Genomic DNA, 56,994 nt, shown 5'->3' on the forward strand with positions numbered 1-56,994 from the left:
CGACCAAGTCAAAACGCGTTCGGCCTAGTCGCTTGAGGCTCCCTTCCCATCGCCTTGGGACTTTAATTCGCGATCGGAGCGTTCGTCGAGGCAAAGTGTAAGCAACCGAAAAAACACCGCAGGCGGAACGTCGGGCACTGGCTCGGCGCCTCCGAAAGTCCTGATGCATTCACTATTGCGGAAGACCGCATTCGCATCAGGCCCAAGGGTGCATCGGGCACCCGGCGTTCCGCACGCCCTCTCACAAGGGGGCGGGGATGCAAGCGACGACGGCGCCCCCGCGCCGCAAACAATGGGGGCGATGACGCATGTCTGAAGGGCAGTGGCTGTTTGACATTCACATCCGCGATGACGCGCAGGCGTCAGAGGAATCCCTCCCCCAGCGCGAAGCGAAGCTTCGCTAGGCGGGGAGGGTCGGCCGAACGAGGCGATGCGGAGCATCGACGAATTGGAGGCCGGGGTGGGGGTGCCCCACGTGAGAGCGTCGCTTGTGGCACCCCCACCCGACCGGCCAAGCGGCCGGCCACCCTCCCCGCAAGGGGGAGGGATAAGAGAGAAGCCCCGCTACACGATCTCCCTACACCTTCACCATCCGCTTGCCCCGGTTCTCACCGGCCAGCAGACCGATCAGTGCCTGCGGCGTGTTCTCCAGCCCGTCGATAACGTCTTCCTGGACCTTGAGCTTGCCGGCGGCGACCCAGGACTGCAGATCGGTCAAAGCCTTTTCGCGCTGGTTCATGTAGTCCATCACGATGAAGCCCTGCATGATCAGGCGTTTCACCACGATCAGACCCGGCACGCCGCGTGGGCCGGTCGCCGAGGGCGCGCCGTCATATTGCGAGATGGCGCCGCAGCAGGCGATGCGGCCGTTGAGATTCATTTGTGCGAGACAAGCCTCGAGAATGTCGCCGCCGACATTGTCGAAATAGACGTCGATGCCACCCGGCGCTGCCGCCTTCAGCGCCTTGAACACCGCGCCGTCCTTGTAGTCCACCGCGGCATCGAAGCCGAGTTCTTTGGTTAGCCAGTCGCATTTGTCCTTGCCGCCGGCGATGCCGATCACCCGGCAGCCCTTGATCTTGGCGATCTGGCCGACGATGGAGCCGACCGAGCCGGCCGCCGCCGAGACGACGACGGTCTCGCCTGCCTTGGGCTTGCCGACGTCCAGCAGGCCGAAATAGGCTGTAAGTCCGGCGATGCCATAGACGCTGAGCAGGTGCGTCATCGGCTCCATTGATGGCATCTTGTTGAGATGCTTGGCTGGCACCGCCGCGTAATTCTGCCAGCCGGTGTCGCCGAACACGATGTCACCCGGCTTCAGCGCAGGAGACTTCGACGACACGACTTCGGCAATGCCGCCGCCCGCCATCACCGTATTGGCCTCGACCGCAGCGCGATAGGTCGCGCCATGCATCCATGCGCGATTGGCAGCGTCGAGCGAGATGTAACGCACGCGCAGCAGCGCTTCGCCATCTTTCGGCTCGGGAATCTGGCCCTTTGATAGTTTGAAATGCTCGGGCCCCAATTTTCCTGTGGGCTTTTCGACGAGCAGCACCTGATGATTGACGGTGTCGGTCATGGCCGTTGTCTCCTTGTTTCTTCCTGTGTCGAAACTTGTTGCAGTCGCCGCGTACAAAACAATCAGACTGCACAGTTTTTGTAGTTGGCGATGACGCTATGCGGCAGCGCGGCATTCCACAACGGCTATTTGCCGCCTGATGATACCGAAACGGTACGCGGCTGACGAAGCTTGTTGCGCGCTCTGATCAATATGACAGACTGTCGCAGTTGGGAATGTGTAACGGGGGACGGTATGTCGAACAGGTTTACGCAATACATTCTGATCGCGATGGCGCTGGGCATCGTGATGGGCTCGCTGGTTTTCAACTATTTACCCGATAGCCGCGTCGAGATCGCGGCCGACGTCAATCTGATCGCCATGTTGTTCCTGCGCCTGATCAAGATGATCATCGCGCCCCTGGTCTTCGCCACGCTGGTCGGCGGCATCGCCCATATGGGCTCGGGCTCCAAGCTCGGCCGCATCTTCGCCAAGACCATGGGCTGGTTCGTCAGTGCCTCCTTCATCTCGCTGCTGCTCGGCCTCGTGATGGTCAACCTGTTGCAGCCCGGCGCGAATTTCCCGGGAACGCTGCCGGCTGCGGGGCAATCGACGGGCCTGCCGGTGTCGGCTTTCTCCATCGAGAAATTCCTGACCCATTTGATCCCGACCTCCATCGCGGACGCGATGGCGCAGAACGAGATCCTGCAGATTGTTATCTTTGCCGTGTTCTTCGCAGTTGCGATGGGCGCCATGCCGGAACGCTCCAAGCCGATGCTGCAACTGATCGATGACCTCGGTCACATCATGCTGAAAGTGACGGGCTATGTGATGCTGTTCGCGCCGCTCGCGGTGTGGGCGGCGATCATGGCGACCGTGTCGAAGAATGGCCTCGGTGTGTTGTGGAAGCTGATCGTCTTCATGGGCGGTTTCTATCTGTCGCTGGCGATCCTGTGGGGCATTCTCGTGGTGGTCGGCTTCATCGTCATCGGGCCGCGCTACAGCCATCTGCTGCGGTTGATCCGCGAACCCTTGATGATCGCCTTCTCCACGGCAAGTTCGGAAGCGGCCTATCCGAAGACGCTGGAAGGCCTCAACCGTTTCGGGGCCTCGTCGCGCATCTCCAGTTTCGTGCTGCCGCTGGGCTACTCGTTCAATCTCGACGGCACGATGATGTATTGCACCTTTGCGAGCATTTTCATTGCGCAGACCTATCACATCGAAATGTCGCTCGGCACGCAGCTCGCGATGCTGGCAACGCTGATGATCACCTCGAAGGGCGTGGCCGGCGTGCCGCGGGCCTCGCTGGTGGTGATCGCGTCGACGCTCAGCCAGTTCAACATTCCCGAAGCGGGCCTGTTGATGATTATGGGTATCGACACCTTCCTCGACATGGGCCGCAGCGCCACCAATGTGATCGGCAATTCGCTGGCCACGGCCGTGGTGGCGAAATGGGAGGGCGAACTCGCGCCCGAACATGAGCTCGGTCCCGACGATGTGGTGCCCGGCGACTTGATCCCTGGAGAAGTCCCCGCCCTCGGACATGGTTGAGGCCGATGATGCGCCAGGCATGGACGACAGCGATATCGGGCGGGTTGTTGGCAGCGTGGCTGCTGACAACCGGCGCCGTGGCACAGACCGCGCGGGAGGGGCTTAGCCCCACCCTTGCCGCGATCAAGAAGTCGCGCACCGTTAAACTGGGTTATCGCGAAAGCTCACCGCCGTTCTCGTTCCTTGATCGGGCGGGTCACCCGATCGGCTACAGTCTCGAACTCTGCGAAGCCGTGGTCGAGGATATCGGCATCGAGGTCGATGATCACGCACTCAGGATCGAATATGTCAAGGTCACGTCGGATGATCGCATTCCCGCCGTGCTCGACGGCAAGATCGATCTCGAATGCGGAACGACCACTGCCAATGCCGAGCGGCGCAAGCTGGTCGCGTTCTCGCCATTGATGTTCGTCGCCGGTACCAAGCTGATGGTGCCGAAGACGACGAGCGCGGTCGCGCCGACCGACTTCAAGGGCAAGACCATTGTCGTTACCAAAGGCACCACCAACGAGCAGGCGATGCATGCGGTCGACAAGAAGTTCAATCTCGGCCTCAACATCGTAGTCTCGCCCGATCACGAGCAGAGCTATCAGATGCTGGTCGACGGCAAGGCCGATGCCTTCGCGACCGACGATATCCTGCTGTCGGGTCTGATCGCGCGGCACAAGTCGCAGGACAAGTTCCGCGTCGTCGGCGATTACCTGTCCTACGATCCCTACGGCATCATGTTCCGCAAGGGTGAGCCGCAGCTTGCGGCTGTTGTCGAGCGCGCGTTTCGCCGGCTTGGCTCGAACCGTGATCTGATCCCGCTCTATAACAAATGGTTCGTCGCACGCCTGCCGACCGGCGAGCGTATGGGTGTCTCGATCTCGCCGCAGCTGGAAGAGAGCTTCAAGGTGTTGGACGATTCAGCGGGCGGGACGAATTGAGGCTTAGCGTTCTTCATTAGGTCGATGGTACTATCAAATGTCGTCCCCGCGAAGGCGGGGACCCATACACGCCGATTTAAAGATTTGGCACTGTGGCTACGGCAGTTTCTAACCTCAGGCTCGGAGGTTATGGGTCCCCGCCTTCGCGGGGACGACAGCTGAGAGGCCGCTCAATCTCTCAAAAAAACACCAGATCCTGCGCCTTGCCGCCGCGCAGCACCGTGGCATATTCGATCGCCGCAAACAGTCCACCCGCCACATAGATTTTGCGCGGCACGGCGCGAGCGAGTTGCTGGCTGAGGCGCACCGCGTCTTCCATGGCATTGGCCACATGAATGCGCGCCGCCGGATGAGCCTTGCGCGCCGCGGCGCCCACCACGCGCGCGTCTGCGCCCTTGTGATAGGCGCGGGTGCACACGATCGTATCGAAGACGGGCGCGAGATGCTTGGCGATATCGTCGACATTCTTGTCGCCGGAGACGCCGAGCACGAGCAACCAGTTGTCGTCGCCGTGGATGGCGCGAAGGCTCTTCAGGGCCTGCGCCACGCCATCGGGCGTATGGCCGACATCGATGACAGTCAGGGGATCGCGCTGAACGATCTCGAGCCGTCCTGGCCATCTGGTATCGCGCAGCCCGGTCCGGACCGCGAGATCGATGGCGCTGGTGGTCGCATCCGGATGCATGCGCTGCATCCAGAGAATGAACAGCGCAGCTGCAATGGCAGCATTGTTGAGCTGGAACTCGCCGGCCAGCATGAGTTCGAGCGCGCGCAGATCGAATGCGCCCAGCCGGCAGTTGAAAGCCTGGGCCTTGGATGATGCAAAGACGTTGCTGATCGTGATCTCGCCGCCGATATGCAGGCCGGTGACGTTGCGGTTGCGATTGTACTCGGCGAGATTGCCGCGCATGGGCAGGCAGTTCTCACCATAGACGACGGTGCCGCCCGAAATGCATGCATCGCTCTTGTCGCAGGCGATCAGCTCCAGCGAGTTGCCGAGCAGGTTGACGTGTTCGAGATCGACCGAGGTGACGCAGGTGATGTCGGCGCCGACCAGCCGAACTGGATCGTAGCGTCCGCCGATGCCCGCCTCGAACACGGCGAATTCGCATTCGGTCTCCTGGAAATACAGGCAGGCCAGCGCGAACTGCGCCTCGAAGGCGCCGAAGGTTTCATGCAGCGTGTGCTGCTTGAGATCTGCGATGGCAGTGGCCACGCGCAGGACGAGGGCTTCCAGCAACTCGTCATCGACGGGTACGCCGTCAATCTGGAAGCGCTCATTGAAGCGATAGAGGTGCGGTGACGTGAACAAGCCTGTCCGCAGGCCGAAAGCGCGTCCGATGCTGGCGCAGAACGCCGCGGTCGAGCCCTTGCCGTTGGAGCCGGTGACGACCACGGAATGTTTGCGCAGCCTGACACGGTCGATGGACAGCGCGTCGAGCAGCATCGCCAGCCGGGCGAGGCATAGGCCGTCGCCATATTTGGGCAGGTTAAACATCGAGCAGGCCGATCGCCGTAAATGTATGCCGCCAGATGCGCAGGATCAGATCCTCGCGGCCGCTGTCTTCGAGAAAGCGGATCGAGGGATTGGCATTGACCTCGATTACGCGCAAGGCCGCAGCATCGCCGTCGATATCCGTAAACAGGTCGACCGCGCCAGCGCGCAGGCCGAGCGCCTTGGCGGCCTGCAGCGCCATCGCAAAGGCAACAGTTTCGTTGCCCGGCGCCGCAAAGCTCATGCTGCCGCCTGCACTGCGATTCATCCGGCCGGGAATCGCGCGCCGCTCGCCGTATGGCAGCACGCGATCGAGGGAGGTGTCATCGAGACCTGTGGCGGCCGACGAAATCCCGTGGCGGTCCAGCGCGGACGTCTCCGCGGCGATCAATTGCCTGAGCGTCGCTTTGCTGTCGCCCGTCACAAAGGGCGCCGTCTTCTGCGCGCAATACACGACCTCGTCGTCGAGGATGAACACGCGATATTCCTGGCCGGTATAGATGCGCTGCATCAGGATCGCGTCATAATACTGCGCGACCTGCTTGAGATAGGCCATCAGCGCGTCGCCGCCCGTGACAATCTCCGCAAAGTCGCCGCGCGATCCCATCAGCGGCTTGATGAAGGCCCGGTCGCCGAGTTCGGCGAAATGCCAGACGGCGTCAGCATGTTCGTGACCGGGCGGGCGATGGGCGCGATAACGCTCATGCAGGAAGAAGTATTTCCCGCCCAAAGTCGGGACGCCGGCGCGCTCCATCAGCACATTGGCGAAATACTTGTCATTCGCCAGCGTCGCAGCCGTGGCGTTGTTCTGCGGAAAGAACGAGCCGCGTCCGGCGCCGAAGGATGCGCTTCTGCCGTTGCGGCCGACAGTGAAGATCAGGCCCGTTCCGCCATCGACGTCGGCGAAATCCAGCCTGAACTGGCGGCAAGCGTATTCGGCATAGATCGACTGGTCGGGATAGGATGGGGGCTTTCCAGCCCGGATGTCGCGAAGGGATGTCATCAAGGACCAGGCCGACGATTGAACGAAAAGCCGCCTGCGACGACTTTAACGAGGTGGCCGGAAACTACCGGATCGGGATCGGGTGATCCAGCCGGATACCATTAACGGTGTCCGGCAAGAAACTGAACGAAACCTCCCATATCGGGTAATTTAATGTCGCGGCCAGATGGGCTGCTGCTGCATGGGTAACCTGCTTTGGAAATTAATCGACCGCCTCCCTCAGTCCGCAATTGCACTTCATGGCTACTTTGACTAATTGTCATTCGCAGCTGCGAGAACCAAAATTAGCCAATAGCCGCAATGGTTTCTCGGCATCGTGACGCGGCAAACAATGGACTTGTTCTAAAAAAGCCCGCACTGGAAAATCAGATCTCATGAGCGCCTTTCACAGAGAGAAAGTTCTTTCCGTCCAGCATTGGACCGATACACTTTTCAGCTTCAAAGCCACCCGCGACACCTCGTTCCGCTTCCAGAACGGCCAGTTCGCCATGATCGGCCTGGAAATCGATGGCAAGCCGCTGCTGCGTGCCTATTCGATGGCCAGCGCGAACCATGAGGAAGAACTCGAGTTTTTCTCGATCAAGGTACCGGATGGCCCGCTGACCTCGCGCCTGCAGAAGATCAAGGAAGGCGACACCATCCTGGTCGCGCGTAAGGCGGTGGGCACGCTGGTCACCGACAGTCTGCTGCCGGGCAAACGCCTTCTCATGCTGTCGACCGGCACCGGTCTCGCGCCCTTTGCCAGCCTGATCAAGGATCCCGAAGTCTATGAGCAGTACGAGCAGGTCGTGCTGGTGCATGGCTGCCGGCAGGTCTCGGAGCTGGCCTATGGCGAGCGCTTGGTCGAACGACTCCAGAAGGACGAGCTGTTCGGGGAGCTGATGAAGGACAAGTTCACCTATTATCCAACGGTCACCCGCGAGCCCTTCCGCAATCGCGGCCGCATCACCGACCTGATCGAGTCCGGCCAGATCTTCAAGGATATCGGCCAGGGCCTGCTCGACATCACCATCGACCGCGTCATGCTGTGCGGCAGTCCGGCGATGCTCGAAGACCTGAAGGTCATGTTTGAGAAGCGCGATTTCACCGAAGGCAGCGGCAACAAGCCCGGTCATTTCGTGATCGAGAAGGCTTTCGTCGAGCGCTAAGGCAGCCCGACACCATCGAAATGCACTGCACTGCAAAACCCGCGCTCCGGCGCGGGTTTTGTCGTCTGGGTCCCTCGCTTTTTGCAACGATTCATTGAGCGTGGCCCGATAGATTGGGCATTCTGGCGCGATGCTCTGCGGCAACGCGCTTGTGATGTTTGCGTCATCGGGTCTGTGTAACGCTAGCGCCATTCATGTCAGGCAGGATTTTTATGGAAACGTTGATGCTTCCCCTCTCGCCGCGCTTCATCGTTTTGACGATCTGCGGGGTCGCAACCTTGCTGCTGGTCGGCATCGGCATTCACGACCCGAAAGTCATCCCTCTCGTTGTCATCCCGGTCATCGTCTTCGGCGGCCTGACCGTGCTTGGCATTCACGACGTGCTCCAGAAGGACCATGCGGTTCTGCGCAACTATCCGATCTCGGCGCATATCCGCTTCCTGCTCGAAGAAATCCGTCCGGAGATGCGGCAGTATTTCTTCGAGAGCGAAAAGGATGGCATGCCGTTCAGCCGCGACACCCGCGCGGTGGTCTATCAGCGTGCCAAGATGGTGCTCGACAAGCGTCCCTTCGGCACCCAGAAGAACGTCTACGAAGAGGGCTATGAGTGGATGCACCATTCGGTCGCGCCGCGGCCGCATGCGACTGAGCAGTTCCGCATCACCATCGGCGGCCCGGATTGCCTCAAGCCTTATTCGGCTTCGGTACTGAACATCTCGGCTATGAGCTTTGGTGCACTCAGCCCCAATGCGATCCGCGCGCTGAATGCTGGCGCCAAGCGTGGTGAATTCGCGCATGACACTGGAGAAGGCGGCGTCAGTCCGTATCATCAGGAGAACGGCGGCGACCTGATCTGGGAGGTCGGCTCCGGCTATTTTGGTTGCCGCACGCGTGATGGCAACTTCGATCCCGACGCCTTCGCGAAGCTTGCCGTCAACGATCAGATCAAGATGGTCGAGCTCAAGATCAGCCAGGGCGCAAAGCCGGGCCACGGTGGCGTGTTGCCGGCGGCAAAAGTGTCGGAAGAAATCTCGCGCATCCGCGGCGTCGCCATGGGCGAGGACTGTATCTCACCAGCCTATCACAAGGCGTTTTCAACACCAATCGAGATGATGGAGTTCATCGACAAGATGCGCCGTCTGTCCGGCGGTAAGCCCGCCGGCTTCAAGCTGTGCATCGGTCATCCCTGGGAATTTCTCGCGATCTGCAAGGCGATGCTGCAGACCGGCATCTATCCGGATTTCATCGTGGTCGATGGCAATGAAGGCGGCACGGGCGCGGCGCCGCTGGAGTTCATGGATCATTTGGGCATGCCGATGCGCGAGGGCGTCAACTTCGTGCACAATGCGCTGATCGGCATCGGCGCGCGTGACCGCATCAAGATTGGCGCCTCCGGCAAGATCGCAACCGCCTTCGATATCGCCCGCGCCATGGCGCTCGGTGCCGACTGGTGTAATTCGGCGCGCGGCTTCATGTTCGCACTAGGTTGCATCCAGTCACTGAGCTGCCACACCGATCGTTGCCCGACCGGCGTCACGACGCAGGACCCCACGCGCAATCGCGCCCTCGCTGTGCCTCAGAAGACCGATCGCGTTTACAACTATCACGAGGCGACGTTGCATGCGCTGGCTGAGCTGATCGCGGCAGCCGGGCTCGCTCATCCGCAGGATATTCGTCCGATCCATTTCTCGCATCGCGCCTCCAGCACGGATGTTCTGTCCTTCACGCGGATGTATCCGGCGCTGCGCCACAACGAGCTGGTCGATGGCACCGGCGACAAGCGCTTTCGCGATGCATGGGAGATGGCGCAAGCGGGCTCGTTCCTGCCGGCGGCCCTGGAACGTTCGGCCTAGATTATCGTAGCCCGGATAGCGCTGCGGTATCCGGGACCGTGCGTGTGGCGATCCCGGATTATCGCTGCGCTCATCCGGGCTACAAACGGCGCAGGATGTGTCGTCAGAACTCGCCGTGCAATCGGCCTGAGAAGATCGAGACCGGCCCGCGATCCTTGTTATAGGCAGGGTTCGCAATCAGCTGGTAGTCGGCCGTGAGGGTGAAGTTCTTGTCGATGGCATAGGCGTAATAGGTTTCGAGAATGCGCTCGGTGCCGTAATTTAGCCGTCCGTCGCCGATCAGCAATCCGTTGCCGCCAGCGGCGAGGAAGTCGCGATGCGCAGCGGACAGGCCGTTGATCGCGCCGCCAAGGCCGATCGTGTCATTGGCGCGGCCCCAATGGCTACCCTTGATCGAGACGCCAGCAGAGACGCTGCGGTCGATATCGGTGAAGGACAGGATCTCGTTCTGGCCATCGTTCCAGCTGACGCGGCCGAAGATGCCGACGTCAGTGGCAACCTGCTGCTCACCGTTGACGTAGAAGCCGTATTTATCGCTGGCGCGGCGGATCGAGGACATCACGTCGTTGATATCCAGCGTGGGATCATTGGCCTCGATCGCCAGTGCGCCGCGATAGCTGCCGGTATTGCCGCGATTGATGAAGGCACCGACGCGCAACTTGCCGGGCTGGTCGAAGATCTGGTGACGCTCCTCGAATTCGACGACCGCGCCGCCAGTCTTGAAGGTCAGGACGTCGTTGTTAGGCTGCGCCGGCACTTGAAACAGGCCGGCTCGGATCGCCCACTCCTTGCGGTTCAGTTCAACGATGGCGCCGCGGGTGAAGCCCGGCAGGTCGGCTGGAAAGTCGTAAGCGGCCGATGACCACATTGCCCAGTTCATGAAGTCGGCGCGCGGATCCTTGGCGTAGGAATTGCCATCGAAGAAATCACCCACCGCGAAGCGTCCGACCGTGAGCGTGATGCGGTCGATATCGCGCTTGCCTGCCAATTGATTGGCGGCGTCGGGGACGTCTTCCTGCTCGCCGCCGAGGCCAAGTGTCTGGCGGAAGTAATAGCGCTGCATCCGAAAGCGCGGAAACGGCGCGCCGCCCTTTTGCGCCTCGCCATTGGGGAAGCCGGCGAGGCCGAGCGTGGAGTTGAGGCCGAAGCCCTGCGCCAGCTCGGGATTGAGATAGAGCTCACCGCCCTGCCACAGTCGCCAGCCGAGGAACGCCGTCGTCGTAAAGGTCTCGCGCCCTTGGCCGCCGCCAGGAAGGCTGTTGGTGCCTTCATAGGGCGAGCGAATCCGCGGATAGGCGGACGCGATGAAAGTGGTCTGGGCGTGAACGTTCCAGTCTGTCGATTCCGGCAGCACAATCTTGCCGGTGATGGGAGCTGACGGCAACCACGGCGGCGTGTCCCACAGCCGATAATTCAAGCCGACTTTGACGGTGTGAATATTCGGATCAACGCTCACATTCGGCAGCCCGGCATTGCCGAGGTCATAGGTCTGCCGCATCAAATCGAGATAGGCGTATTCGGCCTTCGCGGTCCAGTTGCCGCCAACGGCAAATTCGACGCCCGCGCCGGCGGTCCAGCCGAAACGGGTGCGGGTCGCTGATGATATGAGGTCGCCGTCGGCATCATTGAGATTGAGCTTGGTGCGTCCCCACGCCACGCCACCGGTGAAGTAAGGCATCAACGCGCCGAAGGCGTAGCCGATGCGGCCACGTGCGGTCGCAAAATAGTCGAAGGTCGTATGGAAAGGCGCTGGCATCAACCGCGCTGCGTCCTGCGGACTGCTGAACGTGGCGTCGGCCTCGAAGCCCAGCACGACGTTGTTGCTGAGCTGCCTGTTGTAGCCGATCTGGTAGCCGCCGATCAGGCCGGTCGGCGAAGGCGGCAGGAAAACGCCCTGCGCGGGCAGCGGATTGCTGCCGGGACCAAAGCTGCCGCCGCCATAGCCGATGTGACCGCCGAGATAAAACCCGGTCCAGTCGTAAACCAGGCGGGGCGCTTTCAGCGCCATGCCGGGCGAAATATCGGCCGCGATCGCAGAGCCATCGAACGCCAATGCGCCCAGCGCAAAACCGGCCAAAACGCGCTTCACGACAATACTCGCGATCGGTCGGGGTACTTCATGCGGCCGTCATTTCTCACTCTAGGTCGCCGCTGATCATGCGACGAACCGTTTGATATTCCACAAAAATAGTCGATTCGCCCATAACGTTGGGGGTATCGAGGGTCGTCATGAGACAAAACGAAACAGAACGAGCAACCTGTCGACTCCCTGACTATAATTGCAACTAATTCGCAATAGCAAGAAGCAACTGGAGAAGCATGTTTCAGTGGCAGCCGATCATGACGGTTGGATAACAGCAGCTGGCCGGCACGGCTCGAAAGGCATTTGGCGAGCGCAAAAAAAATGACCCGCTCGGGGGGACAACCGAGCGGGTCTGGTGCGACACGGGGTGGATGAGGCGCCCGTGTCGGACGCAAATCCACGTCAGTCGATCAAGAGATTAGTAGTTGCAGGTCCGGACGCGGCCGACATAGTTGCCGTAGCCGTCATACTGGCGGACCCAACCGCAGCGATATCCGTAACCGTAGTAGCCGTTATTGGCGGCAATGGCGCTGCCGACGACTGCGGCGCCGACTACACCGGCAGCGATGCCGAAGCCGATGCCCGGGCCCTTGGCCTGAGCCTGCTGGGACGATGCCACGGTGCCGGCAGCGGTGAGAGCAACGAGTGCGAAAGCAGCAATCTTGGACTTGATCGACATGGGATAACTCCATCCTGTTGAAGTGCAGCCATCGTGGCCTGCATGCCAATCAGTCGGAGCCCAAACGGATCGGGTTCGAGACCAGGTCGAACTATTTGGTTTCAGGCAAATTCTTTTGGTTTCAGAATCGTGTCGTCATCCGCGCGGAATATGTCGTCGTGTGAATCGCGCAATCCACGGTTAACCACATCTCACGCGTCGGCATCCGGTTCGCGATCAAACGCTGTCACGTCGAAGCGATGCATGTCCGCGAGTAGTTCGCAGAACGCTTTTGAGCCATGTGCCAGCAGTTTCTCGCCCTTGTCGGCTGATGCCTGCGTGGCGTCGCCAATAGCGCCGCTGGGATGCAGATCTTCGGCCTGCCACGCGAATGGCGCGGGCCGGCTTGCGGACAGCCAGCGATAATTCTTCTCCATTGCAATCGCCGACGATGCGAAGTTTGCGATCTTGTCGTTGCGCACATGCTGCGGATAGCGCGCCAGCATGATCGATGTTTCCACGGCGCCGCCATGAATCCCGTGACGCAATTCTTCGTCGGTGAACAGGCCATCCGGCGCACCGAACCGATTCCATCCGGTGGTGGCGACCAGCATGCCGTATTCGGCGCGCAAGTCCTGCGCCGCGAGCGTCATCGCTGCGCTGTTGCCGCCGTGACTGGTCACGATCACGAGTTTCTGAACACCAGCGCGCGCGACGCTTTCGCCGATCGCAGTCCAGGTCTGCAATGCGATCTCGGTCGGCAGAGTCAGCGTACCGGGAAAGGCGAGGTGCTCGGTTGAAATGCCCACAGGTTGAAGCGGCAGAAATGTCGCCGGAATATCGGCGGGCAGCAGGCGCTGGACCTCTGCAAGATAAGCCTCCGCAATCATGATGTCCGTGCCGAGAGGCAGATGCGGTCCGTGCTGCTCGGTCGCGGCGAGCGGCAGCACTGCAATCCAGGAGGCCGGATCGCTCTGGGCGATGTCGGGCCAGTGAATGGCAGTCCAGTCGCGGGGCGGCATGTTGGCAGTCATCGAGGTGCGTTTCTTTGGTCAATTTTGCAGGGTAGTCTGGCAGCAGATTGCTTCCTATCATGGGCCATAACGGTCGACGGAGTCCAATATGAGCCCGATATCCCTGCTGCGCGCGTTAACCATTGGCGCACTGGCCGTGATGGCCGCGCAGTCGCCCGCCACAGCGGAAACCAGGCTCGACAAGGTCAGTTTCGGCACCAACTGGGTGGCCGAGGCTGAACATGGCGGCTTCTTCCAAGCGGTCGCGGATGGTACCTACAAGAATTACGGGCTCGACGTCACCATCGTGCCGGGCGGGCCGAACGTGAACAATCGCATCCTGTTGATCTCGGGCAAGCTCGACTTCTTCATGAGCGCGAACACGCTGCAGTCCTTCGATGCCGTCGCCAATAATGTGCCGGTGGTCGCTGTCGCCGCGATCTTCCAGAAGGACCCGCAGGTCTTTCTGGCGCATCCCAATCCCAAGGTGACCAAGCTCGAAGATCTCAAGCCGATGACGCTGCTGATCTCGAAGGAGGGCGTCGCCGGCTATTTCCAATGGATGCGATCCGAGCTTGGCTTCAGCGCGTCCAAGGTCAAGCCTTACACCTATAATGCGCAGCCTTTCATCGTCGACAAGAATAGCGCGATGCAGGGCTATGTCACATCCGAGCCGTTCGTGGTCGAGAAGCAGGCCAATTTCAAGCCAACCGTGATGCTGCTCGCGGATTACGGGTTCGATGGCTATTCGACATTGATCGAAACGCGCCGCGAATGGGTCGACAAGAAGCCGGACCTTGTCCAGCGTTTCGTCGATGCCTCGATGATTGGCTGGTACAACTATCTCTATGGTGACAACAAAGCCGCCAATGAGGTCATCAAGAAGCTCAACCCGGAAATGACCGATGACCTGCTGGCCTATTCCATCGCCAAGATGAAGGAATACGGTATCGTCGACTCAGGTGACACGCTGAAAGACGGCATCGGTGCCATGAGCGAAGCGCGTGTTGCCAGCTTCTTCGACAAGATGTCACGCGCAGGCGTGGTCAAGCGCGATATCGACTATCGCAAGGCCTATACACTGCAGTTCATCAACAAGGGTGTCGGTCTCGATCTCCGGCCGAAGAAGTAGCCCGGCAGATGGTCGAACCTGCGTTGTCGTCGAACGATGCACCCACCGCTGTGCGCCTGCGCGGTGTCACGAAGGTCTATGACAACGGCACCGTGGCGCTGGGGCCTCTTGATCTCGATATTCGCAAGGGCGAGTTCGTCTCGCTGTTGGGCTCGTCCGGCTGCGGCAAATCCACCGCACTCCGCCTGATTGCAGGCCTGATCGCGCCGTCAGCGGGCACTTTGGATGTGGCCGCACGCAGCAGCGGTCACGCTATTGGCTTCGTGTTCCAGGAGCCGACGCTGATGCCATGGAGCACGATTCGGGAGAATGTACGGCTGCCTCTGAAGCTGGCACATATGCCGGATGCGCAGTCGACGGCGCGAGTGGATGAGGTGCTCGCACAGGTCGGTCTCGCGGACTTCGCCGGAGCCTATCCGCGCGAATTATCGGGGGGCATGAAGATGCGGGCGTCGCTGGCCCGCGCGCTGGTGACCGAGCCGGATATCCTGCTGATGGACGAGCCTTTTGCGGCGCTCGACGAGATCACGCGCTTCCGGCTCAACAACGACCTGCTGGCGCTATGGCGCGAACTCGGCAAGACGGTCATCTTCGTCACTCATTCGGTGTTCGAGTCGGTTTATCTGTCGCAGCGCGTTGTGGTGATGACGTCGCGGCCAGGTCGCGTCAGCGCCGAATGCCATATCGAATCCTCTGAACCGCGCGACGACGCGTTCCGCACCTCGATGGCCTATGCCGGCTACTGCCGCGATGTTTCACAAGCACTGATGACGGCCAGTGATGCGGCATTCAACGAGACAAAGGCGCGGGCATGAAAGGGCTGGAGCCACTGCCCACAGTCGATCGCGGTTCGGTCGTGCCGGGCAGCGATATGCAATGGCAGCGCGTCGTCTGGCCGGTGGTCGTGTTTGTCGCTGGAATCGTTTTGTGGGATCTCGTCGTCCGGATCGGCGAAATCCCGCCCTACCTGTTGCCAGGTCCCGTGCTCGTCTTTCAGACACTGATCGCCGACTGGTCGGTCCTGTCTGAATCGCTCGGCGTGACATTGCTGACAGCGCTGGAGGGCTTCATCGCCGCGGCCATCGGTGGCATCGCGCTGGCGCTGTTGTTCAACCAGTCCAAATGGCTGGAATATTCGCTGCTGCCCTATGCCATCGTGCTGCAGGTGACGCCCGTCATCGCCATCGCGCCGCTGATGCTGATCTATCTGCCGCAGCAGACGGCCGTTGTTGTCTGCGCCTGGATCGTCGCGTTCTTCCCGGTGCTGGCCAATACGACGCTGGGCCTCAATTCGGTGGATCGCAATCTGGCCGGTCTGTTCCAGCTCTATCGCGCATCGCGTTGGCAGGTGCTGCGCTATTTGCAGCTTCCGGCGGCATTGCCATTCATACTTGGCGGATTGCGCATTGCCGGCGGATTGTCGCTGATCGGCGCGGTGGCAGCGGAAATCGCCGCAGGTGCGGCGGGTGCTGGTTCAGGGCTCGCCTATCGCATTTCGGAATCCAGCTATCGCCTCAATATTCCCCGAATGTTCGCTGCGTTATTGTTGCTGTCCGTTGCGGGGATTGTGATTTATATGCTGCTCGCGCTGGTATCCCACGGATTGTTGCGGCGCTGGCATGAGAGTGCACTGCGAAAGGAAAAATAATGGGGACGGGAATCTCTTCGGACAAAATCGACCTGCTGATCTACGGGCCAACGAAGCCGCTGATCAATAACGGTTTCTCGGATCAGTTCGTATTGCATAAGTATGAAACCCAGCACGATCTCGAACGGCTGCCGGCGGGCGTCGCCGAGAAAATCCGCGGTATCGCCGTGACCGGCCTGGTGCCGACCAACAGCGCCGTGCTGGCGAAATATCCCAAGGTCGAGATCATCTCCTCGTTCGGCGTCGGCTACGATCACATCGACGCGAAATATGCCGCCGAGAACAACATCCTCGTCACCAACACGCCGGATGTGCTGACCGAGGAAGTCGCCGATACGGCGCTCGGCCTGTTCATTGCGACTGCCCGCGAATTCATCAAGGCGGACAAATATGTCCGTTCGGGCCTGTGGCTGACGCAGCCTTATCCGCTCACAGTCGGCTCGCTGCGCGACCGCAAGGTCGGCATGGTGGGCATGGGCCGCATCGGTCAGGCCATTGCGCGCCGTCTCGACGCCTCGCTGGTGCCGGTGGTCTATCACTCGCGCAACCCCGCCGCTGGCGTCTCGCACAAACACTATCCGAACCTGATCGAGATGGCGAAGGCGGTGGATACGCTGATCGTCATTACGCCGGGCGGACCGTCGACGGCCAATCTCGTCAACGCGGAAGTCATGCAGGCGCTCGGTCCGCGCGGTATCATCATCAATGTCGCACGCGGTTCGGTGATCGATGAGCCTGCACTGATTGCGGCGCTCAAATCGGGCACCATTCTGGCCGCGGGCCTCGACGTGTTTGCGCAGGAGCCCAAGGTGCCGGACGAGCTGAAGTCGATGCAGAACGTCGTGCTGCTGCCGCATGTCGGCTCGGCGTCGGTGGTGACGCGCAACGCGATGGATCAGCTGGTGGTCGACAACCTCAAGCTCTGGTTCGCCGGCAAGGCGCCGACGACGCCGATTGCGGAAACACCGATAAAGGGACGCTGATCGTGAGACTCGCGTCGGTGCGCTGTCGATATTTTGTGCTGGCAGTGGCCGGCGCGATGCTTGTCGGCGCACCGGCGCGAGCTCAGGATGCCGCCACCCTTCGGAAAAACATGATCGGGCAGTGGGAGCTCTCCACCACCGAGCGCAGCAAGACCTGCGTGGTGACGCTGAAGAACGACACGTCGCCGCAGGGGCTGAAGCTCGAACTCGAACCGGATTGCGCGAAAGCATTGCCTTTCACCAAGGATATCGCAGCCTGGAACATCAAGGGGCTCGATATCGTCCGGCTGCAGAATCCGACGGGCGAAGCGGTGATCGATTTCACCGAAGTCGAGAGCGGCATTTTTGAGGGCATTCGCACGGGTGAGGGCGTCTATATCCTGCAGAATCTGGCGGCGGCGCGGTCACTGACCAAATCGATGGATCAGATGATTGGCGACTGGTCGATGGTGCGCGGCAGCGGCCGCGTGGTCTGCGGCCTGACGCTGACCAATACCGAGACGACCCAGGACAACTTCGCCGTGTTCCTGAAGCCGCGCTGCGAGGCCTTGGTCGCGAATTTCAATCCCAAGCAGTGGCGCCTCGAACGCGGCGAATTGCTGATGATGTCGGCATCGGGCGAGACGTGGCATTTCGAAGCCGACGACAACGCGCAATGGCGCCGTGTGCCGGATAGTGCTGATCCGCTCATCCTGCTGCGACAGTAGGTCGTCCGCACGCTTTCGTTTGTCGTCCCCGCGAAAGCGGGGACCCATAACCACGGCATGCGCAATTGTAACGGCGAGCCACGACGACAGCACTCCAAATGACCCGCGGCGTGTATGGGTCCCCGCTTTTGCGGGGACGACGAGGAGAGGTCGTTGCCCGGATTGCGCCCTACGCATCAATCCGTCCGGTTCAAATCAGCTTCTTCGAACCTATTTCCGTTGTGAATGACCAAGATGAAATGGTTCAAACCCGATTGGAGGGTGAGATGAAATTTTTCGCCTTGGCTTTTTCGTGCCTGTTATTTTTCTCAATGCCTGCCAATGCAAATGACGCAGACACCTTTAATGCAATGGTCGCATTGGCGAACAAGGGAGATGCAGAGGCGCAATATCATGTGGGCATGATGTACAATAATGGCATCGGCACACAACAGGATCGCAGGCAGGCCTTTGAGTGGTTTCAAAAATCAGCTGCGTCGAGCGACCCGTTGGGAGCCTACAAGCTTGGTTGTTACTATGACGGGCAAGGGGCAGGCATCGTGGAGTCTGACTCGGATCAAGCTTTAAAGTATAAGCTTGTTTCTGCCGAAGCCGGCTATGCGCTTGCCCAGCACGATGTCGCTAATCTGTATGACAGGCGAGGTAATTCAGAAGAAGCGCTCAAATGGTGGAAGAGGGCGGGCGATCAGGGATATCCCGGTGCCCTCTTTGGTTTGTCCCGTTTGTATTCTGCCGGAAAAGGAGCGCCAAAGGATCTGTCTTTGTCGTATGCGTATTTCAAACTCTCGAAGCTGGCGCCCGCGAAAAATGTGAATGAGATGGCTGCACTGTTGTCCGAACAAGAACTCAAGAACGCAGAAAAACTGGTGTCCGAATGGAAGCCGCGGACAACTGCTTTAACACTCAAGGCAAAGAGTGGTATTCGAGCAGCAGAAGAATACGTCAAAACCATCAAAAACTAAGTGTTCTGATTGGCCTTAGATCAGCTTCAGATCAGCTTCAGCCCCTTCAAACTCGCATGCCCATGTTTGCCGACGATGATGTGATCATGCACCGCGATGCCGAGCGGGGCGGCGACATCGATCACCGCCTTGGTCATCTGCACATCGGCCTGCGACGGTGTCGGGTCGCCGGAAGGATGATTGTGCACCATGATGATGGCCGTCGCTGACAGTTCGAGCGCGCGCTTCACGACCTCACGCGGATAGACCGGTGTGTGATCGACGGTGCCGACCTGCTGGACCTCGTCCGAGATCAACTGGTTGCGCTTGTCCAGGAACAGAATACGGAACTGCTCCTTGTCGGCGAAGGCCATGGCCGTGCGGCAATAGTCGATCACCGTGGCCCATGACGACAATGCGGTGCGCTGTTTCAATTGCCCCTTGGCGACGCGGCTGGTGGCAGCGGCGATCAGTTTGATCTCGGTGATGGCGGCTTCACCGAGCCCGCCGATTTCGCGCAGCCGCGTGTCGGGGGCATGCACCGTCTCAGCGAAGGAGCCGAATTTCGTGATCAGCGATTTCGCCAGCGGCTTCACATCCCTGCGCGGCAGCGCACGGAACAGCACCATTTCCAGCAATTCATAATCGCTCAGCGCATTGGCGCCGACGCTGCGAAAGCGCTCCCGCAGTCGCTCCCGATGGCCATGATAATGCGGCACTTCGGCAAGACCCGTCGGGGTGGTTGGATCGCTGGGACTGACGGGCATTTGGCGCCAACGCTCGCATGGACATTATCCGCGAGCATGCCGTGCCCGGCTGCATTTGCAACTAGAAAGTGTTCGATGTCGTGTGGCGATTTGAAGTTTAGGCGGCGGGCGTCGGCGGCTGTTCGTTATGCCGCTTGGACAGCGTGAAAATCTCGACGCCGGTCGCCGTCACGCCGACGGTGTGCTCGAACTGCGCCGACAGCGACCGGTCGCGGGTCACGGCGGTCCAGCCGTCGGACAGAACCTTCACATGTGGCTTGCCGAGATTGATCATCGGCTCGATGGTGAAGAACATGCCGGGGCGCAAGGTCACGCCTTCGCCGGGGCGGCCGACATGGATGATGTTCGGCTCGTCATGGAACATGCGGCCGAGGCCATGGCCGCAGAAGTCGCGCACCACACTCATCTGCTGCGGTTCGACGAAGCTCTGGATCGCATGGCCGATGTCGCCGGTGGTATTGCCCGGCTTGACCACGGCGATGCCGCGCATCAGCGATTCATAGGTGACCTCGACCAGTCGCTCCGCCTTGCGGGCGAGTTCGCCGACGCCGTACATGCGGCTGGAATCGCCATACCAGCCCTCGACGATGAAGGTGACGTCGACATTGACAATGTCGCCTTCCTTCAGCGCGCGGTCGCCGGGCATGCCGTGGCAGACCACGTGATTGATCGACGTGCAGGTCGAATAGCGATAACCGCGATACATCAGCGTGGCCGGAAAGGCGCCATGGCTGAAGGCGAATTCGCGGACGAAGTCGTCGATCGCCGAGGTCAGCACGCCCGGCTTCACCAGATCGGTCAGCTCGTCGAGACACTGCGACACCAGCGCGCCGGCCTTGCGCATGCCAGCAAAAGCGGCGGGACCGTGCAGCTTGATCTGGCCGGTTTTTCGCTGGGAGGTTTCGGAGGCTTCGACGTAGCTCATCAGGTGATCTTGCCAGGCAGGATGCGACGGGAATGTGTGATTTGAGGCCCCAATTTAATGGCTGGGGCGGTCAGCGCAAGCCAAAGCAGCCTCTCCAGGACCTCATCGCTCGGTCCCCAAGCCGGCCATATTCATGGCTGAATCGGCACTCGGCCGGCCAGAATGATGCCGTCATGGTCGATCTGGCAGGTATAGGCGATGGCTTCGACGCCTGCGGTGCAGGCTTTGTCGAAGGCGCGGCCATAGGCCGGGTCGATATCCCGCGCCAGCGCAAAATGTGTAGACGAGCCGATCTGGACCACGAACAACATCACGGCCCGGGCGCCTGCGGCGACCATGGCGGCCAGTTCGTCGAGATGGCGGGCGCCACGCGCGGTGACTGAATCCGGGAATTCCGCCAATCCCGGCTGGCGCATCATGTGGACGTTTTTGACCTCGACATAGCAGGGCGGCCGTGACGGGTGTTCCAGCAGGAAATCCACCCGCGATGCCGCACCATATTTCACCTCGCGGCGGATGATGTCGTAGCCGGTAAGTTCGGGGATCGCATTGGCGGCCAGCGCCTCCGCGACAATGGCATTGGGATGCATCGTGTTGACGCCGACCAGCTCGGGGCCATTGCCGAAATCGGCTTCGATCAGCTCCCACGAAAAAGGCAGCTTGCGGGTCTTGCTCGGCGACTTCGACAGCCAGACCCGCGCGCCCGGCGCCTGCAGGCCGATCATCGCGCCGGGATTGGCGACATGGGCGGTGATCACGCTGCCATCGGCGAGCTCGACATCGGCAAGGAAGCGCTTGTAGCGCCGCAGCAGCGTCGCCGGAACCAGATCGGCCTGTAGCTTCATCGGAACTATTCCGGACCGGAGGCGACTTCGACGATGGTTTCGACCGGCAGAGCCCCACCACGGATTTTCAGCTCGCGGACCGGATAGGGCACGCGGATGCCCTCGCGCTTGAAGGCATCCCACAGTCCCAGCATCACCTCGCTCTTCACGGCATCCATGCCATCGGGCGAGTCGATCCAGAAGGTCAGTGAGAATTTCATGCCGGCTTCGGCGAATTCAGTGAGGATGCAGTTCGGCGTCTTGGCCGTATTGGCCCGTGGGGATGCCGTGGCGACGTCGATAGCCAGCTTGCAGACGACGCGCGGATCCGCATCGTAATTGGCGCTGAAATTGACCTTCACCAGCGTGTCCTTGTCCGTATAGGTCCAGTTCACCACCTTCTGGGTAATGAGGTCCTCGTTGGGGATCAGGAACTCGCGGCCGTCGCCCGCGGCGACCGAGATGTAGCGCGTATTCATCGCACTGATGCGGCCGGAGCTGTCGCCGATGGTGACGAGGTCGCCGGGCTTCACCGATTTGTCCGCCAGCAGGATCACGCCGCTGATGAAATTGGCCACGATTTTCTGCAGGCCGAAACCGATACCGACACCGACTGCACCGGAGAACACGGCGAGCGCCGAGAGGTTGATGCCGACCGCACCCATGACGAGAGCGACGGCGAACACCATCAAGAGCAGGCGCACTAGCTTGATCAGCAGGACCTGGATCGAGGGCGTGAGGTCATGGGATTGCCTGATGCGTCCTTCGAGAAAATTGCTGGCGATGTTCGAGAGCCATAGCGCTACCGCGAGCAAGACGCCGAGCTTGATCAAGAGTAGCGGGGTCAACCGGAGGCCGCCGAGGTCGATCCCGTTCGCATCCAGCATGGTGATGGTCGGCTGCAACTGGCCGACAATGCTGAGGGCCGCCACGAACCAGGCCGAGATCGACACCAGCCGGACTAGGAATTCGTTACGGATCACGCTGGTGACAAGCCGGATCACTAGCCACGCGAGTGCAAGCTTCGCGGCCACTGACAGCAAATAGCTGCGGCTGGGCCATGTCACGCTCAGCATGATCACGCGGTCGAGGGTCATCAGGATCGCAAAGGCCGCAGTGGCCGCGCTGCCGACGAGAATGCGCATGAACATGCGCAGCGGCGCCGGCCAGCCCATCGCCAGCGAGGTCATATCGACCCGCGAGCGGATTGCGGCCCCGATGGCGAAGGCAATGCCGCCGCCGGCCATCATAAGTCCGAGCTGCAAATAGAACCACGGCGAGGTTACCTCGGCGCCGAACGATCGTGCGGTTGCCAGCACGAATTCGTGGGTGTCGGTCAGGTCAAGCATCGCGCAGCTCTCGTTGTCGTGAATGTATCGTGTGGTGTGGAATCATCGCTGGACGGCGCATTTGATTCGGATGGGCAGAGATTCACACAAGCACCACGTCGACGCCATCGAGCGGAGCTTCTGCCTTGGGCAATTCCCGAGAAATATACCTGCAAATAGGTATCACGCAGAAAACGTTTGGCGTCTCGGGATGACGACGATAAGCATGGATTTACAAGTATTTCCGGCCTCGGAGCCTCATGGCGTCACTTGATTCCGTCAGCATTGCCATCCTTCTCGGCGCAGTTCTGGTTATGGCCGGCATCCTGTCCAGCCTGCTTGCGCTTCGCTTCGGCGCGCCATTGCTGCTGTTCTTCCTGTTTATCGGCATGGTGGCCGGCGAAGCGGGCCCCGGCGGACTGCGGTTTGACGACGTCCATACAACCTATGTGGTGGGCTCGGTTGCACTCGCGCTGATCCTGTTCGACGGTGGGTTGAAGACACGATTTCAGGCCATTCGCGCGGTGCTGGCCCCGTCGATGGTGCTGGCCACGATTGGCGTGTTGTTGACGGCGTTGATCACGGCGCCAGTCGCCAAATATGCCCTCGACCTGAACTGGACCCAGGCGCTGCTGACCGGCGCGGTGGTGGCTTCCACCGACGCCGCGGCTGTCTTTCTGCTGGTCCACGCGCAAGGCCTGCGCCTCAGACCGAGGGTTGGCGCGACACTCGAAGTTGAGTCCGGAACGAACGATCCGTTCGCCGTCTTTCTGACCCTGACGCTGGTCAAGCTTCTGTCGCTGGGCGACGCCTCTGCCGGTCACGTGGCAATGGAATTTGTTCAGGAAGCCGTGCTGGGCACCCTGATCGGCGTCGTCGGTGGCCGGTTGGTTGTCCTGGCCATGAATCGCGTGGCGTTGCCGCAGGGGCTGCATGCGCCCTTCGTCTGCACCGCGGCTCTGGTGATCTTCGGGCTGGCTCAGATCGCTCACGCCTCAGGCTTTCTGGCGGTCTATCTTGCCGGCATCATCATCGGCAATCGTCCGACGCGGGCGCATAATTCCGTGGTGACGTTCCTCGACGCTGCGACGTGGCTGGCGCAGATCGTGATGTTCGTCATGCTCGGTCTTCTGGTGTCGCCGGAGCGGCTGGTGGGCAGCATCATTCCGGCGGTCGGCGTTGCCCTGGTTCTGATGTTCGTGGCGCGCCCGGTCGCGGTCTTCCTGTGTTTGCAGCCTTTCCGCTTCAACTGGCGTGAAAAGATGTTCGTTTCGTGGGTCGGCCTGCGCGGTGCCGTCGCAATCTTCCTTGCCTCGATCCCGATGCTGGTTGGTCTGCCCAAGGCGTCGCTGTATTTCGACGTCGCTTTCGTGGTCGTGATCATCTCGCTGTTGTTTCAGGGATGGACGCTGGCTTTTGCCGCCCGGAAGCTGCATGTCGCTCTGCCGCGCACCGACAGGGGGCCGCGCCGTATCGAACTCGATTTGCCAGGTCAGCTCGAACAGCAACTGGTCGGCTATGCCGTGCGCCCGAAGAGCCTCTACCTGAAGCGCAATCTCATTCCGTCGTGGTCGAAGCCGACGCTGGTCATTCGCGATGAGCGCATCCTGACGCCGGCGGAGGCCGAGCCTGTTACGGCCGGCGATTACATCTATCTGCTGGCGCCGCCGGAAAAGGCCGAGGCGCTGGATCGCTTCTTTGTCGACATGCCGCCGAGCACGGCGCCGGACCCGCATCTGCTTGGTGATTTCATGGTGTCTGGCGAAATCACTCTCGGCGATCTTGCGGCGATCTACGGCATCGCCGTCGATCCAGCCCAGGCATCGCTGACGCTGGCGGATTATTTCGATATCCATCTCGATCATGCGCCGACCGTTGGCGCCGCCTTGCCGATCGACAGCATCGACCTTGTCGCGCGCAGTCTTGGTGGCGGACGCGTCAATGTGGTTGGCCTGCGTCTGCCCGAAGATGAAGACCCCGCGCCGCCAAAGCTGACACGCAGGCAAGCCCTCAAGGCGAAACTGAAGCGAGGCTGGACCACGCTGTCCGGCGCCTGATTGGCTCAGGCTGCCGGGATGATACGCGGCAGGATCTCGGTGCCACCGAAGGCCGCGACACGGCCGCGCTTCAGCATCACTACCTGCGTCGCCAGTTGCCGCATTTCGTCGGCATCGTGACTGACGAAGACCATCGGCACATCGCCTGCATCGCGCAGCCGCTTGAGGTAGGGAAGGATCTCCGCCTTCCGCTCCTCGTCGAGCGCCCCCATCGGTTCGTCGAGCAGTAGCAGCCTCGGTTGAGATAGCAGCGCACGTCCCAGCGCCACGCGTTGACGTTCACCGCCCGAGAGGCCGCCGGGACGACGATCGAGCAGATGTCCGATATCAAGCATCTCTGTAATGCGCGTTTCCTCAGCAGAATCGCGTGTCAGGCGGTTCATCCGGCGTCCGTAGTCGAGGTTCTGCGCGACGCTCAGATGCGGGAACAGTCGCGCATCCTGAAACACATAGCCGATTCGGCGCCGATGCGGCGGAACGTGGACGCGCGCGCTGCCGTCATAGAGCACGTCGCCATCCACGGCGATGATGCCGCGATCCGGCTGCACGAGGCCGGCGATCATGCTGACCAGCGAGGTCTTGCCCGCACCTGAGGAGCCGAACAGGCCCGTCACGCGGCCTTCGCTGGTGAAGGCGACGTCGACTGAAAATTCGCCAAGTTGTTTGAACACACCAACGCGCAGCACGATCAGTTTCCGTGCAGCCGTTGCGTCGCGCGGCGCGCGAACCATTCCGAAGCGATAAGCGCCAGCACGGCGATGCCGATGGAGATCATCACCAGACGTGAGGCTGCCGCGTCACCGTCGGGCGTCTGGATCAACGAGTAGATCGCGGAGGAAATCGTCTGGGTCTCGCCGGGAATGTTTGAGACGAAAGTAATGGTGGCGCCGAATTCGCCGATGGCCTTGGCAAAGCCGAGGACCATGCCGGCCAGGACGCCGGGCAGCGCCAGCGGCAAGGTCACGGTCGCAAACACCTTCCAGGGCGATGCGCCGAGCGTGCTCGACGCCTGTTCGAGCCGCCGGTCAACCGCTTCAATCGAGAGCCGGATCGGCCGCACAAGCAGAGGGAACGACATCACGCCGCATGCAAGCGCGGCACCCGTCCAGCGAAAGGCGAAGACGATGCCGAGATGTTCGGCGAGCCAGGCGCCGAGAATGCCGCGCTTGCCGAGCAGCAACAGCAGCAGATAGCCGGTGACGACGGGCGGGAGCACCAGCGGCAGATAGATGATGGCGTCGATGATCGGCTTGCCCCAGAAGTCACGCCGAGCGAGTAGCCAGGCGACGCCGATTCCAATCGGCGTTGAGATCAGTGTCGCGATCACGGCGACCCTGACTGAAAGCAGGATCGCCGTCCATTCTTCAGGAGAGATGTCGGACACGTGTCAGGACGTCGGCTTGACCAGGAACGTGAAGCCGTACTTCTCAAGAGCCGTCTTTGCGGCCGATGACCTCAGGAAGGTCAGGTAGTCGGCAGCTTCGGTTTTCGCGGTGGTGGTCGCCGCGACCGGATAGATGATCGCCGGGTGCGAGTCCGACGGGAAGGTGCCGATGATCTTCACGCCCGGATCGATCTTGGCATCGGTCGCATAGACGATGCCAAGCGGGGCTTCACCGCGCGAGACCAGCGTCAGCGCCGCGCGCACGCTCTCGGCCATGGCGAATTTCGACTCGGCGGCGGTCCAGCTGCCGAGCTTCTCAAGCGCGGCCTTTGCGTATTTGCCGACCGGGACCGACTTCACATCGCCGGTGGCGATCTTGCCGTCGCCGGCGAGCTTGGCGAGATCGAAGCCTTGACCGATGGTGACGTTGTCGAGCTTGGCGTCCTTTGCGGCGATCAGCACGATGCTGTTGCCGAGGAGGTCGGTGCGCGTGGCGACGTTGATGTTCTTTTTGCCGATGGCGTAGTCCATCCAGTCGGTGTCGGCGGACACGAAGACGTCGGCCGGCGCGCCCTGTTCGATCTGCTTGGCGAGCGCCGAGCTTGCAGCATAGCTGGCGGTGATCTTCACGCCGGTCTTGGCAGTGTAGGCGGCATCGAGCTCGTCGAGCGCGTTCTTCATCGACGCTGCGGCGAACACGGTGAGGGTTTTGTCCTGCGCATGGGCAGGCGTGAAGGTCGATCCGAGCAGGATCGAGAACGCAGCGAAAAGTCCGGCAAAACGGTTCATGTGGCGCTCCATGCGTGAGCGCAGCGCAAAATGCGCGCAACTCAGGCGTTGGTTGGGTGGGACATGCGACAGGCGGAAGCGCCGTTCCGGCAATCCCGAGGACTTACGGTCCGCAGGGGATATCGCTGGGGAATAATATCAGGCTGGCCAAGGGGGTAAAGGCCCTTGGGCGCGGAGGCCTCTAAGGCTGCCGTCACTCGGACGGCAGCACGGCCAAGTTGATGCTGTTCTCGCTCACGCCGCTGATCTGGATCACGAACGGACCTGCCGCGAGATCGTACTTCATAGTCTTGCGGATGCCGGCGCAGTCGGTCGCGCCGCTGAACTCCATCGGCTTCAGGATTTCGCCGTCCTGCACCACGTCGACCCATGCTGCCGATGACAGGCTGACGGTGTAGGTGCCGGCCTTCGGTGCCTTCTGGAAGCGCGCAAAGCCTGCAAATGTGCCGTCTTTCGGCTTTCGCTCCGGGGACGTCGGCAGCTTCGCCTCAGCGGGTGTCTTCAAATCAAGGATCGCTGTGGCGGGAATTGCGAGGTCGGCGCCAGAGGCAATCTTGAGGCGATCCTGCGCCGTCAGTGCGGCGCGCTCCTTGTCGATCGGCCACTTGAACTTGTCACAGCCGCTGGGCTCGGCAGCCCATGCAGGCGCCGAACCGAGCAGTGTGAGCGCGACAATCAGACGCGCATACATAGTCAATCCACCGCGATCATGACGTCGGAGGCCTTCACCACGACGATGCACTTGCCGCCGGCCTTGAGCGCCAGATCGTCAACGGCTTCGTTGGTGATTGACGAGGTCACGACCTGGCCGCCGCCGATGTCGACGCGGACATGCGAGGTGGTCGCGCCCTTGGTCACTTCGAGGACGGTACCCTTGATCTGGTTGCGTGCACTGATGCGCATGTTGGATCTCGCAGGATTGGGCCGGGCAGCTGACAGCCGCGGCTGATATGGAAGGAGTGCGGGAGGGGCGCCCGTTGTTGATCGTCGGCTTACGGCACAACGATGGCGTGTTCTAACCCGGTTTCACGACAATGCGATAGCCAGTCGGCCGATCACGGTGCCGTCAGAACCTGTCGGCACGCAGCCGGCATTTCTGCGAGCGTCATCGGCGGCTTCGGCTTGGGCGGAACCGGCGGCGGTTTCGGATGCAGTACGGCATCGCTGAACCAGTAAGCCAGATCGCCGGCGCTGCAGCCCTCGGAATCAGTCGGCGGTGGCTGGGCTTCGCATTCGGCACTGCCGACCGGGCATTTGATGCGGACATGGAAGTGATAATCATGGCCGTACATCGGCCGCACCTTCGACAGCCAGCTGCGGTCGCCCTTGGCTTCGCGGCACAGCGCCTTCTTGATGGCGGCGTTGACGAAGATGCGCTCCACGCTGGGCTCCAGCGCCGCGGCGCGGATCACCGGCAGATGGGACGGCGTCCAGGTAGTCGGATCGATGTCGAGCCGGTCGTGCCGCACCATCATTACCGCCGACATCTCCTCACGCTCGTTGCGCGAGAGCTGGCGGTTCGGCATCGGCGTCAGCCAGATATCGGCATCAAGCCCGACCTGATGGCTGGCATGGCCTGTGATCATCGGCCCGCCGCGCGGCTGCGACATGTCGCCGACCAGGATGCCTGGCCAGCCGGCGTTCTTGTTAGCCCTGACCGACAGCCGCTCCAGCAGCTCGACCAGTTGCGGATGCGCCCAGTTGCGATTGCGCGACAGCCGCATCACCTGCCAGGTCGGCCCGTTGATCGGCAGCGCTTCGGCGCCTGCGATGCAGCCCTTGGCGTAGAAGCCGACCACGCGCACCGGCGATTTCGTCGGCAGCACCTTGCGGCCGAATAGTTCTTTGGCGCCGATGGCCGGGTCGTTCGGATTGGCCAGCGGCGGCAGCGGTTTCAGATCGACGCTGCCTTTGGTTTGCGCCAATGCCAGCGGCGTTGAAGCAATGACGGCGGGCAGGAGTATGAGGCTGAGAATCAGGCGAAGGCTCATGCTGCGACTATAGCTGAAGCTGTCGACGAGGTGAGTGACCTGCGGCACGTATGATTTTAACGCGCGGGTAACCACATCTGACGCTGGCGCTTTTTTTTGCGTTTGGGTTTGCCGGTCCTCCTGTTGCCACTGGCTCAGTCGTTTTATCAGCGTTTCGAGCCGCTTGCGTCTCTCACTTGGTGGGGATGATCGCGCGTGACCCGGTAACGTCCAGACATGGGTAACCATATGCCCACGGTTTTTGCCTGTTGTGAAGGCATGGGATGTGTACAGGCGCGCAGTTCAGACGGTAATCGGTTGCTGTGAACGGGCATTGATACCGTTTTTTCAGACACTTCTTGCACATATTGTCACACGCGCGTTGCGAGTGGATCATTGATGCCGAAGTTCCGGCCTGAAGCGAAAAAGAAAGCGAAAGCCGGACTGGCGTCTCGGACCACCCGGCCGAGCCGGGCGATCGCGGCTGCGCCGAAACTGGCGCCGAAAAAGGGTCTTGTCAGCGGTCCCATTCGCGAGATCGTGCGCCAGCGTGCCCAGGCCGAGGCGGCGATCGCGGAAGCCCGTAAATCCCATGAGCGTCTGCGCGAGGCGATCGACATTCTGCCGCAAGGCATCGTGTTTCTCGATTCCGACGGGCGCTACATCCTCTGGAACAAGAAGTACGCGGAAATCTACAACCGCAGCTCGGATCAGTTCGTGCCGGGTGCGCGTCTGCAGGACACGATCCGCGTCGGTGTCGAACGCGGCGACTATCCTGAGGCCATCGGTCGCGAGGACGAATGGATCGCGGAACGCGTCGCCAAACTGTTCCATCCAGGTGAACGTCACGAACAGGTTCTGGCCGACGGCCGCGTCGTCCTGATCGAAGAGCGGCTCACCGAAGACGGCGGTGTCATCGGTCTGCGCGTCGACATCACCGAGCTGAAACAGCGCGAGGCGTCGTTCCGCCTGCTGTTCGAGAGCAATCCGGTGCCGATGATCGTCTGTGCGCTCGATGACGAACGCATCCTCAGCGTCAACGACGCTGCGATCGAACATTACGGTTACACGCGTCCGGAATTCGAGAAGCTCACCATCCGCCAGTTGCAGGCCTTCGAGGCCGCCCCGCCCTGGGTCGGCGATCACGCCAATGACGAGCAGGCCGCGCGAACCTGGAAACACGTCAAGGCCGACGGCTCGCTAATCGATCTGGCGATCTATTCGCGGCACCTCGTCTACAACGAGGAGCCAGCCGTGATGCTGGCGCTGATGGATATCACGGAGCGCAAGCGTGCCGAGATGCGGCTGGCTTTCATGTCGCATCATGATGGCCTCACCGGCCTGCCAAATCGCAACCTGCTGCGCCAGCGTCTCGACGAGGTCCTCGCACATACCCGGCGCACCGGCGAGAAGGTCGCGGTGCTGTTTCTCGGCCTCGACAACTTCAAGGGTGTCAACGACACGCTCGGCCATGGTATCGGCGACAAGCTGCTGCGCGGCGTGGCGCGGCGGTTGCGGTCGTCATTGCGCGAGGAAGACGCGCTGGCGCGGCTGAACTCGGACGAATTCGCCATCATCCAGACCGGCATCAACCGTCCCGAGGATGTCGTGCTGCTGGCGCGCCGGCTGCTCGACGCCGTCGGTGAGACCTATCTGCTCGACGGTCATTCGGTGGTCATCGGCGCCAGCATCGGCATCGCGATGGCGCCGAGCGATGGCGATGAATCCGAGCGGTTGCTCAAGAACGCCGACATGGCACTGTCGCGCGCCAAGAACGACTCGCGCGGTACCTTCAGCTTCTTCGAGTCCGGCATGGACGCTCGTGCACAAGCGCGTCGCAAGATCGAAATCGATCTGCGCTCCGCCATTCAGGACGATCAGCTCCGACCCTTCTACCAGCCGCTGATCGATCTCAAGACCGGTCGCATTACCGGCTGCGAGGCGCTGGTGCGCTGGCCGCATGCGGAGCGCGGCATGATTTCGCCGGCGGATTTCATCCCCGTTGCGGAAGACACCGGCCTGATCAATGCGCTCGGCACGCAGATCCTGCGCCGCGCCTGCAATGAGGCTGCGCGCTGGCCCGATGAAGTGCGCGTCGCAGTCAATCTATCGCCGCTGCAGTTCCGCGTCGGCAATCTGCTCTCGGTGGTGATGGATGCGCTGAAGCATTCGGGACTGCCACCGCGGCGGCTTGAGCTCGAAATCACCGAGACGCTGCTGCTGGAAAAGAGCAATCAGGTGCTGGCGACCCTGCACGCGCTGCGCGCGCTCGGCGTTCGCATCTCGATGGACGATTTCGGAACCGGCTATTCGTCGCTGAGCTATCTCAGAAGCTTTCCGTTCGACAAGATCAAGATCGACCAGTCCTTCGTGCGCGATCTCGGCTCCAATCGCGATGCACAGGCGATCGTGCGCTCGATCATCAGCCTCGGCATGGGCCTCGGTGTCACCATCACGGCGGAAGGGGTCGAGACCGAATCCGAACTCGCCTGCCTGCGCAGCGAAGGCTGCCATGAAGGGCAGGGCTTCCTGTTCAGCCGGGCGCGGCCGAACGAGGAGATCATCGAGCTGCTGCGCGCTCAGGCCATTGCTGCGCCAGACGCGGAACTGTCCGTCCGCGCGCAGGTCGCATAAGGCACGCGCCGATCTCCGCTTCGGCGAGGGCGCGGACGACCCTTCATCCCGTTTCCCATTGCGAGAATGGAGCGCCGGGAGGCGCCAGGGGTTTGCGAGACCCCTTGAGGCTGGCCTTGCGAGGGCCGGCCCGCACGTCAGCACCTGCGGGATTGCGAGTCCCGCAGGGAAGACGCGCGCGTTACGACATCGGTGGGGGTGCGAAGCCCGCCGAGCGAACGCTGCGCCTCCCGGCGCTCCACCAGCAGCTGCCCGGATGACCGGGTCGCCGCTGCAGTCTGATCGATGCTGTGTGTCATGAGCACGCAGCAATCGAGCAGGCTGGAATCGAGGTAACTCAATCTAGGACTAAAGTCAAGATCAGTTTAAGCTCGGAGAGATGCCGAAAAATCCCTAGTTGGAAATCTTCGCTTTCGAGCGCTTCACGATATTTTCCATCCGCGCAGAATCCTTGGCGATAACAGCTCCGAACTGATCGGGCTTGTCCGCGATCACGGTCAAACCAAGGCCTTCCAGGCGAGCCGAAACAGTTGAATCTCGCAACGCCTCCACGATCGATGTGTTGAGCTTCTCAATCACGTCCTTGGGGGTCGCCGATGGAGCGACAAAGCCGTACCAGTTGCCCGCGAGGAGATCGGGATAGCCTGCCTGCGGTGACGTCGGCACATTGGGCAGCTGTTTGCTTGGTTCAGGCGCGGTCACGACGATGGGCCTCAGCGCTCCGCTTTGTACCTGCTGGACCGTGTTCGACAGATTATCGCACATCATGGACACCTGACCACCGATGACATCCTGAAGCGCCGGAGCTGCGCCCTGATACGGGATGTGGACGGCATCGATGCCTTCGAGCACCTTCAGCGTCTCGCCGCACAGATGGCTCGTGCTGCCGATACCGGCTGACGCAAATGTCAGCTTGCCCGGCTCGGCCTTGGCCAGCGCCACCAGTTCCTTCAGCGAGTTCGCCTTGACCGACGGATTGACGACCAGGATGTTCGGCGTCGAAGCGCCATTGGTGATGGGCGCGAAATCCTTTTCGGAATTATAGGCGGGCTTTTCATAGATCCACGGATTGATCGCCATCATGCCGGTTGTCGCGAGCAGAATCGTATAGCCATCCGCCGGCGACGCGGCGACGCGAGCCGCCCCGATCGAGCCGTTGGCGCCGCCGCGGTTCTCGATGATCACGGTGACGCCGAGCGACTTCGACATCAGCGGAGCCACTAGTCGTGGAATCGCGTCCGCCGTGCTTCCAGCCGGATAAGGGACCACGATCGTGATCATTTTTTCCGGAAAGCCGGCCGCTGCCGCGCCGGGCACGCCCAAGGTGACAGGCGCTACCAGCGCCGCCAAAAGAAACGTCGTCCACTTCATCCGTAAATCCTTGCTTGGCATTCTGAAACTCCTGCATGACATCTTGGGAACCATGGTGTTGGCTCCTCCAGGCTTACTGGCGCTTCCACTGCCGCGGTTCTTATCCAGCCGAGTGACCGGTTGCCGTCGACATCGTCTCAGAGAGAGTTGCTGATCACCCCGGGCGGTGCTCAGCCACATGCAACGCACCGGCCCGCTCAAGCGAGTCGAGCATCGCGATCCGGCGCAATAGCGCTCGTGCCTTTTCCGGATCGGCGGCTGCTGCGCGAATGTCGTCGCGGAAACGCGCGCGATCGGCTTCGTCTTTCGCTTCGAGGTTCTTCTTGTTGCGGATGGTGTCGCCCTGAATGGCCTGCATCGTGACCGTCCGGCGCTGCAGATCGTAATCGGCGAGAATGCCCTCATCAGCGGTGCCGTTGATGACTGGACCCAGCTTCGCGGTCAGGTTCAATGCATCATGAATGCCGCCATTCATGCCCATGCCGCCGAGCGGGTTGTTGATATGGGCGGCGTCACCTGCCAGGAATGTGCGGCCTTTCTGGAAGTTCGCGGCGACGCGCTGGTGCACACGATAGAGCGTCGTGTGGAGGATGCGGGCCTCCAGCTCTGCGGGAACGATCCGCCGGATCGACGCCGTCACATAGGCTTCGGACAGTGCTTCCTCATCGGATGTTTCCGCGGCCACCGGCATCATCACGCGCCATGCGCCGAGGATCCGCAGAAGGAAGTACCAGCGTTCGGGATCGGCGACATAGCTGACCGACGAGACGCCCGGCCGAAGCGCGGTGAAATCGACCGGTGTCGTCATCACCAGGAAACGCTCGGGCCAGGTGAAGCCCTCGAATTCCATATCCTGGCTGCGGCGGACGATGCTGTTCGCACCATCGGCGCCAATCAGCCAGGCGCATTCATGCGTGGTGTCGTGGCCGTTGGCCGTGACCACCACCTTGACGGTATCGCTGGTCTGCTCGACCGATTTGACCTCGCTGCCGAACGCGATCGAGAACAGCGGATTGCCGGACAGGGCGTCCAGAATGATGCGTGTGAGCTTGAACTGTTCGGCTTGCAGGCGGAACGGATGCCGCACCAGATCGGAGATCGCTGCGAAATCGAATGTGCCGAGCACACCGTCTTCGGACGAACTGTACTGGACCGTCGGTGCCTTCAGCCCCTGTGCAATCAACGTGCTGGCGAAACCGAGATCGTCGAGCATGTCCAGCGTGGGCGGATGGAACGTCGATGCGCGCGACTCGCTGCTCAGCGCGTCGTTCTTCTCGAGCACCAGAACCGGAATGTTCTGCCGCACTAGATCTGCGGCAGCCACCATGCCGACCGGCCCTGCACCGGCGATGATGACGGGAAGCTTCGCATTACTCATATCAAGACCTCTTGCGGGGATTTCAGGGAGCATCGGCTCTGATCGGCGGCCCCTCTAAGAGGCTGCCGTCATCGTCTCTGTGGCTCTCAGGCGGGATCGTAGTAGTGCATTTCGAGAAGCAGGCAGCCGCCCTCGGATTTGAACGGACCATGCCACGCGCCTGGCGGTCTGACGGCGTAGGTGTAGCCGGCGAATGGCGTGCCGCCTTGCCCGTTCTCGTCATTGCCAACGATCAGGTCGCCGGAGACGAGAAAGACTTCTTCCCAGTGGTCGTGAACGATCTGCTGTGTGGTGAAGAGACCCGGAGGGAACTTCAGCAATCGCGTCCGGCTGCCGCGTTTGTTCGCGGTATCGAGCGATCCGGACAGGATCTTCTCCAGCGCGCCCGACGCGGGATCGTAGCCCTCGGGCAATTGCCAGCCGCTCTCCATGTCGAGCGTGTGGAATTCGTCATGCAATTTGTTGACTGCCACTGATGTGCTCCTTGAAGCTGATGACCGAAGCACCTGTGCGGGGCACCGCGCTGCAGTCTGCATGTCTTGAGACCGTTGCCGGGGCGTGACCTCGCCAGAGGTCGCCGCCCGCCATGACTTTTGTCATCCGCGGGGAGATTGTTGCCTTGTGCTTAGGCGTGCAAACAATTTAATCTGCGGACATCTTGCGTTTTTGGAATGAACTATGCGCCGCAGAATACCGAGCCTCGGCGCGCTGATGGCGTTCAGCGCGGCTGCCAAACACCTCAGCGTCACGCGGGCCGCCAGCGAACTCGCGCTGACCGAAAGTGCGGTGTCGCGCCAGATTGCGCAGCTGGAGACGCAGCTCGGCGTGAAACTGTTTCATCGGATCAAGAAACGCATCACGTTGACGCGGGCAGGGGCGGCCTACAGCACCCGCGTGGCGCAGACGATCGAGCGGATCGAGCGCGATGCGCTCGAGATCATGGGCTATGAGGCCGACGGCATGGTTCTGGACGTCGCGGCGCTGCCCACCGTCGGCGCCCAGTGGCTCATTCCGCGCCTGCCGGACTTCTATGCGCGCCATCCCGGCGTCGCCGTCAATGTGAGCGCGCGCAACACGCGCTTCTTCTTCAGCGAGACCGCGCTCGATGGCGCGCTGTACTTCGGCGAGCCGGACTGGCCGGGCACGCAGGCCGACTATCTGTTCGATGAAATTCTTCTGCCGGTCGGATCGCCGACGCTGATCGGCAGGCGCGGCGAATTGCCGCCGAGCGAGGTCGCCGAGCTGCGGCTTCTGCATCTCGTCACACGCGCCGATGCATGGCGTCGCTGGTTCGATGCTGCGGAGCTCGGCGGCACGAATGTGATCCGCGGGCCGCGTTTCGATATCCAGTCCACTTTGATCAGCGCGGCAAGCTCGGGTCTTGGTGTTGCCCTGCTTCCCGAATTCCTGATTTCCGACCAACTCAGGTCGGGCAAATTGAAGGTGTTGTCGAGCCTGACCCTGAAAAGCGTCGGCTCGTACTATTTCGCCTGCCCGGAGGAGAAAGCCGGGAATCCTTTGCTGCAGGCATTCCGGGCGTGGTTGCTGTCGCAAGCCCAGGCGTCTGCGCATTCCGGCTCCTCGCCAGGAGCTTTGCCAAAAGAGGCAGGTCGCCTCGCGGATCGACGCAGCGCAACGACTGCAGGTGGCAAAGGATAATGATTGTGGGCTCTACCGCGCGCTCTCGTTGAGAGTCCAGTAACAGGTCTCCGGTCTGAACCGCGGCGTCTACCGGCAGCACGCGCTTTTGGACGATACCGGCGCGCAGCATGCACTGGCTTCCTTCTGCGCCTCCAGCCAGCGGTCGCGTGGCTTGCAACTCGCCGGACGCGGGGCAAGCGCCACCGTGAGAACGTCGCCCTGTATGCGCGGGGTATCCGCGCAGTGTAGTTGCATCGGCGCGATGCCATCGCTCACTTCGAAAGTCAGTCGCGCATTGATATCGAGAGCAACATGGTCGGAGACTTTCCGGATGATGGCCGCGAACTTTCCGGCGGTCATATGGGTCCGGTCACCTTCGACGATGTCCCACAACTGTACGAAGATCTCCGACCACGCTTCGGGATTGCCGCCGCAATCAAGCGCGGAAAAGGCGCCCGCCTTGACTTCGGTGATGTGGTAGCCCGGCTGAATGCTGTGACCGCCATAGGTGAACACCAAGGGCAATGCCGGTGCCGCGTCGCAGGCGGCGAGGAGCGCCCCGATGCTGATGTCGTCGGCGGCGATCTGCGGCGAAGGCGGAATTTCCGGCTTGGCAAGGTCCAGCATCGATGTTACTCCATTATTCGATATTTTTAGGATTATTGAAATATGGAAGAACGTCAAGCCCTGTCGGCTTTTGCAGCGCTGTCCCAGGAGACACGGCTTCGCATCGTGCGCCTGCTCGTGCAGGCCGGTCCCGCCGGGATGCCGGCCGGCGCCGTCGCGGAGGCTGCAGGCGTGTCGGCCTCGAATGTGTCCTTCCATCTGAAGGAGCTGACCCAGGCTGGCCTTGCCAGCGCGAAGCGGGAGGCCCGCTCGATTGTCTACACCGCCGATTATGACGCGCTGTCGGGCCTCATCCAGTTCCTGATGCGGGATTGCTGCGCGGGTCATCCCGACATCTGTATGCCGGCCACGGCGTCCGCATGCACCTCGGACAGCAAGGAGCTGTCACGTGCCTGATAGCGTCGACGTCATCATCTATCACAACCCGGATTGCGGTACCTCGCGCAACACGCTGGCCATGATCCGCAACGCCGGCATTGAGCCACACATCATCGAGTATCTGAAGACACCGCCGTCGCGGGTCATGCTCGTTCAATTGCTCGCGCGCGCCGGCATGTCGGTGCGCGACGTCCTGCGTGAGAAGGGAACGCCCTATGCCGAACTGGGCCTCTCCGACACCAGTCTGACCGACGCGCAGTTGCTCGACGCCATCGAAGCCCATCCGGTTTTGATGAACCGCCCGATCGTGGTCTCCGCGCTGGGCGTGAGACTCTGCCGGCCATCCGAAGCGGTTCTGGACATCATGCCCACTCCGCAGCTTGGAGCGTTCTCGAAAGAGGATGGCGAGCGGGTCGTGGATGCGAGCGGCCAGCGGATCGTAGGACAACGTCATGACCAGTGAGGCCATCGGCAGGCCGGTTTCCGCGCCGGCCATGGGCTTGTTCGAACGCTATCTCACGATCTGGGTGGGCCTATGCATCGTCGTCGGCATTCTGCTGGGCCGATGGATGCCGGCCGTTTTCCATGCGCTGGGCTCGGCGGAGATTGCGCAGGTCAATCTGCCGGTGGCTGTTCTCGTCTGGCTGATGATCATTCCCATGCTGCTCAAGGTGGACCTCGGAGCGCTCGGTCACGTTGGCACACACTGGCGCGGCATTGCCGCGACCGTCGGAATCAACTGGCTGGTGAAGCCGTTCTCGATGGCGCTTCTCGCCTGGCTGTTCATCGGCCATCTGTTCAGGCCGTATCTGCCCGCGGACCAGATCGACAGCTATACGGCCGGTCTGATTCTGCTTGCCGCTGCGCCTTGTACGGCGATGGTGTTTGTCTGGTCGAATCTGGTCGATGGCGAGCCGAACTTCACGTTGGGACAGGTCGCGCTCAACGACACCATCATGGTGGTCGCCTTCGCGCCGATCGTCGGCCTTCTGCTCGGACTATCATCCATTATCGTGCCCTGGGGCACGTTGCTGTTGTCCGTCCTGCTCTACATCATCGTGCCTGTGGCAATCGCGCAACTCTGGCGGCGCGCATTGCTGGCGAGGGGAGGCGAGGCGGCGCTATCGCAGGCGCTGTCGCTACTCGGCCCGGTATCGCTGGTCGCGCTCCTGCTAACTTTGGTGCTGTTGTTCGGCCTGCAGGGCGAGCAGATCACACGGCAGCCGATGGTCATTGCGCTGCTCGCCGTCCCGATCCTGATCCAGGTCTATTTCAATGCCGGTCTCGCCTACTGGCTCAACCGCCGCCTGGGTGTCGCCTGGTGCGTGGCCGGCCCTTCCGCCCTGATCGGCGCATCGAACTTCTTCGAGCTCGCCGTAGCAGCGGCGATCGCACTGTTCGGCTTTCAATCGGGCGCGGCACTGGCAACGGTCGTCGGCGTTCTGATCGAGGTGCCGGTGATGCTCTCCGTGGTTCACATCGTGAAGGCGACACGGGACTGGTACGAGCGGGGAGCTGTGACCTGAGGTGGCAGTCGTTCGTTGGCAAGTCGTATCCGCGCTCGGTACGACGCAGACACTGGCATGGGCTTCCAGCTACTATGTTCCAGCCGTGTTCGCAGATCCCATTTGCGACGACCTGCATCTGTCCAGGACGTGGTTCTTCGCGATGTTCTCCGTGGCACTGCTGGTGTCGGGTTTGCTCGGCCCGCTCGCCGGCCGCATGATCGACCGCAGCGGTGGCCGGGACGTGCTTGTCGCCACCAATCTGATGTTTGCGGCGGGGCTGGCCTTGCTTGCGGTTGCAACGGGACCGATCACGCTGGCCTTGGCCTGGCTGGTCATCGGCGCCGGCATGGGTTTCGGCCTGTATGAGGCTGCGTTTGCGACGGTTGCGGGATTGTGGGGGCGACAGGCCCGCAGTGCGATCACGGGCATCACCCTGTTCGCCGGTTTTGCGAGTACCATCGGCTGGCCGCTTAGTGCCGCAATGATCGATGCCTTCGGCTGGCGCGGCGCCTGCTTCGCATGGGCCGCGTTGCACATCGTCATTGGTTTGCCGCTCAACCGCTTTCTCGTGCCCAAGGCGCCGCCGCATGCGCATCTGGATGAGCCTGCCGTCCCGACATCAGGCATTCCATGGGCGATGATCGTTCTGGCGGGGGTCTTCGGTGCGACCTGGTTTGTCACCACCGCCTTTGCCGCGCATATGCCGCGCCTGCTGGAAGCGCTCGGCGCCACGCCGGCGCAGGCCGTGCTCGCCGGGGCTTTGATGGGGCCTGCGCAAGTCGCAGCCCGGATCGGGGAATTCGGTCTGCTACGACATGCGTCGGCGATGATATCCGCACGCCTGGCTGCGGGTCTGCATCCCGTCGGCGCCGGATTGCTGATCCTGTTCGGAGCGCCAGTCGCGCTGCCATTCGCCCTTCTGCACGGCGCCGGCAATGGCCTGTTCACGATCGCGCGCGGAACGCTTCCGCTGGCCATGTTTGGCGCCGTCGGATACGGCATGCGAACCGGCTGGCTGGCCGCGCCGGCGCGCATCCTGCAGGGTGCAGCGCCGCTGCTGTTCGGCCTTGTGCTGGATCAAGGTGGCCCGCGCGTCGCGCTGGCGCTCACAGGCGGGCTGACGTCGCTCGCGTTCCTGGCGCTCTTCTGGTTGAGGGCTCCGGTGGCGAAGCCGGAAACTGGCGTCCTCGTTCAAAATCCGATGAAGAATTGACGTGCTCCATCGACCGGTTGGCCTGTGGTGGGTCGACCGCCCGGCGGGCCGGGCGATCGAACTCGTCAGCGGTTACTGCTTCACATACTGGCAGCCGCCGTCCTTCATCGGACGGAACACCTGATCGCCGGGGACCTCCGCGAGCACCTTGTAGTAATCCCACGGCGCCTTGGATTCTTCCGGCTTCTTCACTTCGAGCAGGAACATGCTGTGCACCATGCGGCCGTCCTCGCGCAGGACGCCGTTATCGGTGAAGGCGTCGCGCACCGGCATCTCGCGCATCTTCGCCAGCACCGGCTTGGTGGCACGTGTGCCGGCCGCCTGTACCGATTTGAGATAGTGCAGCGTGGCGCTATAGGTCGCCGCCTGGTTCATGGTCGGCATCCGCTTCATCTTGTCGAAGAACTTCTTGCCGAAGGCGCGGGTGCGATCGTTGAGATCCCAGTAATAGGCCTCGGTGATGATCAGCCCCTGCGCCATCTTCAGGCCGAGCGAGTGGATGTCGGAGATGAACATCACGATGCCTGCGAGCTTCTGGCCGCCGGCGACGATTCCGAACTCGGACGCCTGCTTGATGGTGTTGATGGTGTCGCCACCGCCATTGGCCATGCCGATGATCTTGGCCTTGGACGATTGTGCCTGCAGCAGGAAGGACGAGAAGTCCGCCGTGTTGAGCGGGTGCTTGGCGCTGCCGACCACCTTGCCGCCCGCGGCGCGCACCACGTCGCCGGTGTCACGTTCGATGGAATGGCCGAACAGATAGTCCGCTGTGATGAAGTACCAGGAGTCGCCGCCCTGCTTGACGATGGCGCTGCCGACCGTGTGAGCGTTGCCATAGGTGTCGTAGGTCCAGTGCGCGGTATATGGCGAGCACGACTTGCCGGTGATGTCGGACGAGGCGGCGTCCGTGACGATCATGATCTTCTCGAACTGTTTCGACATCTCCATGCCGGCCAGCGCAGTGGCCGATGTCGGCATGTCGATGATCATGTCGACATTCTCGGCCTCATACCATTTGCGCGAGATGGTGGCGGCGACGTCGGCCTTGTTCAACGCATCTGCGGTGACCAGTTCGATCGGCTTGTCGAACATCTTGCCGCCGAATTCCTCGATGGCGATCTTGGCCGCCTCGACATTGCCCTGGCCGCCGATGTCGGCATAGACCGAGGCGAAGTCGGCGAGCACGCCGATCTTGAGCGGAAGCGTGTTGGCCTGCTGGGCCAGTGCGGAAGCGCCGAAAAGCAGCGAAATAGCAAACGTCGTAGCCGCAACCGTGCGGTGCGCGATCATTCAATCCTCCCCAAATTTTATACGCGCCGTTTTCGGCGTCGTGGGACGCAGCATGATGGGCGCGGAGCGGGGAGGCAATAGCGGCGTGAGGGATGTTTGGTCGCAGAAATCCGCCGCATTGCGGCGGGCGGAAAATTGGACCGGCGGCTAGCTCCGGCCGCGTCTTGCTTTGACGAAGGAGCTCAGCCGGCTGAACGTCGTTGGTTCAAAAATGCAGATCGCCAGCAGGATGAGCCAGGCCACGCAGAACAGGGGCAGCGGATGGCTTGTCGCGGGCCACAAATCCCAAATCACATAGGCTTGCGCGATTCCCGGAAGGAACATGGTCAGGAGCAAAGCGGTGAGTAGCGGGAGGTGGCTGAAAGTATAGAAGAAGGTGCAGGCATAGATCAGCATCGTGAGCAACAAGAGCCAGGTCAGGCTGGTTAGCCAGATCACGTCCCCGAGATAATGCGCGACCGCATAGGCCCCGATGAAGACGACGATCGTGGCGATCACACCGTCCGGATTGTAGAGGAATACGGCCAGTGCGGCTGCGGCAATAGACAATGCATCGACTAACCACTCGCGCGCCGTGTCATAGCGGCGGGCGAGATTGTCGGGACAGATCTCTGGAATGCAATTTCCACTCATCGGGAATGGGTCGTCGCAATTGGTGGATCCGTTCATTTCCAGCTGCAAGCGGAAGCGCCGAAAAGCCGCGAAACGGCAAGCGTCGTTGCAGAATCCGCTCAATGCTTCTCGCGGTGCCTATGAGCGCGGCTTGCGTTTGCTTCGGTGATAGGTGAGTGCCAGTCCGACGCAATGGCGCAGAGCGACTTCGGGAGGGGCGTCGTCGAGGCTGAGGATGATGCTTCGGTTACCGCCGTAGTTCAGGCCTTCGGGATACAGCGAGCGAAACGTTTCAACCAGATTGGTATTGCAATTGAAGTAGATCGCGTACCGGTTGGTGTCCTTGATCCGGTCGATCCGGATCGTGCTGCCGCTTCCGGTTGCCGTCGTGAGATAACTCGGCTGATTCCACTTCAGTGTCTCGTCGAGCGGGCCTACGCCTTCGATCCCTGCGGCCGTCTCGAAGATCAGTTGCCGGAGCGCCAAGAGCCTAGCCTTGATCGCCGGCGGATGCTGGTCGAATGCTGCTTTGACAGCTGGATCTGAAAAGCCTTGGGGAGGTCGCTTCGCCGTTCTGTTCGCATCCCGTATCGCAGTCATATGCGGTACCTCTGGTCAAAACGGCGGGCGGTTGATCCTCAGCTATCGACCTTCAGCGCCGCGATAAACGCTTCCTGCGGGATGTCGACCTTGCCGAACTGCCGCATCTTCTTCTTGCCTTCCTTCTGCTTCTCCAGAAGTTTGCGCTTGCGGCTGATATCACCGCCATAGCACTTCGCGGTCACGTCCTTGCGTAGCGCGCGGACGGTTTCGCGGGCAATCACCTTGCCGCCGATCGCCGCCTGGATCGGGATGACGAACATGTGCGGCGGAATCAGCTCTTTCATCTTCTCGACCATGGCGCGGCCGCGGCCTTCGGCGCGGGTGCGATGCACGAGCATCGACAGCGCATCGACCGGCTCGGCATTGACCAGGATCTGCATCTTGACGAGATCGGCGGCCTTGTAGTCGGTCAGATGATAGTCGAACGAGGCGTAGCCCTTCGAGATCGACTTCAGGCGATCGTAGAAATCGAACACCACTTCGTTGAGCGGCAGCTCGTATTTCACCATCGCGCGGGCGCCGACGTAAGTAAGTTCTTTCTGATTGCCGCGGCGTTCCTGACAGAGCTTCAGCACGCTGCCGAGATATTCGTCGGGCGTCAGGATCGTGGCTTCGATCCACGGCTCCTGGATCTCGGCGATCTTCACCACATCCGGCATGTCGATCGGATTGTGAATCTCGATCTCCTCGCCATCGGTGAGGTGCATCTTGTAGATCACGCTTGGCGCGGTCGCGATCAGGTTGAGATCGAATTCGCGGCTCAGGCGCTCCTGGATGATTTCCAGATGCAGCAGGCCGAGGAAGCCGCAGCGGAAGCCGAAGCCCAGTGCAGCCGAGGTTTCCATTTCGAACGAGAACGACGCGTCGTTCAGCCGCAGCTTGCCCATTGCGGCGCGCAGCGTCTCGAAGTCGTCGGCATCGACCGGGAATAGGCCGCAGAACACCACGGGGATGGCGGGCTTGAAGCCCGGCAGCATCTCGGTGACCGGCTTGCGGTCGTCAGTGATGGTGTCGCCGACGCGGGTGTCTGCGACTTCCTTGATGGCGGCCGTAATGAAGCCGATCTCGCCGGGGCCGAGTTCGTCCACATTGACCATCTTCGGCGTGAAGTATCCGACGCGCTCGACATCATAGGCGGCGTTGGTGCCCATCATGCGGACGCGCTGGCCCTTCTTCATGACGCCGTCGACGACGCGGATGAGGACGACGACGCCGAGATAGACGTCGTACCAACTATCGACCAGCAGCGCCTTCAGCGTGGCCTCACGATCGCCCTTCGGTGGGGGCAGCCGGTGCACGATGGCTTCCAGCACGTCAGGCACGCCCAGACCCGTTTTGGCCGAGATCATCAACGCGTCCGAGGCGTCGATGCCGATGACGTCCTCGATCTGCTTCTTCACCTGCTCGGGTTCTGCCGCGGGCAGATCGACCTTGTTGAGGATCGGCACGATTTCGAGATTGGCATCGAGTGCGTGATAGACGTTGGCCAGCGTCTGCGCTTCCACGCCCTGCGAGGCGTCGACCACCAGCAGCGCGCCTTCGCAGGCGGCCAGCGACCGCGAGACCTCGTAGGCGAAGTCGACGTGGCCGGGCGTGTCCATCAGGTTGAAGATGTAATCCTTGCCGTCCTTGGCCTTGTAATGCAGGCGGACGGTCTGCGCCTTGATGGTGATGCCGCGCTCGCGCTCGATATCCATCGAATCGAGCACCTGCTCCTTCATCTCGCGCGCCTGCAAGCCGCCGGTGATCTGGATCAGGCGATCGGCCAGCGTCGATTTGCCATGGTCGATATGGGCGACGATGGAGAAGTTGCGAACGTTCGAAATCGGGGAGGTTGTCATGCGCGCGGGATAGCATTCAGGCCCCGATGCGGCAACCTTAATGCGGGTTTCGGCCTGATTCCCGGCCCTGTTTCCGTCACGGCATCCTGATTTTACTCCGGCCCGAAACACGCTAGGCAGGGGCCCATGAGTACAATCGCTTCCTCTACCCCCGCCAAACGCCGGGGCTTGCTGTCGATCGGCCGCCGCGGCGCTGCGCGGCTCGTTGCCTGGGCGTGTGATCCGCAATTGAGCGTCCTGCTGGTGCTCGGCTTCACGATCGCCCATGTGGTGCTGTGGACCGCAATCCTGACCCAGGTAAAGGCGGCGCAGGACATCCATTTCGACGTCTCCGAGGGCTATGCCTGGGGGCAGAAGTTCCTGATGGGCTACGGCAAGCATCCGCCGTTGTCGGGCTGGATCTCGGGCGTCTGGTTCAGATTTTTCCCGCCGGTGGACTGGGCGACCTATCTGCTCGCCATGGTCACGGTCGGCATCGGAATGATCCTTTGCTGGGCGATTGCGCTGCGCGTGGTCGATCGGCGCCGTGCCTTTTTCGTGCTGCTGATGGTCGCGATCTATCCGATCTTCAATTTCAAGGGCTTCAAATACAATCCGGACCTGCTGCAGCTGGTAACTTTGCCGCTGGTGGTGCTGGCCTATTTGCACGCTTTCGAGAAGCGCTCGATTCGCTCCGGTGTATTGCTTGGCCTCGCCGCTGCGCTGGCGCTGATGACCAAATACTGGGTGGTGACGATGATCGGGGCCATCGGTCTGGCCGCGCTGATCCATCCGCAGCGGATGCTGTTCCTGCGCTCGCCGGCACCATGGATCGCCATCGCGACGATGGCGGCGGCGATGATTCCGCATCTCGACTGGGTGCGGCAGGTGGAATACGCGCCATTTCGTTACGCCGGCAATACCTATGCGATCTCGTCACGCTGGGAGAGTTTGCAGCTGGCGTGGGGCTATGTTGGCCACAATATCGCGCTGCTGCTGTTGCCGCTGGGTCTGGCCGCTGCGGTGCTGGCCTGGGGGCCACGCTGGTGGGCGTCGGTGGCGCGCGATCCCCGCGCATTCGTCAAGCGACCGTGGTCACTGACGACCAATCCCGGTGTCCGCAAGGATCAGGCCCTGAATATCTGGCTGATCCAGGCCATTGTCGCCGTCGGGCCGCCGATCGGTGCGTTGTTGTTCGACGTTTATATCAAGACCGATTGGGGTATCTCGCTGTTCTTCCTGGTGCCGCTGGCGGTCATTGCGATCCCGGCGCTGAAGATGCCGCGGGTCGCGCTGGTACGGCTCGCCGCGATCTGGCTGGTGCTGTCGCTGGTCACGCTCGCCGCCGCACCGCAGATCGCCATCGCGTCACTGCCGCGCGATGCCAACGGCAATTTCGCCCACATCTCCTATTCGCAGCTCGCGCGCGAACTCACCGAAGTCTGGCACAAGCGCTTCCACACGCGCTGGAGCGAGGTCGTGGGCTTCGTTGATGTCGCCGAGCAGATGACGTTCTACAGTCCCGATCATCCGCTGCCGCTGACGCCTTACGAGCCGTGGCCGTCAGGCGTGACGTCGATGGCCGAAGCGAAGCGTAACGGCTTCATCGGAATCTGCATGGTCGGTGACTGGAAATTCGATCGCTGCGAAGCGTGGATGAAGGACAATCTGCCGAATGCCGAACGTATCGTGATGTCGACGCGACGCTTCTTCAAGGGCAATGTCGGCACGACCACGCGGTGGAATGTCTATGTGGTGGCGCCTGGCGCGATGAAATAGCCGTTCGCTGACGAAGCAGCTTTCGGCGAACCGCTACTCTTCGCCGAACTTGTTGGTCACAAGCTCGGTGATCGCATCCAGCGCCGCTTGAGCTTCGGCGCCTTTGGCAGTGACCATGATGCTGGTCCCGGGTCCGGCGGACAGCATCATCAGGCCCATGATGGATGTACCGCCAACGGTCTCGCCGTTGCGTGTCACCGTGACGTCGGCATTGAAGCGTTCGACCATCTGCACGAATTTGGCAGAGGCGCGCGCATGAAGGCCACGCTTGTTGGTAATCGGAATCTCGCGGGAGACGCTGCCGGACACCGTCGTATCGTCTGGGCTGTCGCTCATTTGCCGGCGAGAACGCGGCTGGCGATGGTGACGTATTTGCGGCCGGCTTCCTGTGCCATGGCGATCGCATCGGGCAGCGTGCGCTCTTCGCGCACCTTTGCGAGCTTCACCAGCATGGGCAGGTTGATACCGGCGAGAACCTCGACCTTCGGCCGGCTCATGCAGGAGATCGCTAGATTCGATGGCGTGCCGCCGAACATATCAGTGAGGATGGCAACGCCATCGCCACTGTCGACGCGATTGACCGCTTCGATAATGTCGCTGCGACACAAATCGGAATCGTCTTCGGCGCCGATCGTCACGGCTTCAATTTGTTTTTGCGGACCCATTACGTGCTCAAGCGCCGCCTTAAACTCGTCGGCAAGGCGCCCATGGGTCACAAGTACTAGACCAATCATCGGAAACTCCTCGTGGGTGCTTTTGGTGCACCGCACGAAAGGGCCACTTTGACCATCCAGAGCCCCTATGCAAGAGGGCTCTTCGCGAATCTCCCTTAAATTGCACGGATGCGGCGGGAAGTAGCGCGGGTCTATTCGGTGGCGATAGTGGGACTAATATGGTTACCAATTCCCTTCGAGCAATCGTCCAAAGGTCGCACTGCGGCTAAACCATCGTTTGTAATAAGTGCGGCTACGACCAATGGTAGTGGTGAAAAGCCTGTCCCGACCGGGATTCGGGGCAATTCAACGCCCTCCAGTGTGGTTTTGAGCGCTTCCGGCTCTGGCAGGCGCGCAGCGTCGGTGGCGGCGAGATCGACCACCAGCCCGACGATGGCGCCGGTAGCGCAGTCCAGACGCCGGATTCCGAGCCCCCTGACCTCAAGCAGCCCGACCAGTTCGGGCGCCGGCCGTACCCACAGTTTTCCATCCCTGACATCCAGATGCACCCGGTCGTCGCCGACCAGCATGGCCTCGGGAAGCTGTCCGCTCTGAGCGGCGAGGATCAGGTCGAAGACCAGCCGCGATTTCCCGGAGCCGGACGGCCCCCGGATCAGGACGGCGCGGTCATCGACCAGTACGGCGGAGGCATGGATGCTTTTGCCATCCGCGCTCATGTGGCCGGCAACCGTACCACGAAGCGTGCACCCAGCACCGGGATCTCGCCGTCGGCGTTGGCCGGGCCGATGCGGTTCTCCGCCCAGATCGTACCGCTATGGGCTTCGACGATCTGCTTGGAAATCGACAGGCCCAGACCGGAATTCTGGCCAAAGCCCTGATGTGGGCGGTCGGTGTAAAAGCGTTCGAAGATCCGTTCGAGTGCATCCAGTCCGATGCCGGGGCCGTCGTCATCGACCACGATCTCGATCTTGCCTTTCAGGCGACGGCAGACGATCCGCACCTTGCCGCCCGGCGTCGAGAATGACTGCGCATTGGTGACGAGATTGGTGATGACCTGACCGAGGCGGGAATCGTGGCCCGGCACTGAAAAGGCGTCGGTGGCAGCGCCTTCGAAGCGGACTTCAACGCCGACGTCATGACCGAGCTTGGTTTCGTTGGCGACCGAGGTCAGCGTGGTCAGCAACCGTCGGACATCGACGGGCGCCGTGTCGTTGCGCTGGAGTTCGGCATCGAGACGGCTGGCGTCGGAAATATCCGAGATCAACCGGTCAAGCCGCCGCACGTCGTGTTCGATCACCGCGAGCAGGCGGCCACGGCTGTTGTCGTTCTTCGCCAGCGGGAGTGTTTCCACGGCGGAGCGCAGCGAGGTCAAAGGATTCTTGAGCTCGTGGGAGACGTCGGCCGCGAACATCTCGATCGCCTCGATGCGGTTATAAAGCGCATCGGTCATGTCGCGCAGCGCGCCGGAGAGATGCCCGATCTCGTCGCGGCGGCGCGTGAAATCCGGGATCTCGACACGGGTGCGGATGCGGCGACGAACGCGTTCGGCGCTGTCGGCAAGACGTCGCACCGGACCTGCAATGGTCGATGCCAGCAGCAGCGACAGCACGATCATCACCACGGCCGCGACCGCAAAGACTTTCAGAATCGCCAGACGTTCGGCGGTCACCATCTGATCGATGTCGTCGCCCTGGGTCGACAGCATCAGCGAACCATGGACGGCGCGGAAGCGCTGCACTGGCACGGCGACCGAGACGATGACTTCGCCCCGTTCGTTGATGCGCACCATGCTGCTCTTCAGACCGTCGAGCGACTGTTGCACTTCCTGATAGCCGTTGCCGTTTTCCGGACCAAGTTCGCGATACAGCGGAAGGTCGCCGCGATTGAGCCAGGTTCGGACCGCGATCATTGTGCGTTCGGCAAAGCCGGGCTTCTCGGTGGTCGGCGGCGGCAGTTCGAAACGCAGCACATCGCCGCGGCCATAAAGGCTGCGGCTGTCGAGGATCAGCACGCCGTCGCGGTCGTAGATGCGCGCGCGCGTCTTGGTCGGGGAGATCAGCCGCCGCAGCACCGGCGCGACGCGCTCGGGATTGATCGGAAAATCAAGGCCGGAGAGTTCGTCCGGCACGCCATAGGTTTCGCCGGGCTTGAGATCCAGCAAGCGGTCGGGATCGATCGTGATCGTATTGGTTTCGACGGTGGCCGAAGCGGCAATGGCGCTGGCGATGATTTCGGCCTGTACCAGCAGGCTCTGCGCGCGTGCGTCGATCAGGCCGGCGCGAAACTGCGAGAGATAGAGAATGCTGGCGACCAGCGCGCAGAGGCCGGCGAGGTTGAGCGAGACGATGCGGCGCGTCAGGCTCGAAAAGGTCAGCGCAACGAAGAACTGCCGGGCACGGCGCAGCCAGTCGAGCGGGCGCTGCCAGCCGCGACGGGTGCGATCGGCATCGCCGCCTGCCGCATGCGGCGACGTGCCGTCGGCGTCCAGGCTTTCATCAGGCTGCGTACGATCCAGCAATGCCAAAACTGCCCGGTTGTTGTCGATATCTGCGATGCGCCACGCCGCGCTCATTGTTGCGTGTGCGGATGCGCATTCTAGCGCAGCACGGCCGAGCCGTCAGGCCCCCAGCCGTGCCGCGGGAACCCTTACAGATCAGGTTTCCTTGAAGCGATAACCGACGCCATACAGTGTCTCGATCATCTCGAAGTCGTCGTCGACGACCTTGAACTTCTTGCGCAGCCGCTTGATGTGGCTGTCGATGGTGCGATCGTCCACATAGACCTGATCGTCATAGGCGGCATCCATCAGCGCGTTGCGGCTCTTCACCACGCCGGGGCGCGTCGCCAGCGCCTGCAGGATCAGGAACTCGGTGACGGTCAACGTGACCGGCTCGTTCTTCCAGGTGCAGGTGTGACGTTCCGGATCCATCCGCAGCAAACCGCGATCGAGCGCCTTGGCGTCGGTCTCCTTCGGAGCGGCAGTCGGGTCCTTCGGCGCGGCGCGGCGCAGCACGGCCTTGACGCGCTCGACCAGCAGACGCTGCGAGAACGGTTTGCGGATAAAATCGTCGGCGCCCATTTTCAGGCCGAACAGCTCGTCGATCTCCTCGTCCTTCGACGTCAGGAAGATCACCGGCAGATCGGACTTCTGGCGCAGACGGCGCAAGGTCTCCATGCCGTCCATGCGGGGCATCTTGATATCGAGGATTGCGAGGTCCGGCTGGCTCGTGCGGAAGCCATCGAGTGCGGAAGCACCATCCGTATAGGTCATGATGCGGTAGCCCTCGGCTTCCAGCGCGATCGATACGGATGTGAGAATGTTACGGTCGTCGTCGACCAGTGCGATAGTTGGCATGAGCCTGCTTTCCGAAGCGGGATGGGCTATCCGGCAGAATTCAACAATCCGCCGTATGAGGTGGCCTTAAGAACACAGTCAACGAGCAATGCAAGCTGGGCTGAAGTGTGGCCGAGTTCCCTGAACGCTTGAATGACGCGTGGGTTCCGTAGATGTATAGACCTCCCGGGGAAGAAGAAATAGCCACTTTTTGCAATGAAATACGGGATTTAACCATGCAGCCGACCCCTGATTTCGACCCCTCGCGCGTCACCCGGTCGCTGTTGCGGCGCAGTCGGCAGGGGGCGCTGGCTACCCTGGCCGTCGGTTCCGGCGATCCTTATTGTGCGCTGGCCAATGTCGCCAGCCACCCGGACGGGTCGCCGATTCTCCTGATTTCCCGGCTGGCGCTTCATACCCGCAATATTCTGGCCGATGCCCGCGTCTCGCTGATGCTTGATGAGCGAGCGCCGGGGGACCCCCTGGAGGGCTCACGCATTATGCTCGGCGGTATCGCGCAGGAGGCCAGCGACAGCGAAAAATCGCTGCTGCGCCGGCGCTATCTCAGCGTCCATCCATCCGCGCAAGTCTTTGTGGATTTTAAGGATTTTTCGTTCTTCCGGATCAAGCCGAAGAGTGCCCATCTGGTGGCCGGCTTTGGCCGTATCGACGACCTGAAGCCGGAGCAATTTCTGACCGATCTCACCGATGCCGAAGGGATGTTGGAGGCCGAGGAGGGCGCTGTTGCTCATATGAACGCCGATCATCTCGATGCGCTTAATCTCTATGCAACGAAGCTTCTCCACGCGGACGCAGGCGACTGGCGGTGCACCGGATGCGATCCGGATGGCATGGACCTGCAGAACGGCGCGACGGTGATCCGGCTGGACTTTCCGCGGCGGATTGTCACTCCGGGTGCATTGCGGCAAGTCCTGAAGGAACTCGCAGAGCAGGCCCGCGCTTTGAAGAATTGAGCGGTATCAAGTGCCGTGCTGGAATAAACCAAATATGCGGACAGCAGCTTGGCATTTCACATCTTCGTCACTATTAGATCGCCGGGTTACGGCCTCGGTGGTTATAATGACGGCTACCGCTGCTGACGTGCGATTGAAGACAGTTGCACAGGTCGGATATGCGGACTCAAGGAGGAATATTCCGTGCAAGAGACGGGCGTACGCAACGGTGCCTATGGCGCCGACAAATTCGGACTGAAAAATCTCAAAGCGGTGAACTGGAATCTCGGCGCGCCGCAGCTTTACGAATATTCGCTGCGTAACGGCGAAGCCGAATTGTCGTCCGATGGCGCGCTCTGTGCTGACACGGGTGAATTCACCGGCCGCAGCCCGAAGGACAAGTTCACCGTCAAGGACGCTTCCACCGAACAGATGTGGTGGGCTGGCAATCAGGCGATCACGCCGGAGCAGTTCGAAGCGCTCTATATCGATTTCAAGAAGCACGCCGAAGGCATGACCCTGTTCGCGCAGGACCTTTATGGCGGCGCCGATCCGAGTTTCCAGATCAAGACCCGCGTGTTCACCGAACTCGCATGGCACTCCCTGTTCATCCGCACGCTGCTGATCCGTCCGGAAGCCGCTGCGTTGAAGGACTTCGTGCCTGAACTCACCATCATCGACCTGCCGAGCTTCAAGGCCGATCCCAAACGTCACGGCTGCCGTTCGGAAAACGTCGTAGCAATCGATTTCGCCCGCAAGATCGTCCTGATCGGCGGGTCTTATTATGCCGGCGAGATGAAGAAGTCGGTCTTCACCACGCTGAACTACTATCTGCCCGCCAAGGGCGTGCTGCCGATGCATTGCTCGGCCAATGTCGGCCCCGACGGTGACAGCGCGATCTTCTTCGGCCTCTCCGGAACCGGCAAGACCACGCTCTCGGCCGATCCGAAGCGCACGCTGATCGGCGATGACGAGCATGGCTGGGGCAAGGACGGCATCTTCAATTTCGAAGGCGGCTGCTACGCCAAGACCATCAAGCTCTCCGAGGAAGCCGAGCCCGCGATCTATGCGGCGAGCAAGCGCTTCGGCGCGGTGCTGGAAAACGTCGTGCTCGACGCCAATACCCGCCTGCCGGATTTCGACGATGGTTCGAAGACCGAGAACACCCGTTCCGCCTATCCGCTCGACTTCATCCCGAATGCCTCGCGCACCGGCCGCGCGCCGCAGCCGAAGAATGTGGTGATGCTCGCCGCCGACGCGTTTGGCGTGCTGCCGCCGATCGCCAAGCTGACTCCGGCGCAGGCGATGTATCACTTCCTGTCCGGCTACACCGCCAAGGTCGCCGGCACCGAGCGCGGCCTCGGCAACGATCCGGAGCCGGAATTCTCGACCTGCTTCGGCTCGCCCTTCCTGCCGCTCGATCCCTCGGTCTATGGCAACATGCTGCGTGACCTGATCGCCAAGCACAATGTCGACTGCTGGCTGGTCAATACCGGCTGGACCGGTGGCAAGTATGGCGTCGGTTCGCGCATGCCGATCAAGGTGACCCGCGCGCTGCTGACTGCGGCGCTGAACGGCTCGCTGCGCAACGTGGAATTCCGCACCGACAAGTATTTCGGCTTCGCGGTCCCGACCGCGCTGGATGGCGTGCCGTCGGAGATCCTCGATCCCGTCAACACCTGGAAGGACAAGGCCGAATTCGACGCGACTGCGCGAAAACTGGTCGGCATGTTCCAGAAGAACTTCGCCAAGTTCGAAGCCCAGGTTGACGCGGATGTCCGCGCCGCTGCGCCGGATGTGAAGCTGGCCGCGGAGTAATTCGCTGCTTTGATTATGAGTGCGAAAGGGCGGCCGTAAGGCCGCCCTTTTTCATGTCACGCGGAACCTATCAGCCGTCATGCCCGGCCAGCGCGAAGCGAGCTTCGTTAGATGTGCCGGGCATCCACGTCTTGGTCATACAAAAAGACGTGGATGGTCGGGGCAAGCCCGGCCATGACGAAACCGTTAGTCGGAATGCGATGCACGACCAGCTAGAACGCGAAGACTGGATTGCTTCGTCGCAAGGGCTCCTCGCAATGACGGCTGACAGGCAAGGACACTTCAGATGAAAAACGTCATGCTCACCTGGCCGTTCTGGGCGCTGCTGTCCGCGGGCTTTGCGGCGCTCACGGCGATCTTCGCCAAGATCGGCATCGAGAACGTCAATTCCGATTTTGCCACTTTCATCCGCACCATCGTTATCCTGCTGGCCGCGGGCATGATGGTCTATGTCACCGGCAACTGGCAGTCGCCGTCCAATGTATCAGTGAAGACGTGGGTGTTTCTGGTGCTGTCTGGTTTCGCGACCGGAGCATCGTGGATCTGCTACTTCCGCGCGCTGAAACTTGGCAATGCCGCGCAGGTGGCGCCGATCGACAAGCTCAGTGTGGTGTTCGTGGCGGTGTTTGCCGTGTTGTTTCTCGGCGAGAAATTGTCGCTGCCGAACTGGCTCGGCGTCATCCTGATCGCCTGCGGCGCGGTGCTCGTTGCGTATCGCGCGTGAGCACCGTCGCGCTTACGTTGCCTTTCGTGCCTGCAGACTCGGTGTGCCCGGCAAATCGCCAGCAACCGGCACGCCCCAGATATCATCGGCATATTCGCGGATGGTGCGGTCTGACGAGAACCAACCCATCCGCGCGGTGTTGAGGATCGCGGCGCGACTCCAAGCTGAGCCGGCCCTCCACCGCGTGTCGATGCCGCGCTGGGCTTCGTAATAGGAGTCGAAGTCGGCCGAGACCACATAGTGATCGAGATGGCGCAACGCGTGGCCGACGGAAGCATAGCGGCCGGGATCGTCCGGCGAGAATGCGCCGGTCTCGATGGCCTGGATGGCGCGGCCGAGATTGGGCGATTTGTTGATGACGTCGGAGGCGTCGAGGCCCTTGGCGCGGCGCTCGACAACTTCAGCAGCGGTCATGCCGAAGATCGCGATATTCTCCGGGCCGACATTGTCGCGGATTTCGATATTGGCGCCATCCAGCGTGCCGATGGTCAGCGCGCCGTTCAGCGAGAGCTTCATATTGCCGGTGCCGGAGGCTTCCATGCCGGCGGTCGAGATCTGCTCGGAGAGATCGGCCGCGGGAATGATGACTTCCGCGAGGCTGACATTGTAGTCCGGCAGGAACGCGACCTTCAGCTTGCCGCCGATCGTCGTATCGTTGTTGACGATATCGGCGACGTCATTGATCAGGCGAATGATCAGCTTGGCATAGCGATAGCTCGCTGCCGCCTTGCCGGCGAAAATCTTGACGCGCGGCACCCAGTCCTTGCCCGGCTCGTCCTTGATCGCCTGATACAGCGCGACTGTTTCAATGAGGTTGAGCAATTGTCGCTTGTATTCGTGGATGCGCTTGATCTGCACGTCGAACAGCGCCGAGGGATCGGCCTGAACGCCGAGCTTCTCGCCAATCACGCGCGCGAGCGCGAGTTTGTTGTGATGCTTGACCTTGCGGAATTCCTGCTGGAACGCGGCATCGCCGGCAAAAGCCTCGAGCTTGATGAGCCGCGTGGGATCGTCGAGCACGGCTTCGCCGCAGGTGGCGCGCAACAGGTCGGTGAGCTTCGGATTGGCCAGCATCAGCCAGCGGCGGAAAGTAATGCCGTTGGTCTTGTTGGTGATGCGGCCGGGATAGAGCTGGTTGAGGTCGTGGAACACGGTCTCCTTCATCAGCTCCGAATGCATCGCCGACACGCCATTGATGCGGTGCGAGCCGATGAAAGCGAGATTGCCCATGCGCACGCGGCGGCCGGAGGTCTCGTCGATGATCGAGACCGAAGCGCGATAGGCGGTGTCGCCGGGGCGCGTGGCATCGGCGCGGTCGAGATGCGCTTCGTTGATGCGATAGATGATTTCGAGATGCCGCGGTAGCAGCCGCTGGAACAGTTCGACCGGCCAGGTCTCCAGCGCTTCGGGCAGCAGCGTGTGATTGGTGTAGGACAAGGTCGCGTTGGTGATCTGCCACGCGGCATCCCAGCGCATATTGTGCTGATCGACCAGGATGCGCATCAGCTCGGCGATGGCCAGGCTCGGATGCGTGTCGTTCATCTGCACCGCCGCCTTGTTGGCGAGGCCACGCAGATTACCGTCGGAATGGAGGTGACGTTTGACGAGATCCTGCAGCGAGGCGGAGACGAAGAAGTACTCCTGGCGCAAACGCAATTCGCGGCCGGCGGCGCTCTCGTCGTTCGGATAGAGGAACTTGCAGATCGCCTCGGCGCGCGCCTGCTCGGCGCTGGCGCTGACATAGTCGCCTGTGTTGAAGACGTCGAGCCGCAGCGGATCCGGCGCGCGCGCCGACCACAGCCGCAGCGCGTTCACATGCTGACCACGCCAGCCGACGATGGGTGTGTCATAGGCAACGGCCTCGACGGTCTCGCCGGGATGCCAGATGACCTGCTTGCGGCCCTTGCCGTCCTCGACGGTCTCGATGCTGCCACCGAAATAGACGTTATACGTGACTTCCCGCCGCGGTAGTTCCCACGGATTGCCAAAGCCGAGCCACTCGTCGGGATATTCCTGCTGCACGCCGTGCGAGATGACCTGACGGAACAGGCCGAAGTTGTAGCGGATGCCGTAGCCAAAAGCTGGAATGCCAAGCGTTGCCATGCTCTCCATGAAGCAAGCGGCGAGGCGGCCGAGGCCGCCATTGCCGAGCGCTGCATCCGGCTCGCATTTGCGGAGTTCGTCGAGGCCGACACCAAGATCGCCGAGCGCGGCTTCGAACAGCGGCAGCAGGCCCATATTGTTCAGCGCATCGGTGAACAGGCGGCCGATCAGGAATTCCAGCGAGAGATAATAGACCCGCTTGCGGCCGGCGTCGTAGCTCTCTTTGTCCGAGCTCAGCCAGCGATGCACCATGCGGTCGCGCAGCGTCAGGGCGGCAGCCTTGTACCAGTCGTGCTTGGTGGCGAATGCGGCTTCCTTGCCGATTGCCAGCCTCAATTTGACGAGAATAGCGCTCTTGATGTCGGCAAGCGCCAGTTCATCGACAGCCGTATTCTCGGGCTGGAATTTTGCTGGGACTGATAGATCTGACAAACCGGCCATCCTGAGCTGTGTCACTGACCAAAATCATACGCGCATTTGGCTGCTCCCGGAACCCGTGGGGGTGGCGAGCTTTTGCCATGGAGCTGCCCGGGATTTGGGCAGGCACGCGAGAACCGAATTTATAAAAATTGGAACAAATTAAGAACAAATTAGTAAGCTATTGATATTCCGAGGTGATTCGTTGCCTTCGCCTACAATATCTATGGTCTGTTCAAGCTCGCGAGGACTAGATGTCCACCATTGCCTTCGATCAGTTTGCTCTCACCCGCATAGCCGACTTTGCGCGGTCGCTGTCGCGGCTGCATTTGATGGCGCGCCGGCATCCGATCGATGACGATCAGATCGATCGCGAGTTCAACACCGTTTGCCTCTCGGTCTGGGGCTATACGACGGACGACATCAGCGATGACCTGTTCTCGCTGGAAGATCACGCCTGGCTCGATCAGCTCGACGAGGCGCATGCGCGGATATTTGCGGCCGAGCAGGGCTACGACCTCGTCGACGACCACGGCATGCTCACCGACTGGTGGGGCTATTGCTGGATGATTCTCGCCGAGAAGCGCGGATTGCTGACGTCGGAGAATCGCGCTGCGGCGCGTGCGGAGATCGAAGAGAAGTATCTCTCGGCACCGAACGTGATCGGCGTCATCGTCGGGCGATGATCTATTGAAGCTCGGCGCGCTTGGCGCGGGCCGTTGGCGCGCTCTTCGGCACGACGGTTGTGGCAGCAGCCGGCGCTGCATCACGCGCGGCTTCCGACATCGGCGCTTCGTCGGTGATCATTTCTGCAGAGACCGGTGCCACCTTCATCTCGCCGAGCCGGGCACGGACATCCGAGGTCAGGCCGGGATAATTCGCAACCGGCGTGAATTCCGCAGTCTGGGTGTTGCCGGTGCGGACACCCGAGAAAGCGACAAGGCCATTTGTGGTGGCGATCACATCGCCGGGACGCAGCGACGTATCGAGCGTGAGATCGACCGGCGCCAGGCCCGCGGGATCGCGGCCGTTGCAGGTGCAGTCGGCCTTCAGCGCCTTGCGATAGGCGAAGGCGTTTTCCAGATCGTTGTAACGCTCACCGGTGCTCGATGATGCGTTCTCGATGCTGCTGCCGAACAGGACCTTGGTGGTCGCCGCCGGGCAGAATGCCTGGCACATCTGAGCGGCGCTCATGCCGCGGCCGAGTGGAAAATATTTGCCGTCGCAGGTGCGCACGCAGAAGGCGGGACCGGAGCCCCCGATAGATGCGCTGCGCTGCTGTGGCGGCGCTTCGGCCGGCGTGTTGAGGCCGAACGGATCGGAGAAGAAATTGCTCTCCGGCGCGGGCGCGCCGCGGCGCTGCTGCTGTTT

The 56,994-nt window shown here is 61.6% G+C and carries 53 protein-coding genes (1 of these 53 only partly in view); 22 read left to right on the forward strand and 31 right to left on the reverse strand.

Annotated features, from left to right (window positions below):
• Positions 1–577: 577 nt before the first annotated feature.
• Positions 578–1,579 (reverse strand): NADP-dependent oxidoreductase, encoded by a 1,002-nt coding sequence (locus tag HP556_RS21950; protein ID WP_120288202.1) that lies wholly within the window; start codon positions 1,577–1,579, stop codon positions 578–580.
• 234 nt (positions 1,580–1,813) lie between these two features.
• Here HP556_RS21950 and HP556_RS21955 point away from each other — a divergent pair, with 234 nt between their 5' ends.
• Both HP556_RS21955 and HP556_RS21960 read left to right on the forward strand, forming a co-directional pair.
• Positions 1,814–3,109 carry a dicarboxylate/amino acid:cation symporter gene (locus HP556_RS21955; RefSeq protein ID WP_175368530.1) on the forward strand — a complete coding sequence of 432 codons (1,296 nt, stop codon included), beginning with the start codon at positions 1,814–1,816 and terminating at the stop codon, positions 3,107–3,109.
• A gap of 8 nt (positions 3,110–3,117) precedes the next feature.
• Entirely contained in the window at positions 3,118–4,038 is a 921-nt protein-coding gene (locus tag HP556_RS21960) for an amino acid ABC transporter substrate-binding protein (protein ID WP_175368835.1), read from the forward strand.
• A gap of 178 nt (positions 4,039–4,216) precedes the next feature.
• On the opposite strand, the gene HP556_RS21965 is transcribed toward HP556_RS21960, so the two are convergent.
• Both HP556_RS21965 and HP556_RS21970 read right to left on the reverse strand, forming a co-directional pair.
• The gene (locus tag HP556_RS21965) at positions 4,217–5,536 is read right to left on the reverse strand and encodes a bifunctional folylpolyglutamate synthase/dihydrofolate synthase (RefSeq protein WP_175368531.1); all 1,320 of its coding nucleotides are present in this window, start codon (positions 5,534–5,536) and stop codon (positions 4,217–4,219) included.
• On the reverse strand, positions 5,529–6,536 hold the full coding sequence (locus HP556_RS21970; RefSeq protein WP_175368532.1) for an ATP-grasp domain-containing protein: 1,008 nt from the start codon (positions 6,534–6,536) through the stop codon (positions 5,529–5,531). The genes HP556_RS21965 and HP556_RS21970 overlap by 8 nt, the downstream gene beginning before the upstream one ends.
• A gap of 374 nt (positions 6,537–6,910) precedes the next feature.
• Between HP556_RS21970 and HP556_RS21975 the strand changes: the two genes are divergently transcribed.
• Complete coding sequence (locus tag HP556_RS21975) at positions 6,911–7,684, forward strand: ferredoxin--NADP reductase (protein WP_175368533.1); 774 nt, start codon at positions 6,911–6,913, stop codon at positions 7,682–7,684.
• A 212-nt stretch (positions 7,685–7,896) separates the two neighbouring features.
• Positions 7,897–9,537 (forward strand): FMN-binding glutamate synthase family protein, encoded by a 1,641-nt coding sequence (locus HP556_RS21980; protein WP_175368534.1) that lies wholly within the window; start codon positions 7,897–7,899, stop codon positions 9,535–9,537.
• 103 nt (positions 9,538–9,640) lie between these two features.
• Here HP556_RS21980 and HP556_RS21985 read toward each other — a convergent pair whose 3' ends face one another.
• The 3 genes from HP556_RS21985 to HP556_RS21995 all read right to left on the reverse strand — a co-directional run bounded on the left by HP556_RS21985 (position 9,641) and on the right by HP556_RS21995 (position 13,312).
• Positions 9,641–11,626, reverse strand: a complete 1,986-nt coding sequence (locus tag HP556_RS21985) for a carbohydrate porin (RefSeq protein ID WP_338117602.1) — start codon at positions 11,624–11,626, stop codon at positions 9,641–9,643.
• Positions 11,627–12,038: 412 nt separating this feature from the next.
• Positions 12,039–12,299 (reverse strand): hypothetical protein, encoded by a 261-nt coding sequence (locus HP556_RS21990; protein WP_089266312.1) that lies wholly within the window; start codon positions 12,297–12,299, stop codon positions 12,039–12,041.
• A gap of 191 nt (positions 12,300–12,490) precedes the next feature.
• The gene (locus tag HP556_RS21995) at positions 12,491–13,312 is read right to left on the reverse strand and encodes a creatininase family protein (RefSeq protein ID WP_120288209.1); all 822 of its coding nucleotides are present in this window, start codon (positions 13,310–13,312) and stop codon (positions 12,491–12,493) included.
• A gap of 88 nt (positions 13,313–13,400) precedes the next feature.
• On the opposite strand from HP556_RS21995, the gene HP556_RS22000 reads away from it, so the two are divergent.
• The 6 genes from HP556_RS22000 (at position 13,401) to HP556_RS22025 (ending at position 18,723) form a co-directional block, all read left to right on the forward strand.
• Positions 13,401–14,423, forward strand: a complete 1,023-nt coding sequence (locus HP556_RS22000) for an ABC transporter substrate-binding protein (RefSeq protein WP_120288210.1) — start codon at positions 13,401–13,403, stop codon at positions 14,421–14,423.
• An 8-nt stretch (positions 14,424–14,431) separates the two neighbouring features.
• Positions 14,432–15,238: an ABC transporter ATP-binding protein gene (locus tag HP556_RS22005; RefSeq protein WP_175368535.1), complete on the forward strand. Its 807-nt coding sequence runs from the start codon at positions 14,432–14,434 to the stop codon at positions 15,236–15,238.
• A 56-nt stretch (positions 15,239–15,294) separates the two neighbouring features.
• A complete protein-coding gene (locus HP556_RS22010) occupies positions 15,295–16,071 on the forward strand; it encodes an ABC transporter permease (protein WP_246297873.1) in 777 nt (258 codons plus the stop codon).
• Positions 16,071–17,054 (forward strand): 2-hydroxyacid dehydrogenase, encoded by a 984-nt coding sequence (locus HP556_RS22015; protein WP_175368537.1) that lies wholly within the window; start codon positions 16,071–16,073, stop codon positions 17,052–17,054. The genes HP556_RS22010 and HP556_RS22015 overlap by 1 nt, the downstream gene beginning before the upstream one ends.
• A gap of 56 nt (positions 17,055–17,110) precedes the next feature.
• Positions 17,111–17,761, forward strand: coding sequence for an AprI/Inh family metalloprotease inhibitor (locus HP556_RS22020; RefSeq protein ID WP_175368837.1), 651 nt, complete (start codon positions 17,111–17,113; stop codon positions 17,759–17,761).
• 98 nt (positions 17,762–17,859) lie between these two features.
• Positions 17,860–18,723: a tetratricopeptide repeat protein gene (locus HP556_RS22025; protein WP_175368538.1), complete on the forward strand. Its 864-nt coding sequence runs from the start codon at positions 17,860–17,862 to the stop codon at positions 18,721–18,723.
• Positions 18,724–18,749: 26 nt separating this feature from the next.
• Here the strand turns inward: HP556_RS22025 and radC are convergent, their stop codons facing one another.
• From radC to HP556_RS22045, 4 genes are all read right to left on the reverse strand, one after another.
• Positions 18,750–19,469: a RadC family protein gene (gene radC / locus HP556_RS22030; RefSeq protein ID WP_175368539.1), complete on the reverse strand. Its 720-nt coding sequence runs from the start codon at positions 19,467–19,469 to the stop codon at positions 18,750–18,752.
• Between the two features lie 97 nt (positions 19,470–19,566).
• On the reverse strand, positions 19,567–20,394 hold the full coding sequence (gene map, locus HP556_RS22035; protein ID WP_120288215.1) for a type I methionyl aminopeptidase: 828 nt from the start codon (positions 20,392–20,394) through the stop codon (positions 19,567–19,569).
• Between the two features lie 131 nt (positions 20,395–20,525).
• Complete coding sequence (gene sfsA, locus HP556_RS22040; protein ID WP_175368540.1) at positions 20,526–21,239, reverse strand: DNA/RNA nuclease SfsA; 714 nt, start codon at positions 21,237–21,239, stop codon at positions 20,526–20,528.
• 5 nt (positions 21,240–21,244) lie between these two features.
• On the reverse strand, positions 21,245–22,567 hold the full coding sequence (locus tag HP556_RS22045) for a mechanosensitive ion channel family protein (RefSeq protein ID WP_175368541.1): 1,323 nt from the start codon (positions 22,565–22,567) through the stop codon (positions 21,245–21,247).
• A gap of 239 nt (positions 22,568–22,806) precedes the next feature.
• Here HP556_RS22045 and HP556_RS22050 point away from each other — a divergent pair, with 239 nt between their 5' ends.
• Positions 22,807–24,603 (forward strand): potassium/proton antiporter, encoded by a 1,797-nt coding sequence (locus HP556_RS22050; protein WP_093759886.1) that lies wholly within the window; start codon positions 22,807–22,809, stop codon positions 24,601–24,603.
• Positions 24,604–24,608: 5 nt separating this feature from the next.
• On the opposite strand, the gene modC is transcribed toward HP556_RS22050, so the two are convergent.
• The 6 genes from modC to mepA form a co-directional block, all read right to left on the reverse strand.
• Positions 24,609–25,289: a molybdenum ABC transporter ATP-binding protein gene (gene modC, locus HP556_RS22055; RefSeq protein WP_175368542.1), complete on the reverse strand. Its 681-nt coding sequence runs from the start codon at positions 25,287–25,289 to the stop codon at positions 24,609–24,611.
• 2 nt (positions 25,290–25,291) lie between these two features.
• Positions 25,292–25,987, reverse strand: coding sequence for a molybdate ABC transporter permease subunit (gene modB, locus HP556_RS22060; RefSeq protein WP_120288219.1), 696 nt, complete (start codon positions 25,985–25,987; stop codon positions 25,292–25,294).
• A gap of 3 nt (positions 25,988–25,990) precedes the next feature.
• Positions 25,991–26,776 (reverse strand): molybdate ABC transporter substrate-binding protein, encoded by a 786-nt coding sequence (modA, locus tag HP556_RS22065; protein WP_175368543.1) that lies wholly within the window; start codon positions 26,774–26,776, stop codon positions 25,991–25,993.
• A gap of 193 nt (positions 26,777–26,969) precedes the next feature.
• A complete protein-coding gene (locus HP556_RS22070; protein ID WP_175368544.1) occupies positions 26,970–27,467 on the reverse strand; it encodes a hypothetical protein in 498 nt (165 codons plus the stop codon).
• Positions 27,468–27,469: 2 nt separating this feature from the next.
• Complete coding sequence (locus tag HP556_RS22075; RefSeq protein ID WP_089262895.1) at positions 27,470–27,679, reverse strand: TOBE domain-containing protein; 210 nt, start codon at positions 27,677–27,679, stop codon at positions 27,470–27,472.
• A gap of 152 nt (positions 27,680–27,831) precedes the next feature.
• Positions 27,832–28,767: a penicillin-insensitive murein endopeptidase gene (mepA, locus tag HP556_RS22080; RefSeq protein WP_175368545.1), complete on the reverse strand. Its 936-nt coding sequence runs from the start codon at positions 28,765–28,767 to the stop codon at positions 27,832–27,834.
• A 378-nt stretch (positions 28,768–29,145) separates the two neighbouring features.
• Here mepA and HP556_RS22085 point away from each other — a divergent pair, with 378 nt between their 5' ends.
• Positions 29,146–31,380, forward strand: a complete 2,235-nt coding sequence (locus HP556_RS22085) for a putative bifunctional diguanylate cyclase/phosphodiesterase (protein ID WP_175368546.1) — start codon at positions 29,146–29,148, stop codon at positions 31,378–31,380.
• Between the two features lie 393 nt (positions 31,381–31,773).
• Here the strand turns inward: HP556_RS22085 and HP556_RS22090 are convergent, their stop codons facing one another.
• The 3 genes from HP556_RS22090 to HP556_RS22100 form a co-directional block, all read right to left on the reverse strand.
• Positions 31,774–32,751 (reverse strand): Bug family tripartite tricarboxylate transporter substrate binding protein, encoded by a 978-nt coding sequence (locus HP556_RS22090; protein WP_175368547.1) that lies wholly within the window; start codon positions 32,749–32,751, stop codon positions 31,774–31,776.
• Positions 32,752–32,905: 154 nt separating this feature from the next.
• Complete coding sequence (locus HP556_RS22095) at positions 32,906–34,129, reverse strand: FAD-dependent oxidoreductase (protein ID WP_175368548.1); 1,224 nt, start codon at positions 34,127–34,129, stop codon at positions 32,906–32,908.
• Positions 34,130–34,215: 86 nt separating this feature from the next.
• Positions 34,216–34,602 (reverse strand): cupin domain-containing protein, encoded by a 387-nt coding sequence (locus HP556_RS22100; RefSeq protein WP_068733870.1) that lies wholly within the window; start codon positions 34,600–34,602, stop codon positions 34,216–34,218.
• A gap of 205 nt (positions 34,603–34,807) precedes the next feature.
• Here HP556_RS22100 and HP556_RS22105 point away from each other — a divergent pair, with 205 nt between their 5' ends.
• Complete coding sequence (locus tag HP556_RS22105; protein WP_175368549.1) at positions 34,808–35,788, forward strand: LysR substrate-binding domain-containing protein; 981 nt, start codon at positions 34,808–34,810, stop codon at positions 35,786–35,788.
• 69 nt (positions 35,789–35,857) lie between these two features.
• Here HP556_RS22105 and HP556_RS22110 read toward each other — a convergent pair whose 3' ends face one another.
• Positions 35,858–36,397 carry a DUF6428 family protein gene (locus tag HP556_RS22110; protein WP_175368838.1) on the reverse strand — a complete coding sequence of 180 codons (540 nt, stop codon included), beginning with the start codon at positions 36,395–36,397 and terminating at the stop codon, positions 35,858–35,860.
• 42 nt (positions 36,398–36,439) lie between these two features.
• Between HP556_RS22110 and HP556_RS22115 the strand changes: the two genes are divergently transcribed.
• From HP556_RS22115 to HP556_RS22130, 4 genes are read left to right on the forward strand one after another with little or no spacing between them, the layout of a single operon-like run.
• Positions 36,440–36,793 carry an ArsR/SmtB family transcription factor gene (locus tag HP556_RS22115; protein ID WP_089262883.1) on the forward strand — a complete coding sequence of 118 codons (354 nt, stop codon included), beginning with the start codon at positions 36,440–36,442 and terminating at the stop codon, positions 36,791–36,793.
• Positions 36,786–37,238: an arsenate reductase (glutaredoxin) gene (arsC, locus tag HP556_RS22120; protein ID WP_175368550.1), complete on the forward strand. Its 453-nt coding sequence runs from the start codon at positions 36,786–36,788 to the stop codon at positions 37,236–37,238. The genes HP556_RS22115 and arsC overlap by 8 nt, the downstream gene beginning before the upstream one ends.
• Before the next feature lie 31 nt (positions 37,239–37,269).
• The gene (arsB, locus tag HP556_RS22125) at positions 37,270–38,301 is read left to right on the forward strand and encodes an ACR3 family arsenite efflux transporter (protein ID WP_175368839.1); all 1,032 of its coding nucleotides are present in this window, start codon (positions 37,270–37,272) and stop codon (positions 38,299–38,301) included.
• A 1-nt stretch (position 38,302) separates the two neighbouring features.
• Entirely contained in the window at positions 38,303–39,496 is a 1,194-nt protein-coding gene (locus HP556_RS22130; RefSeq protein ID WP_175368551.1) for an MFS transporter, read from the forward strand.
• Positions 39,497–39,568: 72 nt separating this feature from the next.
• On the opposite strand, the gene HP556_RS22135 is transcribed toward HP556_RS22130, so the two are convergent.
• The 4 genes from HP556_RS22135 to lepA all read right to left on the reverse strand — a co-directional run bounded on the left by HP556_RS22135 (position 39,569) and on the right by lepA (position 43,842).
• A complete protein-coding gene (locus HP556_RS22135; RefSeq protein ID WP_175368552.1) occupies positions 39,569–40,786 on the reverse strand; it encodes an ABC transporter substrate-binding protein in 1,218 nt (405 codons plus the stop codon).
• Positions 40,787–40,933: 147 nt separating this feature from the next.
• A complete protein-coding gene (locus HP556_RS22140) occupies positions 40,934–41,455 on the reverse strand; it encodes a hypothetical protein (RefSeq protein WP_175368553.1) in 522 nt (173 codons plus the stop codon).
• A gap of 81 nt (positions 41,456–41,536) precedes the next feature.
• Positions 41,537–41,884, reverse strand: a complete 348-nt coding sequence (locus tag HP556_RS22145) for a DUF1801 domain-containing protein (RefSeq protein WP_246297863.1) — start codon at positions 41,882–41,884, stop codon at positions 41,537–41,539.
• Positions 41,885–42,036: 152 nt separating this feature from the next.
• The gene (gene lepA / locus HP556_RS22150; protein WP_175368555.1) at positions 42,037–43,842 is read right to left on the reverse strand and encodes a translation elongation factor 4; all 1,806 of its coding nucleotides are present in this window, start codon (positions 43,840–43,842) and stop codon (positions 42,037–42,039) included.
• Between the two features lie 126 nt (positions 43,843–43,968).
• Between lepA and HP556_RS22155 the strand changes: the two genes are divergently transcribed.
• Positions 43,969–45,600 carry a glycosyltransferase family 39 protein gene (locus tag HP556_RS22155; protein ID WP_175368556.1) on the forward strand — a complete coding sequence of 544 codons (1,632 nt, stop codon included), beginning with the start codon at positions 43,969–43,971 and terminating at the stop codon, positions 45,598–45,600.
• Positions 45,601–45,633: 33 nt separating this feature from the next.
• Here the strand turns inward: HP556_RS22155 and HP556_RS22160 are convergent, their stop codons facing one another.
• The 5 genes from HP556_RS22160 to HP556_RS22180 all read right to left on the reverse strand — a co-directional run bounded on the left by HP556_RS22160 (position 45,634) and on the right by HP556_RS22180 (position 49,629).
• Positions 45,634–45,936, reverse strand: a complete 303-nt coding sequence (locus tag HP556_RS22160) for an HPr family phosphocarrier protein (RefSeq protein WP_089262865.1) — start codon at positions 45,934–45,936, stop codon at positions 45,634–45,636.
• Positions 45,933–46,334 (reverse strand): PTS sugar transporter subunit IIA, encoded by a 402-nt coding sequence (locus HP556_RS22165; RefSeq protein ID WP_068733893.1) that lies wholly within the window; start codon positions 46,332–46,334, stop codon positions 45,933–45,935. The genes HP556_RS22160 and HP556_RS22165 overlap by 4 nt, the downstream gene beginning before the upstream one ends.
• Before the next feature lie 131 nt (positions 46,335–46,465).
• Entirely contained in the window at positions 46,466–46,969 is a 504-nt protein-coding gene (locus HP556_RS22170; RefSeq protein WP_414717131.1) for an HPr kinase/phosphorylase, read from the reverse strand.
• A gap of 17 nt (positions 46,970–46,986) precedes the next feature.
• Positions 46,987–48,792 carry a sensor histidine kinase gene (locus tag HP556_RS22175; protein WP_081421901.1) on the reverse strand — a complete coding sequence of 602 codons (1,806 nt, stop codon included), beginning with the start codon at positions 48,790–48,792 and terminating at the stop codon, positions 46,987–46,989.
• A gap of 135 nt (positions 48,793–48,927) precedes the next feature.
• Positions 48,928–49,629 (reverse strand): response regulator transcription factor, encoded by a 702-nt coding sequence (locus HP556_RS22180; RefSeq protein ID WP_068733897.1) that lies wholly within the window; start codon positions 49,627–49,629, stop codon positions 48,928–48,930.
• A gap of 215 nt (positions 49,630–49,844) precedes the next feature.
• On the opposite strand from HP556_RS22180, the gene HP556_RS22185 reads away from it, so the two are divergent.
• From HP556_RS22185 to HP556_RS22195, 3 genes are all read left to right on the forward strand, one after another.
• Positions 49,845–50,582 (forward strand): HugZ family pyridoxamine 5'-phosphate oxidase, encoded by a 738-nt coding sequence (locus tag HP556_RS22185; RefSeq protein ID WP_175368558.1) that lies wholly within the window; start codon positions 49,845–49,847, stop codon positions 50,580–50,582.
• Positions 50,583–50,765: 183 nt separating this feature from the next.
• Positions 50,766–52,379, forward strand: coding sequence for a phosphoenolpyruvate carboxykinase (locus HP556_RS22190; protein ID WP_089262859.1), 1,614 nt, complete (start codon positions 50,766–50,768; stop codon positions 52,377–52,379).
• 286 nt (positions 52,380–52,665) lie between these two features.
• Positions 52,666–53,103: an EamA family transporter gene (locus HP556_RS22195; protein WP_175368559.1), complete on the forward strand. Its 438-nt coding sequence runs from the start codon at positions 52,666–52,668 to the stop codon at positions 53,101–53,103.
• Positions 53,104–53,115: 12 nt separating this feature from the next.
• Here the strand turns inward: HP556_RS22195 and HP556_RS22200 are convergent, their stop codons facing one another.
• The gene (locus HP556_RS22200; protein ID WP_175368560.1) at positions 53,116–55,647 is read right to left on the reverse strand and encodes a glycogen/starch/alpha-glucan phosphorylase; all 2,532 of its coding nucleotides are present in this window, start codon (positions 55,645–55,647) and stop codon (positions 53,116–53,118) included.
• A gap of 230 nt (positions 55,648–55,877) precedes the next feature.
• Between HP556_RS22200 and HP556_RS22205 the strand changes: the two genes are divergently transcribed.
• Positions 55,878–56,309 carry a hypothetical protein gene (locus HP556_RS22205; protein ID WP_175368561.1) on the forward strand — a complete coding sequence of 144 codons (432 nt, stop codon included), beginning with the start codon at positions 55,878–55,880 and terminating at the stop codon, positions 56,307–56,309.
• A gap of 1 nt (position 56,310) precedes the next feature.
• Here the strand turns inward: HP556_RS22205 and HP556_RS22210 are convergent, their stop codons facing one another.
• On the reverse strand, positions 56,311–56,994 hold the 3' portion of the coding sequence (locus HP556_RS22210; RefSeq protein WP_420878691.1) for a DUF2865 domain-containing protein. Its footprint extends 138 nt past the window's final position; the window shows 684 of its 822 coding nt (coding positions 139–822); the start codon falls outside the window, past its right edge; the stop codon is at positions 56,311–56,313.

The organism is Tardiphaga robiniae, assembly GCF_013359755.1.
In the GTDB taxonomy this organism is placed as follows: domain Bacteria; phylum Pseudomonadota; class Alphaproteobacteria; order Rhizobiales; family Xanthobacteraceae; genus Tardiphaga; species Tardiphaga robiniae.

Bases quoted from the DNA above. Each gene is read 5' to 3' on its own strand.
- HP556_RS21950 (WP_120288202.1), bottom strand. From the start codon at position 1,579: ATGACCGACACCGTCAATCATCAGGTGCTGCTCGTCGAAAAGCCCACA.
- HP556_RS21955 (WP_175368530.1), top strand. From the start codon at position 1,814: ATGTCGAACAGGTTTACGCAATACATTCTGATCGCGATGGCGCTGGGC.
- HP556_RS21960 (WP_175368835.1), top strand. From the start codon at position 3,118: ATGCGCCAGGCATGGACGACAGCGATATCGGGCGGGTTGTTGGCAGCG.
- HP556_RS21965 (WP_175368531.1), bottom strand. From the start codon at position 5,536: ATGTTTAACCTGCCCAAATATGGCGACGGCCTATGCCTCGCCCGGCTG.
- HP556_RS21970 (WP_175368532.1), bottom strand. From the start codon at position 6,536: ATGACATCCCTTCGCGACATCCGGGCTGGAAAGCCCCCATCCTATCCC.
- HP556_RS21975 (WP_175368533.1), top strand. From the start codon at position 6,911: ATGAGCGCCTTTCACAGAGAGAAAGTTCTTTCCGTCCAGCATTGGACC.
- HP556_RS21980 (WP_175368534.1), top strand. From the start codon at position 7,897: ATGGAAACGTTGATGCTTCCCCTCTCGCCGCGCTTCATCGTTTTGACG.
- HP556_RS21990 (WP_089266312.1), bottom strand. From the start codon at position 12,299: ATGTCGATCAAGTCCAAGATTGCTGCTTTCGCACTCGTTGCTCTCACC.
- HP556_RS21995 (WP_120288209.1), bottom strand. From the start codon at position 13,312: ATGACTGCCAACATGCCGCCCCGCGACTGGACTGCCATTCACTGGCCC.
- HP556_RS22000 (WP_120288210.1), top strand. From the start codon at position 13,401: ATGAGCCCGATATCCCTGCTGCGCGCGTTAACCATTGGCGCACTGGCC.
- HP556_RS22005 (WP_175368535.1), top strand. From the start codon at position 14,432: ATGGTCGAACCTGCGTTGTCGTCGAACGATGCACCCACCGCTGTGCGC.
- HP556_RS22010 (WP_246297873.1), top strand. From the start codon at position 15,295: ATGCAATGGCAGCGCGTCGTCTGGCCGGTGGTCGTGTTTGTCGCTGGA.
- HP556_RS22015 (WP_175368537.1), top strand. From the start codon at position 16,071: ATGGGGACGGGAATCTCTTCGGACAAAATCGACCTGCTGATCTACGGG.
- HP556_RS22020 (WP_175368837.1), top strand. From the start codon at position 17,111: ATGCTTGTCGGCGCACCGGCGCGAGCTCAGGATGCCGCCACCCTTCGG.
- HP556_RS22025 (WP_175368538.1), top strand. From the start codon at position 17,860: ATGACCCGCGGCGTGTATGGGTCCCCGCTTTTGCGGGGACGACGAGGA.
- radC (WP_175368539.1), bottom strand. From the start codon at position 19,469: ATGCCCGTCAGTCCCAGCGATCCAACCACCCCGACGGGTCTTGCCGAA.
- map (WP_120288215.1), bottom strand. From the start codon at position 20,394: ATGAGCTACGTCGAAGCCTCCGAAACCTCCCAGCGAAAAACCGGCCAG.
- sfsA (WP_175368540.1), bottom strand. From the start codon at position 21,239: ATGAAGCTACAGGCCGATCTGGTTCCGGCGACGCTGCTGCGGCGCTAC.
- HP556_RS22045 (WP_175368541.1), bottom strand. From the start codon at position 22,567: ATGCTTGACCTGACCGACACCCACGAATTCGTGCTGGCAACCGCACGA.
- HP556_RS22050 (WP_093759886.1), top strand. From the start codon at position 22,807: ATGGCGTCACTTGATTCCGTCAGCATTGCCATCCTTCTCGGCGCAGTT.
- modA (WP_175368543.1), bottom strand. From the start codon at position 26,776: ATGAACCGTTTTGCCGGACTTTTCGCTGCGTTCTCGATCCTGCTCGGA.
- HP556_RS22070 (WP_175368544.1), bottom strand. From the start codon at position 27,467: ATGTATGCGCGTCTGATTGTCGCGCTCACACTGCTCGGTTCGGCGCCT.
- HP556_RS22075 (WP_089262895.1), bottom strand. From the start codon at position 27,679: ATGCGCATCAGTGCACGCAACCAGATCAAGGGTACCGTCCTCGAAGTG.
- mepA (WP_175368545.1), bottom strand. From the start codon at position 28,767: ATGAGCCTTCGCCTGATTCTCAGCCTCATACTCCTGCCCGCCGTCATT.
- HP556_RS22085 (WP_175368546.1), top strand. From the start codon at position 29,146: ATGCCGAAGTTCCGGCCTGAAGCGAAAAAGAAAGCGAAAGCCGGACTG.
- HP556_RS22090 (WP_175368547.1), bottom strand. From the start codon at position 32,751: ATGAAGTGGACGACGTTTCTTTTGGCGGCGCTGGTAGCGCCTGTCACC.
- HP556_RS22095 (WP_175368548.1), bottom strand. From the start codon at position 34,129: ATGAGTAATGCGAAGCTTCCCGTCATCATCGCCGGTGCAGGGCCGGTC.
- HP556_RS22105 (WP_175368549.1), top strand. From the start codon at position 34,808: ATGCGCCGCAGAATACCGAGCCTCGGCGCGCTGATGGCGTTCAGCGCG.
- HP556_RS22110 (WP_175368838.1), bottom strand. From the start codon at position 36,397: ATGCTGGACCTTGCCAAGCCGGAAATTCCGCCTTCGCCGCAGATCGCC.
- HP556_RS22115 (WP_089262883.1), top strand. From the start codon at position 36,440: ATGGAAGAACGTCAAGCCCTGTCGGCTTTTGCAGCGCTGTCCCAGGAG.
- arsB (WP_175368839.1), top strand. From the start codon at position 37,270: ATGGGCTTGTTCGAACGCTATCTCACGATCTGGGTGGGCCTATGCATC.
- HP556_RS22135 (WP_175368552.1), bottom strand. From the start codon at position 40,786: ATGATCGCGCACCGCACGGTTGCGGCTACGACGTTTGCTATTTCGCTG.
- HP556_RS22140 (WP_175368553.1), bottom strand. From the start codon at position 41,455: ATGAACGGATCCACCAATTGCGACGACCCATTCCCGATGAGTGGAAAT.
- lepA (WP_175368555.1), bottom strand. From the start codon at position 43,842: ATGACAACCTCCCCGATTTCGAACGTTCGCAACTTCTCCATCGTCGCC.
- HP556_RS22155 (WP_175368556.1), top strand. From the start codon at position 43,969: ATGAGTACAATCGCTTCCTCTACCCCCGCCAAACGCCGGGGCTTGCTG.
- HP556_RS22160 (WP_089262865.1), bottom strand. From the start codon at position 45,936: ATGAGCGACAGCCCAGACGATACGACGGTGTCCGGCAGCGTCTCCCGC.
- HP556_RS22165 (WP_068733893.1), bottom strand. From the start codon at position 46,334: ATGATTGGTCTAGTACTTGTGACCCATGGGCGCCTTGCCGACGAGTTT.
- HP556_RS22180 (WP_068733897.1), bottom strand. From the start codon at position 49,629: ATGCCAACTATCGCACTGGTCGACGACGACCGTAACATTCTCACATCC.
- HP556_RS22185 (WP_175368558.1), top strand. From the start codon at position 49,845: ATGCAGCCGACCCCTGATTTCGACCCCTCGCGCGTCACCCGGTCGCTG.
- HP556_RS22195 (WP_175368559.1), top strand. From the start codon at position 52,666: ATGAAAAACGTCATGCTCACCTGGCCGTTCTGGGCGCTGCTGTCCGCG.
- HP556_RS22200 (WP_175368560.1), bottom strand. From the start codon at position 55,647: ATGGCCGGTTTGTCAGATCTATCAGTCCCAGCAAAATTCCAGCCCGAG.
- HP556_RS22205 (WP_175368561.1), top strand. From the start codon at position 55,878: ATGTCCACCATTGCCTTCGATCAGTTTGCTCTCACCCGCATAGCCGAC.